The following is a 57,341-nucleotide window of genomic DNA, read 5'->3' as shown; positions in this document are numbered from 1 at the left end:
GATCATCGACGACCCCTGGACCAGGGTGTTGTCGACGTCGAAAAAGGCGGCAGCGGTGAGATCGGGCGGTACGACGGTGGGGCGGCCGGGTTCGTCCACGTCGGCATCGCCCTGTTCCAGGCGCGGATCGATGAGGGTGTCGCCGCCGCCGGGCAGCGCACGCTCCCGGAGTTTTGCGTAGGCGGCGTGGGCGCTGGCCTCACCCGCCAGAGACTGACGGAGTTCCCCGGCGGACTGGCGGAACCTGCCGACACGGCTGGTCAGGGGTGACAGTGGGCCGGATGCGGTCGCGGGCCGGACTTCGGCTGCCTCGTCGTCGAGGTCGTCGCCGTCGAGGTCGTCACCGTCGAGGTCGTCACCGTCTGGGGCGTCGTCGTCCGGGGCATCGTCATCCGGTGAATCGTCGTCGACGAGATCGTCGTCGTCGAGTGCAGGATCAAACTGGTCTTCGGGTTCGTCGAGGCGGGATCGGTCTGCGTCACCGGCGTTGTCGTCGCCCGGAGTATTTGTCACTCGCATCGCCTCCTGTGGGTCTCGTTCAGCGTAGTCGGTGCCCGGGTGATGACCGGAGGTCCCGCCGCGCGCGTGCCCTGTGACTTACGCGGGCGTGCCTGTCACCCACGCGGGCGTGCCCGTCAGCCACGCGGGCGTGCCCGTCAGCCACGCGGGCGTGCCCGTCAGCCACGCGGGCGTGCCTGTCAGACTGGCTGGGTGATGATCACGTTGCTCACCAGGGAGGGGTGCACCGCCTGCGCCCAGGCCCGCGCCGACCTCGACCCGCTCATCGCCGACTTCGCGGTCGAGTTCGAGGAAATCGACGTCGATGCCATCGCGGACACCGACCCGGGCGTACGCGCCGAGTTCGGCGATCGGTTGCCGGTCATTCTTCTCGATGGTCGTGAGCACAGCTACTGGGAAGTCGATATCCCCAGGTTGCGAGCCGATTTGCAGGCGTCATCTGGACAGTAGTCCAGACGGATGAACAGAAATCGGGGGGCCGAGTTTGTGAATCGATTCACAAGCGGTAACGTGATAGCGCGAGTCAGTGCGTTCGCGGTGCTTTTCGCAAGCATCACGCCTGCTCCGCGACCCGCAGAAACTTGGGTCTGCAGAGCCGCGGACGGTGGCGCCCAATGAGGAAGACGGTCGGCATGGGGAAGAGTCCTGCAGATGCGGGAGACAAGGGGAACTCGGGTTCGGCCGGTGGCCCACAGCCCGACATCCCGAGCGCTGCCGTTGCCCGGCTCGCCACCTACCTGCACGTGTTGCGTTCCATGAGCGAAACCGGCGCCATGGTCGTCTCGTCCGGACAACTCGCAGCCGCCGCCGGTGTGAACTCCGCAATTCTTCGAAAAGACCTCTCCCACGTCGGTTCGGGTGGAGTGCGCGGCGTCGGTTACGACGTCAGCCGCCTCGTCGCCCGCATCGCGTTGGCGCTCGGTGTCGAGCACAACCACAACGTGGTGCTCGCCGGTGCCGGTCATCTCGGTAAGGCCCTCATCAACCGCGTGGGCTTCGATCGCCGCGGCATCAAGATCGTCGCCATGGTCGAAGCCGACCCGCAGTTGGTCGGCACGTCCATCGCCGCCGCCGAAGGTGAACTCCAGGTCCGCGGGCTCGCGGAGATCCCGGCGATCTGTGCGGAGCATCGCGTCGAGATCGCGGTGCTGGCGACATCGGATGAGAACGCCCAGATCACGTGCGACAGCTTCGTCGCCGCCGGGGTGCAGCAGATCCTCAATTTCACGTGCGTGGCACCCCGGGTGCCCGAGCACGTCTACGTCAGGCCGGTCGACTTCGCTCTGGAGTTGCAGGTGATGGCGTTCAACGCGACGCGCAGGCATAGCGCGGAAGCTCAAGTTGTGCAGCGTAATTCGACCCCAGGCGGTCGGACGCAATCGAAACAAAGGTCGGTGGGCGTGTGAGTATCTTCCTGTTCGGCATCTCGCACCGCAGCGCGCCGGTGCCGATACTCGAGCGGCTCGCCGTCACCGACACCGATCGCCCGAAGCTGATCGAGGATCTACTCGACAGCCCGCAGATCAGCGAGGCGATGATCGTCTCCACCTGCAACCGCGTCGAGGTCTATGCCGTGGTCGACGCCTTCCACCCCGCGCTCGAGGCGGTGGGCGAGGTGATGGGCAGGCATTCAGGCATGACGGTCAACGAGATGACCAAATACGCCTATGTCCGGTACTCCGAGGCCGTGGTGGAGCATCTGTTCTCGGTCGCCGCGGGCCTGGACTCGATGGTCGTCGGCGAACAGCAGATCCTGGGCCAGATCCGGTCGTCGTATGCCAGCGCCGATGCCAACCGCTCGGCAGGCCGGGTGCTGCACGAGTTGGCTCAGCAGGCGCTGCGGGTGGGCAAGCGGGTCCACAGTGAGACCGGTCTCGATCGTGCGGGCGCCTCGGTGGTGTCCGTGTCCCTCGAGCGCGCCAAGGGCGTCCTCGGCGGTGACATCGGTTCGGCCGTCGTGTTCGGTGCGGGTGCCATGGGCGGACTCGCTGCTGCGCACCTCGCCAGGGCAGGTGTCACCGACCTCATGGTGGTGAACCGGACGTTCGAGAAGGCGCAGCACCTCGCGGCCAATGTCACCAAGAATCACGGCGTGAACGCCCGCGCGGTCGAGATGGACGAACTGACGGACGCACTGGCCGGCGCCGACGTCCTCGTCACCTGTACGGGCACCATCGGCACCGTGGTCGGCGTCGGCGAGGTGCATTCGGCACTCGCCAGGCGGACCGCTCCGGGGCCGCTGGTCATCTGCGACCTCGGATTGCCCCGCAACGTCGATCCTGCGGCCGGGCGGCTACCCGATGTGCACATCATCGACATCGAGGGTCTGCGCGGCGATGAGGGCACCAAAGCGGCCGACGCCGACGAGGTCGCGGCGCGCGACATCGTGCTGGCAGAGCTCGCCGACTACCTCACGCATCAGCGCCAGGCCGAGGTGACGCCCACCGTGACGGCACTGCGGCAACGGGCGGCCGAGGTGGTGCAGGCCGAGATGCTGCGTCTGGAGAGCCGGCTCCCCGGTCTCGACGACCCTCAGCGCGACGAGGTCGCCAAGACCGTGCGGCGCGTCGTCGACAAGCTCCTGCACGCGCCGACCGTGCGCGTGAAACAACTCGCCAGCACCCCACAGGGCGATCATTACGCCGAGGCCCTGCGCGAACTCTTTGAACTCAAACCCGGTGCGGCGGAATCGGTGTCCGCGCCCGAGGTCGGTCTCGGCGAGACCGACACCCATGGAAAGGCCCGGTAGCAGCAATTGAGTGAGTCCAGTCCGAATCCGATCCGGATCGGCACCCGTGGTTCCTTGCTGGCCACCACCCAGGCCGGCACCGTCCGCGACGCCCTGATCGCCGCCGGACACCCGGCCGAACTCGTCATCATCAAGACCGCCGGCGACCTGTCGGCGGCCCCGGTCCAGCAGATCGGGGTCGGTGTCTTCACGACCGCGATCCGTCAGGCGCTGACCAGCCGCGAGGTCGACGTGGCGGTGCACTCGTACAAAGACCTGCCGACCGCACCCGAGCCCGGCCTCGAGATCGCCGCCATCCCGCCCCGTGAGGATCCACGTGACGCACTCGTCGCCGCGGGCGGAAAAGTGCTCGGTGAGCTGCTGCCGGGCGCCACGGTCGGTACCTCCGCGCCGCGACGGGCAGCGCAGCTTAGAGCATTGGGTCTCGGTTTGGAAATCCGCCCCCTACGAGGCAACCTTGATTCTCGGTTGGGCAAAGTCGCCAGCGGGGAACTCGACGCGGTGGTAGTAGCCCGGGCCGGACTCGTACGAATCGGACGGACCGATGAGGTCGCCGAAGCGTTGGATCCGGTTCAGATGCTACCGGCGCCTGCACAGGGCGCCTTGGCCGTGGAGTGCCGCGCAGACGATGCCCAACTGGTGAGCATTCTCGCCGAGTTGGACGATCCGTCCACCCGTGCGGCGATTGACGCCGAACGTGCTGTGCTTGCGGCCCTCGAGGCCGGATGCACGGCACCGATCGGTGCTTTGGCCGAGGTGGTCGAGTCGATCGATGAGGACGGACGCATATTCACCGAGCTGTCGCTCCGCGCGACGGTCGTTGCCGAAGATGGTTCGGACGCGATCAAGGCCTCGGTGGTGGGTCCGACCGAACGAGCGACCGAACTCGGCCGAGAACTTGCCGCAGAACTGCTGGATCAGGGAGCAAAAGAGCTCCTCTAGAGCCAGCGGGCCGAGCTACAGCCCCACGGGGCAGGAGTGCTGAGCATGAGCCGTACCAAAAAGGCCGTTACCCCTGGTCGCATTCTCTTTGTCGGGGCAGGCCCCGGCGACCCGGGATTGTTGACCGTCCGCGCACGCACCGCGATCGAGAACGCCGTCACGGTGTTCATCGATCCCGACGTGCCGTCCGCGGTCGTCGACCAGATCGGTGTCAAACCCGGGCAGCAGGCCGAGTCGAGGACCGGTTCCTCGCGGACTGTCAAACCGAGCAAACAAGACCCTAGCGCCGCGGCAGACGGCTCCGATCAGCAGGGTGGTGAACACGACACCCCCGCCTCCGATGCCCCCGTCGCGGATGAGCCGCTGAGCAATGTGCGTCCGGCACTGGGCGATCCGAACGAGGTGGCCAAGACGCTGGTCGCGACCGCCCGCGAGGGTGAGGACGTGGTCCGGCTCGTCGCAGGCGACCCGTTGACCACGGATTCGGTCCTCGCCGAGGTCAACGCCGTCGCCCGCACCCAGGTGCAGTTCGAGGTCATCCCCGGACTACCCGCCACGGCCGCTGTGCCGAGTTACGCGGGTATGCCGCTGGGCTCGGGGCACACCGAGGCAGATGTCCGTGGAGAGGTCGACTGGGCGGCCCTGGCCGCCGCGCCCGGACCGCTGGTCCTGCACGCGACGTCGGGCCACCTGGCCGAGACCGCCAGTGCGCTGACCGAGCACGGCCTGGCCGCGCAGACGCCTGCAGCGATCACCGTCAACGGCACCACCTGCCAGCAGCGCACCATCGAGGCGACGCTGGCCACCCTGAACGAGAGCGGCAGCGCCCTGACCGGGCCGCTGATCGTCACCATCGGCAAGGTCGTCACGCAGCGCGGCAAGCTCAGCTGGTGGGAGTCGCGGGCCCTGTACGGCTGGACCGTGCTCGTGCCCCGCACCAAGGATCAGGCCGGCGACATGTCGGATCGGCTCGTCACGCACGGCGCCATCCCGATGGAGGTTCCGACGATCGCGGTCGAGCCCCCTCGCAGTCCCGCGCAGATGGAACGCGCTGTCAAGGGTCTGGTCGACGGTCGCTACCAGTGGGTCGTCTTCACCTCCACCAATGCGGTGCGTGCCGTCTGGGACAAGTTCGCCGAATTCGGTTTGGACGCACGTGCTTTCAGCGGCGTCAAGATCGCCTGCGTCGGTGAGGCCACCGCAGAAAAGGTCCGCGGTTTCGGTATCAACCCAGAACTGCTGCCCTCGGGTGAGCAGTCCTCACTGGGACTGCTCGAGGATTTCCCGCCGTACGACGACGTCTTCGACCCGGTGAACCGGATCCTGTTGCCGCGCGCCGACATCGCCACCGAGACCCTGTCCGAGGGCCTGCGCGGCCGCGGCTGGGAGATCGACGACGTCACCGCGTACCGCACGGTCCGCGCCGCGCCGCCGCCCGCCGAGACCCGCGAGATGATCAAGACCGGCGGGTTCGACGCGGTCTGCTTCACCTCGAGCTCGACCGTCCGCAACCTGGTCGGCATCGCCGGCAAGCCGCATGCGCGCACGATCGTCGCCTGCATCGGACCGAAGACCGCCGAGACGGCCACCGAGTTCGGCCTCCGGGTCGACGTGCGGCCGGAGAACGCGTCGGTGCCGGAACTGGTCGACGCGCTCGCCGAGCACGCCGCCCGGCTGCGCGCCGAGGGTGCCTTGCCTCCGCCGCGTAAGAAGGCTCGTCGGTCGCGCTCGTAGGCTGGCGGGTATGACCGCACCTTCAGGCCGCCCGCCTTTCGATCGTCCCAGGCGACTTCGCAGCACTCCGGCGATGCGCCGGCTGGTTGCCGAGACATCGCTCGAGCCACGGCATCTGGTGTTGCCGATGTTCGTCGCCGATGGAATCGACGAGCCGAGGCCGATCAGCTCGATGCCAGGCGTCGTCCAGCACACGCGGGAGTCGTTGCGGCGTGCGGCGGGTGACGCTGTTGCCGCGGGTGTCGGCGGCCTGATGCTGTTCGGTGTCCCGGCTGCCGCCGACAAGGACGCCGTCGGCAGTGCGGGTACCGATCCCGATGGGGTGCTCAACGCCGCTCTGCGGGATCTGCGCTCCGATCTCGGTGACTCGACGGTGATCATGGCCGACACCTGCCTCGACGAGTTCACCGACCACGGGCACTGTGGGGTCCTGCGCGACGACGGCGTCGTCGACAACGACGCCACCCTGGAGCGCTACGCCGAGATGGCTGTGGTCCAGGCCCGGTCCGGGGCACACGTCGTCGGACCCAGCGGCATGATGGATGCCCAGGTCGGGGTGATCCGGGCGGCTCTCGACACCGCCGGGTTCTCCGACACCGCGATCCTCGCCTACACAGCCAAGTACTCCTCGGCCTTCTACGGCCCGTTCCGTGAAGCCGTCGGTTCGTCGCTGCAGGGTGATCGAAAGACCTATCAGCAGGACCCGGCCAATGCGCGCGAGTCCATGCGGGAGCTGGCCCTGGACCTCGCCGAGGGCGCCGACATGGTGATGGTCAAGCCGGCGATGTCGTACCTCGACGTGCTGCGCAGGGTCGCGGACGCGGCCGATGTACCGGTTGCGGCTTATCAGATCTCGGGGGAGTACGCGATGATCACCGCCGCCGCCGAGCGTGGCTGGATCGATCGCGATGCGGCGATCCTCGAGTCCCTACTCGGTATCCGGCGCGCCGGAGCTGACATCGTGCTCACATATTGGGCCCACGAGGTCGCGGCTGCGCTACATTGAACGTCACAGATGATTGGTGATCGTTCATTGGTGGGGGCTGATGATGCGAATGGGGTTCTGGGGGAACTGCCGTGTCGGATGGATCAAATCGGGTCGAGCACGTCTTCTCACGCTCGATCAGGCGTCGGTGGAGCGCGCAAGGTGACATCGCGACGCGAGATGACCTGTACCGCTTCGTGAAACAGCTTCGCGACGACGGTATCCCGCTGGAGGCGTCGGCGGCGGTCCTGGAATTCGATGCGGCAGACTTTCGGCGTTGGCTGGCCGGGGATCAGCCGGTCCGGGTCTTCGAGGCGGAGACCGCGGAGCGCGTGGAGCGTTCCCGCCAGGAGCTGAGCAGCTCAGAGGCGCGAGCGCGCGGAGCCGGACGCCGACCCGCGGAGCCTGTCGACGACTGCGACAGTTTGATGCGTGCTTTTGAGAGCACGGTCCGCCTCCGCGCCAAAGAACTTGTCGCCGATCCGCCCTTGCACCAGTCCGGTTGGTTTCCCCTGATGCGGCTGCTGGCAGGCGAAGGGGTGCCCGTGGAGGTCAGTGCGACGATCCTCGGGGTCGATGTGGTGGCCTACCGGGACTGGATCTGCGACCACCGGATGCAGATCGACTCGTCGGGGGATCGGTAGTCGGGTCGGCCGTCGATGGCCGGCCGATCGCCGGGAGACAACTCGAGGCGTTCGGGTCGGTGCCACTAGGCTGGTGCTCATGTCCGTGACCCCGCCGCCTTATGGCCGAGATCCCTATGGCGCGCCGCAGCCGGGCGGCGTTCCGGCGCCGGACCGGTCGCAGCAGGTAGAGAAGCCGCCACTCGCCAGTTCTCTCGCGATCGCCACCGAGCTGTGGGTCCTGGTGATCATCGCGCAGATCGTGGCCGTGTGCGGTCAGTTCACGATGGCCTCCGATCAGATCGATCAGATCCGCGATGACATGGCGCGTCAGGGCCAGCCGGTCTCTTACGGTCTGGTCGTCACCATGGTGATCGTGATCTCGATCGTGATGATCGGCGGCATCTGCGGGACGCTGACCTGGTTCGCGCGCTCGGGACGGAACTGGGCCAGGCTCGGCCTCGGGTTCATCAGCTTCTACCTGGTGGTGCAGACCGTCTACGCATTCTTCGTCGCAGGGGCAGACCACTGGACGATGATCCCCACGGTGATCGGTGGTGTCGGCGCGCTGGGCGCCGGGGTGCTGCTCCTGCACCGCGACTCCGATCAGTACTGCAAGGACATGGCCGCGTGGCGGGCCGAGAAGAAACGGCCGACATCGATCTACTCGCCCGGCGGTTATCCCCCGGTCGGCGGTTATCCACCGCCGGGGCAGTATCCGGGTCAGAACTCGGGGCAGTATCCGAGTACCGGTCAACACCCGCAGTATCCGCAGTACGGTCAGCCCGGGTATCCGCCGCAGCAGTATCAGCAGCCGGGCCCCCAGAACTCCCAGAACTCCCAGAACTCCCAGAACTCCCAGAACGAGTCCGACACAGGAGAACGCAAGTGAGCGCTACGCCCGTCGATCCGGCGGTCCCCCCGAAGCTTGTCACCAGGGCCTATTGGCTGTGGATGGCCGCGGGCGTTCTGTTGGTGCTCTACGGCGTGGCCATCATCATCGTGAGTCTGGTCGCAAGCGGCGCAGGGTTCGTCATATTCGGTGTGTTCTTCGCTGCCATCGGCGCTGGTCTGATCGTGCTCGCGCGCAAGGCTTTTCCCGGTGACCCGCGCTGGCGGTCGGCGTTGGCCGTCTTCACCCTGATGCTGGTCGCGCTCGGAGTGCTGGCGTCGCTGCTGGTGGCCCAGGTCGCCGCGGCGCCGCTGCTGTTCAGCCTCTTCGCCCTCGTCGGGTCGATGATGGCCTACCGGCCCTCGGCGGAACCGTGGTTCACCGAGAAATGAGCGAGGAGTACCCGGACGACGATGACGTCGTCGCCGACGACGAGAGCGTGGACGAGGGCGAGGTCCTCTACGCCGAGTCGGGTGGCGCGTGGTGGGTGGTTGCCATCGGTCCGGTGCTGTGTCTGATCGTGTTGATCACCGAAATCATCGGCGGCGGCAGGCTCCATTGGCCCGCGCTGCTCGTGTTCGCCCTCGTCATCGGCGGGTTCTCGCTGGTGCAGGTCTACGCAGCCAGGACCCACGTGAGCATGATGCTGACCGAGCGGTCGCTACGCCAAGGTGCGCAGACGATTCTGCTCGACGAGATCACCGAGGTCTTTCCCGAGAACAACAGCCCCGAACCCCAGAAGTGGGAGAGTGCGCCCGCACTCGGTGAACTGTCGGCGGTCCCCCGCCGTCGCAAAGGCGTCGGGATCAAGATGACCAACGGCAAGCTGGCTCAGGCCTGGGCCCGGGACGTCGACCACTTCCGCTCCGAGCTCACACAGGCCCATCAAGCGATAGAGCTAGGCCTCGGCCCCAGAAAACGCGCCCCGCACCCCGACGACGACTGACGACAAAAGCACACCGTTCAGTCATTTGCACACGTTGCAACGTGTGCCTATGACTGAACGATGTGCTTTTGCGTGGGTGTGAATTTATTGTGCTTCCTGGTCCGGGATCATCACCGTTTTGAGCAAGCTCTCCGGCACAGCAAAGGCGTCGACCAGGGTGCGGGCATGTGGCCGCAGGTCGCGGCACAGTTCGTTCACGCCGCGGCGGATGGCCTTGGCGCGTTCCACCGACACGTGCCGGTGCATGAGGAACCAGTCGAGGTCGTCATCGAGGGCCGAGTACACGAACAGGTCGCACACCTTGCCGAGTAGTTCGGTGCCCGCCTTGCTGTCGCAGCGGTCGATCGCATCGACGAACGCCTCGAGCACCACACGTTCGGTGTGCGCGGAGCCGACCTTGAGCAGGTGATCCTGGGCGCCGTTGAACACCTCGAAGGGGTCGTTGTCGTTCTCGGTCGCCCGTCGTAGGCGGTTCGCGCACGTGCGGACGAGGTGGTCTTCGCGGTTACGGAACAGCCGGATCTGCGTGCCGCGATTGGTGAGATCGGATTGCTCGGGATCTTCGTCGGAGCCGTCGATCAGGGTTTGCACCACCTGGCGGACGGCGGACTTCTCGAGGATGACGTCGCGCGCCATCCCGGCGATGAACCGTGCCCAGCCGACGGTGTTCAGTCCGCGTACATCCTGGGCGTACGCCGACAGCAACTCTTTCGCCACCAGCTGGGTCAGGACGGTGTTGTCGCCTTCGAATGTGGTGAACACATCGATGTCACCGCGCATGATCGAGAGCTGGTTCTCATCGAGATATCCGGCACCGCCGCACGCTTCGCGACACACGTTGATCGTGTTGGACGCGTGCCAGGTGGTCATCGCCTTCAATCCGGCTGCGGCGCTCTCGAGTTGACGCTGACGATCCTCGTCGAGATCCTCCGCGGACTGGAGTTCGTGCAGTTCTTCGATGATCTCGTTCTGCGCGAACGTCAACGCATAGGACTTTGCGATGAGGGGCAGCAGTTTTCGCTGATGACCCAGGTAGTCCATGATGGTGATCTCGTCGGTGGAGTCGGGGGACTCGAACTGCTTGCGCACCAGCCCGTATCGCGTGGCGATCGTCAGGGCTTTGCGGCCTGCGGCGCCTGCCGTGGCGGCGACGCTGACGCGGCCGCGGATGAGGGTGCCGAGCATGGTGAAGAAGCGCCGGTTCTCGTTTTCGATCGGCGAGCTGTAGGTGCCGTCTTCCGCGACATCGGCGTAGCGGTTGAGCAGGTTCTCCCGCGGGATCCGGACATGATCGAACTCGATGCGCCCGTTGTCGACCCCGGCCAGGCCGCCCTTGTATCCGTCGTCGCTCGTGGTCACGCCGGGAAGGTCGTTGCCCTCGTCGTCACGCAGCGGCACCACAAAGCAGTGGACGCCGCGACTGGTCGGCTCTTCTCCGGGGCCGCCGGTGACCAACTGCGCGAACACCGCGCCGACCTTGGCGTGCTGGGCAGCGCCACCGATGTAGTCCTTGCGGGCGAGATGGGATTCGGAGTGGATGACGAACTCGCCGGTCGCGGCGTCGTAGGTACCGGTGGTCTGCAGCGCCTGCACGTTGGAGCCGTGTCCGGTCTCCGTCATCGCGAAGCAGCCGAGCAGGTCGAGGTCGATGAGGCCCGGCACCAGGGTCTCGTGGTGCCGTGCGGTGCCGAGGTTCTCGACGGCGCCACCGAACAGTCCCCACTGGACGCCCGCCTTGACCATCAGGGACAGATCCGCGTAGCCGAGGAGCTCGATCGCGCTGATCGATGCACCGATGTCGCCCGTGCCACCGTGCTTTTCCAGGAAACCGGACCGCGGGAACCCGTGCGAGGTCAGCTCTTTCATGAGCTCCAACATGCGGGCCCGCGCCTCGTCCAGCGTCCGGGACGGATCGGGAAGGAATTCGGCGTGATTGAGCTGCCCACGCACCGTCTCACGGGTGGTGCGCCAGCGGCCGTCGAGCGCAATCCGCAGATTGTCGATCAGCAGCTCGCGGTCGTCGTCAGGTGTCGCACTCGTCAGGGCATCTGGTTCACCGGGAGCGGGCAGATCGGCGGAACTGGCTTCGATGGCAGTCATAGATTCGAGAATACCCAGCGCTTCGTGCCGCAACCCCGGATACGTGTAGATACGCGTCACACTCAGTAGGTTGGGTTACGGCAACGCCTGATTCATGTGGAGACGGCTCGTCCGGTCACTGCGTGGCGGGCGCACCAACCGTGATCGCGTCGAGGCGTTCGCCGATGAAGTCGCCCGAGATGACAGGCGGTCGACCGGCTTCGGTGCCGATCGGGGGCTGCAGCGGGACGACCTCGGCGTCATGGTTGAGCTCATAGAAGAAGATCAGCGAGACGAGATCTTCGTCCGGAGCCTGCGACGGCGGCGGTAGGACGCGCTGCCGGCCCGCACGCCATCGGCCGGCGGTCCAGTACTCGAGCAGATCGCCGATGTCGATGGTCAGCGCAGCGGGGTCGTAGGGCGCGTCGGCCCAGCCGCCCTCGTCGCTGTAGACCTGCAGTCCGCCGGCGCCGGGTTCACGATCGAGCACGGTGACCGTACCGAAATCGGTGTGCGGCCCGATCCGGAACTGACCGTCCTCGACAGGGCCGGTCTGGGTCAGCGCGGGATAGTGGTTGATGTTCGACGTCCACGTCGCGTTGTCGGCCAGTCCGAGAAAGGGATTGGCCGAATCAGTGAGTCCGAGGGACGCGGACATCAGCGCCAGCAGGTCGTCGGAGAGCGACTTCATCTGGCGACAGTATTCGACGAATAGATCACGCAGATGTGGCACCTCCGCCGGCCACACGTCGGGCGGGAACCACAGGGCGTCCACGACGGGGTCACCGACAGGTGTCTGGGCGCCGCAGTTGTACGTCTCCTTGAGGTCGGGTGGTGTCTCGGTCCCCTCGGAATAGCCGTTGGCCTCCATGCCCGGGCCGATCCAGCCGCGACCGCCGACGGCGACTGCGTACTTGTCCTTCACTTCCGTTGGCAGCGCGAAGAATTCGCGTGCAGCAGCACGCAGGGCACGGGGGAGCTCGGGATCGATGCCGTGGCCGGTGACCAGCAGGAACCCGGCCTTCTGCAAGCTCTCGTCGACGGCGGCACAGAGCGCCGTGGCCGCATCGCCACCGGCGCGCCATTGCGAGATGTCCACAGTCAGAACAGGACTGCTCATTCTGCTACCGCCTGGTCCGTGGCGACCCCGATGTCCTCGTTCCACAGCAGGGGATTGAGGTCGATGAACGAGGACATCATCGAGATGCAGCCCGGGTCGTTCAGTACGGTCACCGAGACGCCCAGATCGGTGAGCCAGTTCTCGCCGCCCTGGAAGGTGGTGTTCTCGCCGACGATCACCGAGCCGATGTTGAACTGCCGGATCAGTCCGCTGCAGTACCAGCACGGCGCCAGGGTGGTCACCATGATCGTCGACCGATAGTCGGTCTGGCGGCCGGCGTTGCGGAAAGCGTCTGTCTCACCGTGGACCGACGGATCGTCGTTCTGGACCCGGCGGTTGTGGCCACGGCCAAGTAGTGCGCCGTCCGAGGCGAACAGGGCCGCCCCGATCGGGATACCGCCCTCTGTCAGGCTCTGTTGAGCCTCGGCGTATGCGATCTCGAGGAGCGTGGTCGGGGAAACATCGGTGGATGTCGTCATGTCCTCAACGGTGCCCGTCTCGCGCCTGTGCAGCAACTGACATAGTGTCTCGATGAAACCGGATCTTGACGTGCAATCCGTCGGCAGTCGTAGGAGGATCGTTTCCCATGGTCTTGACTTTGCGTGACGTACTGGATCGGCATCTCGCGGCGGCCGACCCGCAGGTGCTCAGCGGACACGATGGCCTCGACAACGAGGTTCGCTGGGTACATTCCAGCGAGATCTTCGAGATCGGCCCGCTTCTCTCTGGTGGGGAGTTGCTGCTGACGACCGGTCTCGGGCTGGCCGGGGTCGATTCCGGGACGCGCCGGCATTACATCCGCGAGCTCGCCCAGCGTGGTGTCGCGGGGGTGGCGGTGGAGTTGGGCCGTACCTTCGACGAGGCACCCGGCGAGATGGTGCGGGAGGCGTCGTCGGCGCGATTCCCGTTCATCGTGCTGCGCACGGTGGTTCCGTTCATCGACCTGTGCCGGGCGGCGAACACCGACCTGGTGTCGCAGGAAGTCGGCGCACTGCGCAGGCGGAGCGAACTCGATGCGGCGCTGCATGCCGAGATGGCGGCCGGAACGGGGGCGCCCGCCATGCTCAAATGTATTGCGCGTGCGGTGGGTTGCCCGCTGGTGCTGTTGGGCAAGGGCAATGCGTTGATGGCTGCCGAGGGCCTCGACGACGATCACTCGGCGTGGCAGGCGGTGGATGCGCAAGCGGCATCGGTGCCGGTCGGGATGCGCGGTGAAGTGGTCGCGACCCTGGTCGCCGGTCCGGGGTCGCGGCTCGATGCCGATGACCTGCTGACGTTGCTCGAAGTTGGGGCGGGCCCGCTCGGTGTCACGCTGTCGTTGACCCGAGAGCTCGCCGGATTGCCGCATCGCGCGGCGTCGTCGTTGGTGTCAGATCTGTTGGAGCGCCGCATCGATCGCCGATCAGATCTGGTGATGCGGCTGGGTGCGGCCGGCTTTCGGCCGGCCCGAACATCGCAGATCGTTCCGGTGGCCGTCGACGTCCCGACGCCGCGGATGGCCTCCCGAATCACCGCGTCAGTGGTGAAAAGCATTGCTGCGCAATCCATGCACGCGCAGGTCCATGCGACGTCGTACGCGTTGATCGCGACGGGCCGGCCCGGCCACGACGACGTGACGTTGATCGCCGATGCGTACCGGGAATTCGCCGACGAGGCAACGGTTGTCGTCGGCGATCCCGTGCCGATCGACGCGCAGGAGTTGTCGACGTCGCTGCTGCGCGTGCGGCATGCGCTGGCGTTGGCGGTGGCGGATCGACGTATCGCTGCCGGGTCGGCCGACGCCGTGACATCGACGCGGGCGCTGGCCGCGGATCTCGCGATGGAGACGCTCGACGCCGCAGTGCGCGACGACCTGCTGGCCGTGATCGCTCCGGTCATCGCCTGGGATGCCGAACACGGGTCGGAGTTGACCCGCACACTCGAGGTGCATCTGCGGCACGGATGTAGTGCCACCCGCTCGGCCGCGGCCCTGAATCTCGGCCGGCAGAGCCTCTATCAGCGACTGGAGCGGATCCGTGGGCTGATCGGATTCGACTTCACCGCTGCGCAGACCTACCCGGGACTGTTGCTGGCCCTGTGCGCACATCGCGCACAGGGCCGCAGCGGAGAATGAGGCTCAGATCTGCGAATACTCGCGATTGATCTTGGTGCGGCACAACAGGACATAGCCACCGAAGGCGATGAGGAAGCCGATGAAGAACGCGATGTCGCCGAGTTCGGGGACCGCTTCGGCCACCCACCCCACGTAGCGTTCCTGGTTGGCGAACAGCGCCACCGAGACGACGAGCGCGATGACGAACGAGAGCAGCCCACCCCAGTTGGTGTACTTGGTGTCGTAGAGCAGATCCGCGACAGGGCGTCCGCGCCGGAGTAGTTGGTCGGCGAGGACGATGCCGAGCCACGGCCCGATCCAGTAGGCGACGATCAACAGGAACGTCTCGTAGTTGGCGGCCGCGTCGGCCAGTGCCCACCAGGCCACCAGGAACCCGACGACGCCGAAGACCGCGGTGACCACCGCGCGCTGGATACCGACGGACATCTTGAAGCCCATGGTCACGAAAGCCATTGCGCCCGAGTACAGATTGATGGCGTTGGCGGCCACCGCGCCGATGGCGATCGCGAGCAGGGTCAGGTCGGCGACCCACGACGGCAGGGATCCGGTGAATGCGTCGGTGGGGCTGAGATCGGCGTCGGCGCCGATGGTGACCGACGCCGCGCCGATCGCCATCAGCGCGGTGGTCGACACGAACAGACCGGAGGAGGCGAAGAATCCCGTCTGGAACTTCGACACGTTCACCGGAAGGTAACGGGTGTAGTCCGCGGCGTAGGGCGTCCAGGCGGCGGTGTAGCCGAATGCCGCACCGAGGGTGAGCAAGAAGCCGCCCAGACCGGCCCCGCCGTCGGCTGCAGCCATCCCCAGGTCGGCATCACGGAAGATGAACACGCCGGCCAGCACGAACACCACAGCCAGCACGGGTGCGGCGAGCCGCTCGAAGCCCTGGACCAGGTTGTGGCCGCAGAACGCGAAGCCGGTCTGCGCGAGCACGATGATGATCAGCGCGAGCACCGACGGCAGTCCGAACAGGGTGTTGAGCGCCAGTGCCCCACTGACGCTGTTGGTGGCGAACCAGCCGACACCGCACATCACCGTCATGAAGGCGGCCGGAAGGATGTTGCCGCGGTACCCGAAACCGAGTCGACCCAGCACCATCTGCGGCACCCCGTGCAGCGGTCCACGTGCGGACAGCACATAGTGTGCGAGCGCTCCGAGCAGGTTGCCGATCGCCATCGCGGCGATGGCCTGCCAGAAGCTCAGCCCGAAATAAAGGACCGCGATGATCCCGAGGAAGATCGTCGCGAACTCGAGGTTGGGTGCGGTCCAGGTCCAGAACAGCCCGCGGGGTTTGCCGTGCCGGGCTTCGGGTGGGATGAACTCGTTACCGCCCGGCTCCACCGCAAGGACCTTGTCGCCGTAATTGCCCAATGCTGCCTCCGGGGCGTCCGGCGATGCGGGGCCATCGGGGGTCGTTCGGGGAGTCGTCGATGTCATGGCGCAACGGTCCCTTGCCGGAGGCGTCCGGGGCAACTGACAGATCGTCCGCTGCCAAGGACCTCTGGCCCGTCGTTCTGTCCGGAAGTGGTGGGTTCTGGCGACGGCGACCTGCGCGTTTGCTCGCCAGAACCCACCATCATCGGGCGGTGGGTTGGTTCTGGGTGATGCAGTGGATGCCGCCACCGCGTTCGAACAGGGGGCGTGCGTCCACGGCCTTCACGGTGCGGCCGGGGTAGACCTCGGCGAGGATCGCCGCGGCCCGCGCATCGTTGGGGTCGTCGTAGCTGCAGGCGATGACACCGTCGTTGACCACGAGGTGGTTGATGTAGCTGTAGTCGACAGGACCCTCGTCGTCGGTCAGCACGGTGGGTGCGGGGACCCCGATGATCTCCCAGTCCGGTTCGGCGTCTGCGATGAGCGCCTTGATCCGGGCACTGACCGCGAAGTCGGGGTGATCGGGATTCTGCTGATCATGCACCAGCACCACCCCTGGGGACGGGATCGCGGCGACGATGTCGACGTGCCCGCGCGTCCCGAACTTCTCATTGTCGCGAGTCAGGCCGTGCGGTAGCCAGATTGCTTGCTCGGCGCCGATGGTGCGCGCCAACTCGGCTTCGACCTGGGCCTTGGTCCAGTCGGAGTTTCGCCCTTCACCGAGTTGCACCGACTCGGTGACGAGCACGGTGCCGGCGCCGTCCACCTGGATGCCGCCGCCCTCGTTGATCATCGGCGAGTCGATCAGTTCGGCCCCGGACAGTTCGGCGATCAGCTTCCCGATGTGCTGGTCTTTGTCCCATTGCGCCCACGACGCGGCACCCCAGCCGTTGAAGATCCAGTCGACCGCGCCGAGCCGGCCGCTCTCGTCGAGCACGAAGGTCGGTCCGATGTCGCGGGGCCAGGCATCGTTCAGTGGCGCTTCGACGATCTCGATGCCGGCCGAAAGGTACTGGCGTGCAGTCGAGATCTCGCCGGGGTCGACGATCATGGTGACCGGTTCGAAGTCGAGTACGGCATGTGCGACGGCGGCCCACGTCGCTCGTGCCTCGTCGCGCGCAGCGGCGGTGTCGCCGAGGGAATACCCCTCTACCGGGTAGGCCATCCAGATCTTGTCCTGCGGTGCGCCCTCGGCGGGCATCGTCCAGTTGCTCATGTCAGGGCGATGTACTTCGTGGTCAGATACTCGTAGATGCCTTCGGAACCGCCCTCGCGGCCGATGCCCGACTGCTTCACGCCGCCGAACGGTGCTGCGACGTCAGAGATCACCCCGCGATTGACCCCGACCATCCCGGATTCGATCTTGTCGGCGACCCGTAGTGCTCGATCGAGATCCTGAGTGTAAAGGTAAGCGGCCAAACCGTATTCGGTCGCGTTGGCGGCCGCGATTGCTTCGTCCTCGGAGGTGAAGGTGCTGATCACAGCGACCGGGCCGAAGATTTCGTTGCAGACGATCTCGGCGTCGGCGGGAACCTGATCGAGGACGGTGGCGGGGTAGAAGCACCCGGCGTCCTCGGCGGGGTCGGCGCCGAGACGGACGCGAGCGCCGTCGGCAACCGCCTTCGACACCGACTCCGCGATCGATGACTGCTGCTTCACGCTGACCATGGGCCCGAGTGTGGTGTCGGAGTCGTACCCGCGGCCGAGCACCATGGCCTTCATCTTCGTGGTGAGCGCAGCGGTGAACTCTTCTGCGACTCCCTCCTGCACCAGGAAGCGATTGGCCGCGGTACAGGCCTCGCCGCCGTTGCGGGTCTTCGCCGCGAAAGCGCCTTCGACCGCCTTGTCGACGTCTGCGTCGTCGAACACCAGGAACGGTGCATTGCCGCCGAGCTCCATCGATGTGCGCTGGACGTTTTCGGCCGCCTGACCGATCAGCGTGCGGCCGACGGGTGTCGACCCGGTGAAGCTGATCTTGCGGACGCGCGGGTCCGCGATCAGCGGGGTGCTGACCTCAGCGGATTTGCTGGTCGGGAGAACCGAGAGCACGCCGGCCGGCAATCCGGCCTCGCCGAACAGCTTGGCCAGGTAGAGCATGGTCAGCGGCGTCTCGTGCGCGGGCTTGACGATCATCGTGCAACCGGCCGCCAGCGCGGGGCCGATCTTGCGGGTTCCCATGGCCAGCGGGAAGTTCCACGGCGTGATGGCGAAGGCAACCCCGACCGGCGCATGCGTGACCATGATGCGGCCGGTACCACCCGGTGACTTCGTGAAGCGGCCCGCGACCCGTACCGCCTCTTCGGCGAACCAGCGCAAGAACTCACCGCCGTAGTTGATCTCTGCCACCGAGTCCGGCAGGGCCTTGCCCATCTCGAGGGTCATGATCATCGCCATGTCGTCGGCGTGCTCGCGGATCAGCTCAAAGGTGCTTCGCAGGATTTCCGAGCGGGCCCGGGGTGCGGTGTCGGCCCATTCCTCGGAGACCGCCACTGCGCTGTCCAGTGCCGTGGCGGCATCATCGGGTGTCGCGTCGGCGATCTGCAGCAGTGAGGTGCCGGTCGCCGGATCATCCACCGAGAAGGTTTCTTTGGTCGACGCCGCCACCGAGTCCCCGTTGATCCACAGCCCGGTGGGCACCGTCGCCAGCAGGTCGCGATACTGCGCGATCGGGTCGGTGGAGGTGTCAGTCATGGCAGTGCCCTTTCGGATCAGGAGTGTCGGTATGGCAATGAGAACTCGGGCTCGGTGCCACGTCGAGGGAGGGGTTGCGGTCGAAGAATCCGAAAGGCTTGAGCCAGAACGACACGGTGTCGGCGGGCATGATGGGCCAGTCCTCCGGCCTGGTGATGTGATGGACGCCGAAGGTGTACCAGACGACGACATCGGTGTTGTCGATGCTGCGGTTGGCTTTCGTCCACTCGCCGAGCCCCGTGTCGACCGATGACTGGTTGACGAACTCACCTGCCGGCCAGCGTTCGTCGGGACTGTTCGGCGTGACCCAGACGGTGTGCCCGATCACCTGCGCGCGCTGGAAGATCGGCGAGGCCGGATCGAACATGGACGGGATGGCGTCGCCGGGAACGAGTTTGTAGGACGGGTTGGTGCCCAGACCGTTGGTGGTGTTGGTGTTGACCACCTTCCAGGCCCGCTGGGTGGCCCAGTTCATGTCCTGCTTGCCTTCTTCTTCGGTGCGCAGGGGAGTGTTGCGCTGCACGAGGGACAGACCGTAAGGGTTGTTCGGTCCCATGGGCTCGATCTCGGTCTCGCTGGCGTACACGGTGTTCTGGGTGCCGTCGACGTCGAGATCGAGGCGGGCGACCAGGAAGTGCTGGTGGTAGGGGGCATACGTGCGTTCGTCGACCAGCGTTCCGTGAGGATGGGTGCCGCCCGGCGCGAACGGGGTGGTCACCATGATGCCGGTGGCCCGGACCTCGCATTCGATGTTGCCGTCCTGGTAGAAGCGCCAGTAGACGAGGTATTCGTAATTCGCGACGGTGACGTGGAACGAGACCGTGAGGCGGCGCATCCGGCGCACCTCGGCGCCGGCGTCGTGGTCGACATGCTTCCACAGGACCGCGTTGTCTTCCTCGTGGATGCAGATGGCGTTGGTGATCGTGTAGGGCTCGCCCTTGCTGTTGTGGAGCACGGCATCGAGGTAGCGGATCTCGCCGAGGCAGTCGCAGCCGAGTTCCAGCGAGGTGGTCATGAAACCCAGACCCCACTCGCCGATGTCGAATGCGGTTCTGCGGTAGTGGTCTTCGCAGTGATCGCGGTAGGGGACCATCATCTCTGCGAACGACAATTTGTGCGCGACCGAACGCTCGCGACCGTCGTCGTTGTAGCTGATGGTGTGCAGGGTCATGCCCTCGCGGTGATTGAAACCAACCCGCAGTGACCAGTTCTGCCAGGTCAGTTTGTTGCCTTCGAGGGTGAACGACGGTCCCTCAGGCTGGGTGATCTCCAACGGTTTCAGTGGTGCTCGGCGCGAGGCGTTGAGGATCCGTTCAGGGATCCGGGCAGGCACGTATTCGCCCATCACCTCCGGGGGTTCGACACCGCCGGTGTCCTCGATCTCGAGCAGTTCCATCGTGTTGAGGTCGATCACACAGTGCAGCCCGCTGACCGGATGCGCGTAGGGATTAGCGCCCGCCTCGCCCTTGACCCAGGTGTCCGACCAGCCGATGCGCCGGTCGCGGTACTTTTCCGGTGCCACCGCATCGCCGTAGGTCCAGGTGTCCATGAACACCAGTTCGAGGTCGGTGATGCCGCGTTTGGCCAGGGCCGCAATCACATCGGGGTGCCCACGCAGAACCTCATCGCATTCCTCGAACTCGTCGACCGTGAAGTTGGCCTGCACACCGGGGATGTGATCGAACGATTCGACGGTGTCCTCCGACAGCGAGACCACCGCTTTGTAGGTGGCGTTACGACTCGAGTCGAGGCACGTGACGACGCCGCGGCGAGGTGGCTCGGCGCCACCTGCGGCGTAGTCGGCCAGTTCGGCTTTGCTCGGCTCGAGCAGCTCGATGGAGTTGAACCGCCACCCCTCACCGACCCCGTGATCACGCAGCATGAGCGCTGCGGTGGCGCGGAACTCGTCAGCGGAGAAGGGATCGAGGGGATGGAACGTCGATGCAGTGGTCACGCGTGGTCTCCTACCGGCCGGTGAGATCGTTCAGGGCGTTCTCGAGTACGTCGAGGCCGTCGTTCAACAGGGCGTCGTCGATCACCAGCGGCGGCAGCAGTCGGATGACGTTGCCGTACGTCCCGCAGGACAGCAGCACCAGACCTTGGGTCAGACATGCGGCGACCAGGGCTTTGGTGAGCTCCGGATTCGGTTCTGTGCCGCCCGGTTTGACCAGTTCGATGGCCAGCATCGCGCCCCTGCCGCGGACCTCGCCGATCTCCGGTGTCACCGACGCCATCGCGCGAAGGCGACCGCCGGCGAGCTCTTCGATGTGGCGGGCGCGGGCGGGCAGATCCAGTTCGGTCATCACGTCCATGGCGGCGAGCGCGGCGGCGCAGGCCACCGGGTTGCCGCCATAGGTCCCACCGAGTCCACCTGCGTGCACGGCGTCGAGTAGGTCGGCCCGACCGGTCAGGGCGGACAGCGGCATACCGCCGGCGATGCCTTTGGCCATGGTCACCAGATCGGGCACGATGCCCTCGTGGTCGCTGGCGAACCAGGCGCCCGTGCGGGCGAAACCGCTCTGGACCTCGTCCGCGATGAACACGATGCCGTTGGAGCGCGCCCAATCAGCAAGTGCCGTCAGAAATCCCGGCGCGGGGACGATGAAGCCGCCCTCGCCCTGGATTGGCTCGATGATGATCGCCGCGAGCTGGTCGCCGCCGATCTGCTTGTCCATCATCGAGATCGCGCGCTTGGCCGCTTCGGCACCGTCGAGTCCGTCGCGGTAGGGATACGACATCGGGATCCGATAGACCTCCGGCGCGAACGGGCCGAAACCGTACTTGTACGGCATCGTTTTCGCGGTCAGCGCCATCGTCAGGTTGGTGCGACCGTGATAGGCGTGATCGAACGCCACCACCGCGTCGCGGCCGGTGGCCAAGCGTGCCACCTTGATCGCGTTCTCCACGGCCTCGGCGCCAGAGTTGAACAGCACCGTGCGCTTCTGATGATCGCCAGGTGTCAGGTGGTTGAGTCGTTCCGCGACGGCGACGTATCCCTCATAGGGAGTGACCATGAAGCAGGTGTGGGTGAAGTGGCTCGCCTGGTCGGCGACAGCGGCGGCCACGGCGGCGTTGCCCGCTCCCACCGTCGTCACCGCGATGCCTGATCCGAAGTCGATCAACGAGTTGCCGTCGACGTCGACGATGACTCCACCGTCGGCGTCTGCGGCGTAGACCGGGACACTCGACCCGACGCCGCCGGCGACAGCCATCGCTCGACGACCCTGCAGTTCTGAGGATTTCGGACCGGGTAGGGCGGTGACCAGATTTCGCTGCTGAGGCAGCCGGTACTGGGGCGCTGTCACGGCGGTCATTCGATCGAGCTCATGACGTGCTTGATGCGGGTGTAGTCCTCGACGCCGTACGACGAGAGGTCTTTGCCGTAGCCCGAGTTCTTGAAGCCGCCGTGCGGCATCTCTGCGACCAGCGGAATGTGGCAGTTGACCCACACACAACCGAAGTCGAGGCCCGCGGTCATCCGGCCGGCGGTGCCGTTGTCGGTCGTCCACACGCTGGAGGCCAAGCCGTAACTGACGTCGTTCGAGAACTCCAGTGCCTGCGCCTCGTCGTCGAAGGCCTGCACCGTGACGACGGGCCCGAAGGTCTCGTCCTGCACCAGCGAGTCGCTTTGACGGACCCCGGTGATCACGGTCGGTTCGACGTAGAACCCCTTGTCGCCCTTACGTTTACCGCCGGTCACCACCGTGGCGTGGGATGGCACCGAGTCGAGGATCGAGGTCACCTTGGTGAAGTGGTTGATGTTGTTGAGCGGCGGCACGGTGGTGTCCTTGGCCTTCTCGATCAGGGCGTCGACGAACTTGTCGTGAATCGAAGAGTGCACCAGGATCCGGGTGACCGCGGTGCAGTCCTGACCCGCGTTGAAGAACGACGCGTCACCGATGCCGTCAACGGCCTTGTCCAGATCGGCGTCGGCAAAGACCACGGCCGGCGCCTTGCCACCCAGCTCGAGGTGGGCGCGCTTGAGGTTCTGCGCCGCCGACACCGCGACCGCGATCCCTGCGCGTACGGAGCCGGTGATCGACACCATGCTCGGCGTCTTGTGTCCGACGAGGGCCGCTCCGGTGGCGCCGTTACCGAGCACCACGTTCAGGACACCGTCGGGCAGGATTCCCTTCGAGATCTCCGCGAGCACGAGCGTCGATTCCGGGGTGGTGTCCGAGGGTTTGAGCACCACGGTGTTGCCCGCGGCGATGGCGGGACCGATCTTCCAAAGCGCCATCATCAACGGGTAGTTCCACGGCGTCACCTGAGCGACTACACCGACCGGCTCACGCCGGACATACGAGGTGAAACCCTCCATGTATTCGCCGGCCGACTTGCCTTCGAGCAGGCGGGCGGCACCTGCGAAGAAGCGGATCTGGTCGGCGCCGACGGTCACCTCCTCGTCCGCGATCTGGTCGTCGGGCTGGCCGGTGTTGCGAGCCTGCGCCGCGACCAGCTTGTCCGAGTTCGCCTCGATGGCGTCGGCAAGCTTCAGCAGCGCGGTCTGTCGTGTCTTCGGCGTCGTCTTTCCCCAGGTCTCGAAGGCCTTCGCCGCAGCGGACATGGCAGCGTCGACATCGGCGTCTGACGAGATGGGTGAGGTACCCACCACCGATTCGTCCGTGGGGTTGATGAGGTCCAACGTCTCCGTGCCGGTGGACGCCACGAACTCTCCGTTGATGTAGTTCTTCAAGATCTGATTGGCCATAACACCAGGTCACTCTCGGTTGGGGGCGGATGGGAGAAGGGCGATGAGTTCAGTCTTCGCCGACGAGCCCGCGCGCGGACCTGACGGAACGTCCAGTCGCTCTGCTAAGGCACTACCATTTGTCCAATGGGAGCGAAGTCTGTGCAGGTATGCGCCATGAATGGGCTCGGCAAAGTCGCGAAGCCATGACGACCACGGTGCGCTGGTTACTGGCCCAGCGCGATCTGCAGCTGACCCTTCTCGGCGGCGCAGCCGGTCAGGATCGCGACATCGACTGCGCTCTCAGTTCAGAGCTGCCTGCCCCGCACGAATGGCTCGCCGGCGGGGAGTTGTTGCTCACCACCGGCTTGCGTCTCCCGGAAACGACGCGGGATCGGCGCCAGTATCTGACGCGTCTCGACGAGACCCGGATCGCCGGCGTCGGGTTCGGTGTCGGCCTCGGGTTCGACGACGTACCGGAGGATCTTGTCGAGATCGCCGACGATCTCGGACTGCCACTGATCAAGGTGCCACTTCCGGTGCCGTTCTCGGCGATCGCTCGCACCGTCCTCGACCGCATCGCTGCGCAGCGGTTCGACCAGTTCGTGCGGGCGTCGCATACCCAGCCACGGATCACCCGGGCGGTGATCGCAGGCGGGATGCCGGCCGTCGTGCGCGAACTCGCCGACGCCATCGAGCAGACGGTCGTGCTGCTCGACCGCGAACAGCAGGTGGTCAGTGCGCGACCGCAGGCCGTGTCCGCCGACGAGCTGGCAACGGTCCGCGCCCAGATCAGCCGTGATCCCGCTGCATCGAGCGGCGTCACGATGACCGACGAGCGCGTGATCACGGTGCAGCGAATCAGCGTGGCCGGCAATGTCTTCGGTCATCTGGTCGTGCTCGGAGATACCCCGCTCGGCGACCTCGAACGGGTGCTGGTGGGTCATGCCACGTCGCTGCTCAGTCTCGAACACGCGAAGCCGGGACAGGTCCTGCGCGATCAGCAGGCGCTGCACGCCGACGCGCTGACGATGGCGATGGCCGGGCCACCTCCGGCCGCGGCCCGCAACATCGTCTTGCGAGCCGCAGACCGCGAGGGTCGGGTTCGGGCCGCCGTCGTCCAGTACTCCGGTGTCGGCGGTGCCCAGCGGGCCGCGGCGTCCATCGCCGTCGAACTCCAATCGCGTTGGCGTCCGGTCTTTGTCGAGCAGAGTGGTAGCGAGGTGGTCGTCTTGTTGCGGGGGGAGGACCAGCGCGGGTTCGCCGAATCGGTGCTCGGCATGGTCGGGGTCCAGGGGGCGCGAGGCGGTCTCGGGACCGTGGCGTCGGTCGACGAGATCGCCGACTCCGTGCGGCAAGCCCGGCTCAGCTGCGTGGTCGCGGCGGAAGGAGAGGTGGTCGATCTGCTCGCGCAGGGGTCGGTGCTGTCCCTCGAACCGGTTCGTCGGGCCTTCAGCGGTGCCCACGACACTGTCCTCGGGCCGCTACTCGAGTACGACCGCGCGCACGATGGTGATCTCGTCGCCACGCTCCGTGGCTACCTCCTGGCCAACGGCCAATGGGAGTCCGCCGCCGCGACGGTCGGGGTGCATCGGCACACGCTGCGCAACCGGGTCGACCGCATCGAGGGTTTGCTTCGGGTCGACCTGACCGATGCCCGGACCCGAGCTGAGTTGTTGCTGATCATCCTCGCCGACCCTCGTTGACCTACTGACCGGTCGGAGGCGGGGTGGTTCGGGACGACATTCGCTGCCGAAGTCGGAGGAAGTCACAGTTCCTCCGACTGTCGTCAGGTCCTCCGGTCGCAGTCGGAGGATGTGGCTGGTGTCGGAGGAAGTATCAAATCCTCCGATTTCGGCAGTGTCTCTCGAGCCCTAGACGCGTTGTCCCGGATGCCCGGTGGGCACGGTGCCGGTCACAAGGTTGGTAATCACAAGCCCACGCCCGGCCAGCCAGGGGACGGCGGCAACGGCGGAACTGGTTCGGCTCGCGGATATGGTTCTGCCGGAAGGGTTGGTAGTCCTGTGAGATTGTCATCGCATTGCTGGCTTAGCGTTGGCTGGCCGGCTATATCGTCCGCGAGAAGGTCGAACTCGGTCACTTTCCAATCGCCGAAGACGTCCGTTGTGGGCGCCCGAAATCGTCCGCGCTCACCTTCGGGCGGCGGCGAGCCGCCGGTATCGAATGCAATGAGCACTGGTTGTGGTGGCCAAGCTCCATGTTCCCAACCATCTTCCTGTCGAATGCTTGACTCGCCATAGCGACACAGAGTAATTCGTGTCGAAATGCTGTCTGATTGGCGGCTCAGCATGCGGTAGTAGCGAGTACTCGTGAACGAGAGCCCCAATTGATCGAGCTTGAGCATCATGTCGATGTCGGGCGGGGACGCGTCTGCGAAACCGGGGTAGCCCCATCCGGTGCCGATCCCGTCACGGGCCAACTCGTAGGACTCGACATAGGCGCGTACGAAGGTTCCCTCGGAGCTGAGCGGGTCGAACTCGGGTGTGGTTATCCACCGAAATGACTGATCGATCCCGCGGGGTTGTTGGTGCTCGGTGGTGCTAGGCGTGGTGGGTGGGCTCGGTATCGTCGCTGAACCGCAGGCTGCCAGCGTCAGAAGGACGAGAAGATTCAACGCTCGCAGCGTGGTAGCTGACATGCACTGGTAGTTCACAAGCTTGCGGCCGGCCATCCGGGGGACTTGGTGGTTCATAGTCCTGCGCCCGGCCAGCCCGGCGACGGTGGCAACGGCGCGATCGGGTGGTCCTGATAGGTGTGCTCGAGGGCGGGGAGGGGTGGGATGCCGGTGAGGTCGGCTTCGCATCGTGCGAAGTCGTCGGTGTCGCTCCGGTCTGGATCTCTTGGCACGAAGTCGAATGCGGTAGCTGCCCAATCCCCGAATACGTTGATACTCGGGCTGCGTCGACTGCCGCTTTGTTCGCTTGGTGGCGGTCTGCCCTCTGTGTCTACGGTGAGTACTACGGGTCTGGACCCCCATGATCGCACTCCCCACGGTGGGTGCGGGTTCGTGTCTGGACGGGTGCCGAATGACCAATCTCCAGTCGATGATGCGTATCCGTATCGGCACAAAGTGATTGTCGTAGCCGTTCCCGTGGATTGACGGGCAAGGAATCGATAGAACATTGTGCCCATGAATTCTATTTGGGACGACTGCCATTCGAGATTCTTATCGATGTCTGGTGTTGCCGCAGCGACGAAACCTGGATATCCCCAACTGGTGCTCTGGCCGTCTCTGGCCAACTCGTGTGACTCTACGTACGCACGGACGAATGTGCCCTCTGCACTCATTAAGTCGAAGTCTGGGGTCGGGATCCACTGAAAAGTGACGTCGAATCCTGGTGGCTGTTCGGATCGCAAGGATGCCGATGGTTCGGGTGGGGATTTGGTCGCTCCGCTACAAGCCGCGAGCAGTAGTAGCGCGACGACCCCCAGGGCCTCTCGACATCTACGCGTAGCTGTCATTACCAGTCCTTGGGTTCCAGGCCGTTTGCCCGGGACCAGTCAAAGTCCTCCAGTGGATCTCCCAACAATTCCATGACATCCTTCGCGAAAATATCCGGGTTCTTATTCGAGATGTCAACTTTTCCGTCTTGTGAGAAGTATTGACCCATAGTCGGATCGGATAGCACAGAAGGGTTCTTTTTTGCGTAGCTGTCTAAGATGTCTGAGTACCTGTCGGTCGCCGTTGTCGAGCTGTCGAGCTGTGCCTTCATCAGGTCGAAGCTTTTGTCTGCGCCAATCTTGCTGACGTCAGGCGGATCGCCGATGGCCTCGAGTTTCACCCAAGGTGCGGCGGTGTCCATCACGGCTTTCGCTACAGCACCCATCGGAATGGAGCCGACAACTGCTTTTCCGGAGTCGAACAATCCGCCCTTGTTGGCGTAGTCGACAGTCGCAGCGTACCTTTCGCCAGCCGCGTCCTCTGCTTTCTGCGCTTCGAGTCCCGAGTACATCGCGCCTTCGATACGCCCTGCCACTGCACCGAGGTTGCTCTGACTCAAGTCTTCCCCAAAGGTCGATTCCGCGTAGCTGATGGTCTGGGCGGCAGCAGTATTGAATGTACGACCAGCGTCTGCGTCCGTGTCCATCACCTGGAACAGTTTTGACATCTGGTCGGCGTGCTCAAACACGTCCGCTCCATTTGTTGTGAACAGCCCGTCGGGTGCGCCGGCCAAATCGCCGATCTGAGGAGCGATCGCATCAGCCAGGGTGCGAGTCAGCTCAGGGTTCACCTCACCCAGGGCCGCGGTCCCGATGATCTCCACCAGGGAGTCCCTGTTCTCCGCGATTACTCTGGCGAGTTCACTGCCGGATTCACCGGCCCGCCAGGACTCCGCGACGGTATTCGCCGTGGAACCTTCGGGTGCGGCGGCGGAATCGCCGATCCACTTGAAAAGATTGTTGGGTCCGGAGTCTTCGCCGCCGGCCCCATCCGCCCAATCAAAGGTCATAAGATTGGTCATAGCCTTGCTCGCGTTGTAATCGCTAGTTGTACCGTCAATGTTGATGGTGTCCGGCATGGCGGATGTGACCCCAGGTCCTCCGCTGCGGCCAGTCATCAGGGCATCATGCACTGCGATGTGGTCGTTACCGGCGACGGAGGTCGTCTTCGTCAGCACGTCCTGCACGTCTGCAAAGCTGGTGAAGTCTCTGCCGGTTCCGTACAGACCAGCCGGATTGTCTGCGGCACCGGCTATTTCGCTACTGCGAACAATGAGTGCGCGGTCGATATCGCTGCCGAGCTGCACGTTGGGGTCCCCGTGGCCAAGGACGTCTGCAATTGTCTCGAGTTTGGTCAGTGTGGGAAAGTCGCGCGCCTGGAATGAAGTTGTGCTTGTTCCTGCTTGCTGAGTGATCAGGGTGCTCCGAACCGGGTTCTGCGTCAACGGATCTCGAATCGCACTGGGCACCTGCGACAGCCCGCCACGGATGTAGGAGGGCGGCGCAGGCTGACCGGTGACGTTGCTGACGATCGGACCGAACCAGTTGTCCACCCGTTGATCCGTCCGCACATGGGGATTCGACAGCAGCTGTAGCCCGTCGGCCAGTGCGGCTTTCATCGCCGGATCATTGCCGCCAAAGGCGGTGAACCCCTCCAGTCCTTGCTTGTTCAGCTCACCGTAGAAGCCCTGTAGGTACTCGAATTGGCCTTTGGTGATCACCGCATCGTTGCCCTGGATCAAGGCATCTCGCTGCTCGGGGGAGAGGTCCGTCGCGGCCTCGAACCTGGCCTTCTGTTGCGGGGTGGCGGTGCCGCCTGCGATTGCCGCGACGTCGCGTGCCGCCTGCTGCCTAGACATCCCCGCGGTGAGCGGAGCATTGACTTCGGCATTGCTGAACGCGTCGGCCAACGCCGTCGCACCGGCCTGATCGTCGATGCCCATCTGGTCGGCGAGGGCCTGCAGCGAAATCGTCGAATTGATGGCGTCGTTGAATCGCCGGTCACGCTCGGCGATCAGTGTGTTGTACTCAGCGCTGCTCTGCTCGGCTGCTGCAATGCGCCTGCGTAATTTCGCGTCTCGTGGACGGACCAGTCGTCGTCGACGCGGAAATCGTCCTGTTCGAGACCATCGACGCGCGACAACGCGGTGGATCGGTTCGGAGAGATCGCGTTGGCGGTGTTGTTCAAGATGTTGCCGGCGCGGTCGATGTCGGACCCGAGTTTGTTGATCTCCGCCTGGTCGGACAATGCACGTTGCTCACAGGCACGCTGCGATTCACCGACCCATTTCCCGGCCGCGTCCTGTGCGGCGTCGAGCATCGTCTGCGTCTGGGTCCGCAGATCGGACGCTCCGTCGATGAGGCCGGCGGCCTGTGTTCGCAGCGCCGACAGATTCCATCCGGCCACGGTGGACTTGGAGGGACGCCCCATCAGAAGTCGCCCAACGCGCGGAACCCGCTCGCCGACTCCTCCTCGGTATCGATCAGGTCGATGCCGGTATCCGTGCAAGCATTACCGATCTGCTCGACGCGGCCCGCAGCCCTGCTCAACAAGTCGACCAAGAGATTGTCTTTACCCGCGCACGCGCCCGCGAGAGCCGACCCGGTCATTGCGCTCGCCACTGCTGCAAACCCGGGTGCCACGGTGATCCCTCGGACCTCACCGGCGATGGTGGTCATCTTGGTGCCGACCCCGTGAATGGTGTCGACCTCGTCAGCCGCGAACAGTTCCCCCACAACAAGCCCCCCGGCCTCGATTGTTTTCACGAAGCTTAAACCAGCCCTCCAACGCTGACCCGTCGAGTCACGCGAACCCCGATGATGTGCTGTTGTGGCGGCCCCCACCTGGGAAAACGTTCGCAAAAAGGGCACATCATCGGGGTGGGGAGGCTGCATGGGACGGGTCACATCGCAGCGTTTGCCACACTGGAGGTCGTGTCGTATGCCACCGATCGTTCAGCGCAACTCTTCGAGCGCGCGTCCCGCGCCATTCCCGGCGGCGTGAACTCGCCCGTTCGTGCCTTCAGTGCCGTCGGAGGGACCCCACGGTTCATCTCCAGCGCCTCGGGTTACCGGCTGAACGACGCCGACGGCAACAGCTACGTCGACCTGGTCTCGAGCTGGGGGCCGATGATCCTGGGCCATGCCCACCCCGCGATCGTCGAGTCGGTACAGCAGGCCGCGACCACGGGTCTGTCGTTCGGTGCACCGACCGAGGCGGAGATCGACCTCGCCGAGGAGATCATCAAGCGCGTCGATCCGGTGGAGCAGGTTCGGCTGGTCAACTCCGGAACCGAGGCGACGATGTCGGCGGTCCGGCTCGCGCGCGGATTCACCGGCCGCACGAAGATCATCAAGTTCTCCGGCTGCTATCACGGACACGTCGACGCTCTGCTCGCCGACGCGGGCTCCGGCGTCGCCACTCTGGGCCTGCCGACCTCACCCGGCGTCACCGGCGCCCAGGCCCAGGACACCATCGTCCTGCCCTACAACGACCTCGATGCCGTCCGCGAGACGTTCGCGACCTACCCCGGCGAGATCGCCGCGATCATCACCGAGGCCGCCGCGGGCAACATGGGCGCGATCGCCCCGCACGACGGCTTCAACCAGGGCCTCAAAGACATCACGTCGATAGACGGCGCACTCCTGATCATCGACGAGGTGATGACCGGCTTCCGTGTGAGCAAGGCGGGCTGGTTCGGACTCGAGGGTGTGGCGGGCGACCTCTACACCTTCGGCAAGGTGATGAGTGGTGGCCTTCCTGCCGCCGCGTTTGGTGGCCGCGCCGACATCATGGCCTACCTCGCTCCGGCGGGCCCGGTCTACCAGGCGGGCACCCTGTCCGGAAACCCTGTTGCGGTCGCCGCCGGACTCGCGACCCTGCGGCACGCCGACGACGCCGTCTACGCCGCGCTCGACGCCAATTCCAAGCAATTGGGCGACCTCATCGGCGAGGCTTTGACGGCCGAGGGCGTAGGCCACCGGGTGCAGTACGCCGGGAACCTCGTGAGCGTGTTCTTCACTACTGACCCGAGCACGCCCATCACCGACTACGCAGGCGTCAAAAACTCCGAGACCTGGCGTTTTGCACCGTTCTTCCATGCGTTGCTCGACGCGGGGGTCTACCCGCCGCCGAGCGCCTTCGAGGCTTGGTTTGTATCCGCGGCGCTGGACAGGGATGCTTTCGGTGTCATCGCCGATGCACTTCCGGCGGCTGCGACCGCAGCTGCACGTGCTCGGAAGGAGAATTGATGCAGCAGCGCACCATCGTGCACATGATGCGGCACGGGGAAGTACACAACCCCGACGGCATCCTCTACGGTCGCCTTCCGGGTTTCCACCTGTCCGACCTCGGTGCCGCACAGGCCCAGAAGGTCGCCGACGCGCTCGCCGATCACGACATCACCCACGTCTTCGCCTCACCGATGCAGCGTGCCCAGGAGACGGCGACCCCGGTCGCGACGTCCCACGGACTTGAGATCATCACGGACGACGGGCTCATCGAGGCCGACAACACATTCGAAGGCCTGCGGGTCTCGGTCGGCGATGGCGCTCTGCGACGGCCCCGACACTGGGCCAAGCTCCGCGACCCGTTCACCCCGAGCTGGGGCGAGCCGTACATCCAATTGGCCCATCGCATGCTGGCAGTGGCCAACAAGGCCCGCGAAGAAGCCAAAGGTCATGAGGCGATCTGCGTGAGCCACCAGTTGCCTGTGTACACGCTCCGCAGATTCCTTGAGGGACAACGTCTCTGGCACGATCCGCGTAAGCGGCAATGCTCGCTCGCGTCGTTGACGAGCCTGTTGTACGACGGTGATGCGTTGGTTGACATCGTGTACTCCGAACCGGCCGGTGCCTCGGATCCGCTCGCCACGGGAGCCTGAGGGAGCCCGGTAGATTCTGATGGAGCAGTAGATCTTGATGGAGTCCGGCCGTGAGCGCAGCGAAACGCGCATGTTGGCCCCTTTGGGTTGGCGACTGTGTTGGTTGATCGTCCTCGCCGTCGTCACGCTCGTCGTGATGACCGCGTGTAGCACCGGTGACGACGCTGTGCGACAGGGCGATACGTTCGAGTTCGTCTCGCCGGGCGGCAAAACCGTGATCTTCTACGATCCGCCTGCCGATCGCGGCACCGTGTCGAACATCTCGGGGCCGGATCTGCTCGACGACAGCAAGACGATCAGCCTCGACGACTTCGCCGGTCAGGTGGTCGTGATCAACGTCTGGGGCTCATGGTGCGGGCCTTGCCGGGGTGAGGCAGAAGCGCTCGAAGAGGTGTACGCCAACACGAAGGACTCCGGGGTCGCGTTCCTGGGCATCGACTTCCGTGATCGCCAGGATTCGGCCCGCGACTTCGTCGAAGACCGTGAGGTCACCTACCCGTCGATCTTCGACTATCCAGGGCGCACACTGGCGAAGCTCACGACCCCGACCTCGGTGGTTCCCACCACGCTGGTCCTCGACCGTGACCATCGGGCTGCCGCGGTGTTCCTCAAGGCGATCACTGCCGACGAATTGCAGCCGGTTGTCGAGCGGATCGCCGCCGAGAAGAGCTGATTGCAGTGATTTCGGCGACGACGAACCTCGCGGGTGTGGGAGAGAGCTTCTCCGACACCGTTTCCAGTGGTCCGCTGTTACTCGCCCTCGGCGCCTGCATGCTCGCCGGTCTGGTGTCGTTCGCCTCACCGTGCGTGGTCCCGCTGGTGCCCGGATACCTGTCGTATCTCGCCGGATTGGTCGGTGCGGAGGCGCCTGCCACCTCGTCGCAGGAATCGCGAAAGGCCGGCAGGCTCAGGGTCACCGGTGCGGCATTGCTGTTCGTGCTCGGGTTCACGGTCGTCTTCGTGCTGGCGACGGCGTCGGTGTTCGGAATCACCAGCACGTTCATCCTCAATCGTGAACTGCTGCAACGGGTCGGCGGAGTGATCACGATCATCATGGGCCTGGTCTTCATCGGACTCATCCCGATCCTGCAACGCGACGCCAGGTTCCATCCTCGGCTGGTGTCGAATCTCGTCGGTGCCCCGATGCTCGGCGCGGTCTTCGCCCTCGGCTGGACGCCGTGCCTGGGTCCGACACTCGCCGCGGTCATCACCACCGCCAGCGGAACCGAGGGCGCCACCGCGGCCCGCGGGGTGACGCTGATCATCTTCTACTGCCTCGGCCTGGGGTTGCCGTTCGTGCTGCTCGCCTTCGGTTCGGCCTGGGCTCTGCGGGCTGTGGGCTGGATGCGGAACCACGCCCGGGCCATCCAGGTCTTCGGAGGTGTACTACTGGTTGTCGTGGGCGTGGCACTGGTGACCGGACTGTGGGATCAGTTCATCGTCTGGGTTCGCGACGCGTTCGTCACCGACACGGTGTTGCCGATATGACGGCCACCGCAACTCGCTCGCCGCAGCCGGGCAAGCTCCCACGACCCAACCCGATCAAGCGATACGTGCTCTGGCCTGCACGTAACCTGTGGCGCTCGTTGACGTCCATGCGCACCGCGCTCGCGCTGCTGTTCCTGCTCGCCCTGGCGGCCGTCCCCGGCGCGCTGCTCCCGCAGCGGTCGCTGAACGAGACGAAAACCGAGCAGTACATCGCCGATCACGGTGTCGTCGGCGAGTTCTTCGACAAGATCGGCATGTACGAGGTCTTCTCGAGCATCTGGTTCACCGCCATCTATGCGCTGTTGTTCATCTCACTCGTCGGCTGCCTCACGCCGCGGATGATCGAGCACGCGAAGTCGCTGCGCGCCCGACCCGTGCCTGCCCCACGCAACCTGGCACGCCTGCCACGCCACGAGAGCCACGAGATCGACGGCACTCCCGACGAGATCGCCGCCAAGATCAACGGTGGGCTGCGCGGCTGGCGCAAGACCACCCGCACCGTCGAACGCAAGCAGGTCGACGGCACCGTGGTCACGGTTGTCGAGGTCTCCGCCGAAAAGGGATACCTGCGTGAGTTCGGCAACCTGGTGTTCCACTTCGCGTTGCTCGCACTGCTGGTCTCGATTGCAGCGGGCAAGATGTTCGGCTACGAGGGCACCCGCATCCTGGTGGCGGACGGTCAGGAAGGCCTCTGCAACACCTCGACCGCGGTGTACGACTCGTTCCGTGCGGGCAACCTCGTCGACGGCACCAACCTGAACGAGTTCTGCATGCAGATCGACTCGTTCGACGCCGACTTCCTGCCCTCCGGCCAGCCCGACATGTACAGCGCGAAGATCCGCTATCAGGTCGGCGAGGACATCGACAACGACGAGTGGCAAGAGAGCGATGTCCAGGTGAATCATCCGCTGCGCATCGCGGGTGACCGGATCTACCTGCTGGGCAACGGATTCGCCCCGACGTTCACGGTCACGTTCCCGAACGGGGAGACCCGGACCCAGACCGTGCCCTTCCAGCCCAACGAACTGCAGACGATGATGTCGAGCGGCGCCGCCCGTTTCGACACCCCTGCCGGGCTCTATCCGAACGAGGACGAGCGCCGCAAGCATCAGATCGCGCTGGAGGGTCTTTTCGCGCCGACCGCGGTGTTCCACGGCGGCCTCATGACGTCGTCGTTCCCGCTGCCGGAGAACCCGGCCGTGGCGATCGACGTCTACCAGGGCGACACCGGCCTCGACACCGGCCGGCCACAGAACGTCTTCAGCCTCGACGTCAATTTGATCAACCAGGGCCGACTGCTCAAGAAAGAGCGCGTCAACCTGCAGCAAGGTGAGCAGACGCGACTCGAAGACGGCACCACGGTGCAGTTCGACGGCTACCAGCGGTGGGTCTCGCTACAGGTGTCGCACGATCCGGCGCAGAACTGGGTGCTGGTGTCGGCGATCGCGATGCTGGCCGGTCTGCTGGTCTCGTTGCTGATCAAACGACGCCGCGTCTGGGCGAGGATCACGCCGCTGACCGAGTCGCGGTCCGGGGATGCCGTGCCGCGGGCCCCGACGTCCGCGGAGGAGCCGGCTCCTCACAGCCATGTCGATCCCTCTACTCTGGGTGTGCGACGGTCTGTAGTAGAGATGGCCGGCCTCGCCCGCACCGACCAGGCCGGTTGGGGTGAGGGGTTCCCCGACATGGTGGCCGATCTACTGGGCCTCGAACCCAAGAAGACCCCGAGCGGCAAGAAGACCCCGAGCGGCAAGAAGACGAAGTGAGAAGGACGCACGAGATGAATGACTGGGAGAAGGTGACCGATGGACGTCGATGAGACCCTGTCCCGGTATTCGGATCTGTGTTACGGCACCGCGCTGACCGTGTACGTGCTGGCGATGGTCATGTTTCTGGCTGCGCTCGCGAGTAAACGGCAGGTCGTCGAGAAGGCCGACCAGCTCGTCGCCGCGGGTGGCCCGGCGCCGGTGATGACCGACGACGTCCGGACCCCGGGCAAGCTCGAATCTTCCGGCAAGGCACCGCTGGGCGACCGCCTTGCGAAGATGGCCTACGGCGTCGTCCTGCTTGCCACGGTGTTGCAGATCGGCTCGATCGCGTTGCGCGGCTTCGCAACCGGGCGCGCTCCGTGGGGCAACATGTACGAGTTCGTCTCGATCGCGTGCGCCGCGGGCATGGTGGCCGCGCTGGTGGTCTTGCGGAAGCGCGAGTACCGCCCGCTGCTCGGGTTCGTGTTGCTGCCCGTGGTGGTGCTGCTGTTCATCGCCGGCACCTACCTCTACACGAACGCTGCACCGGTGGTCCCGGCGCTCAAGTCGTACTGGCTGGCGATCCACGTCTCGATTGTCGCGGTCGGCTCCGGGGTGTTCCTGGTGTCCGGCGTGGCGAGCATTCTCTACCTGCTCAAACTGAAGTACCCGAACCCCAGTGACAAGTTCTGGGGCCGGGTACTGCAACGGGTCCCGTCGGCGCAGACCCTCGATCGGTTGGCCTACAAGACCGTGGTGTTCGCGTTCCCACTGTTCGGTCTCGGCGTCATCTGCGGTGCGATCTGGGCCGAAGCCGCGTGGGGTCGATTCTGGGGCTGGGATCCCAAGGAGACGGTGTCGTTCATCGCCTGGGTGATCTACGCCGCGTACTTGCACGCCCGTGCGACCGCCGGGTGGCGGAACACGGCCGCGGCATGGATCAACATCGCCGGTTTCGTGGCCATGTTGTTCAACCTGTTCATCATCAACCTGGTGGTCTCCGGCCTGCACTCGTACGCCGGACTGTGAGCCAGACGGGCTCTACGACACGCGGTCGTTCTGCTGCTTCTTGACGACCTTGAGAAGTTCGATCACCACGTCGAGGGTGTCGGTCGAGATCGCTTCATGCCGGAACGCGGCGAGGTGGGCGCCGGTCTCGGCAGCCATCTGTACGTACTCGCGCTGCTGCTCGACTCGCTTGAGGTCCTCGTCCGGGTCGGTGAGGAAGTAGGTCACGCTGATCTCGAACGCGCGGGAGATCGCTTCGACCGTCCGGAACGACGGCGTCTTCGCCTTCCCGGTGCGCAACTGCGAGATGTAGGCGTCGCTCAGCGTGTATCCGAGCTGGTTGGCCTTCAGCGCAATCTTCTTGCCGGTGTAAGGGATTCCGTTTTCGTCGCGAACTGTGTTGAACAGTTCGTTCAGGTGGTCGGCAAAGCTTTTTCCGTCGTGTACAGCAGCCACTTCTCTAACTCCCAGACCTCTGATTTGACTGCGGCGGTGTGCCACGGTCGAACTAGATTGAGACTCTACCTTTAAAGGTCGCAAAGTGGCTACCGGGATGACCCAACTTATGTTGGGTTGTCAAAGTTAATCTGACGACGGGTTATCGTGAACTTTTCTGGCAGACGCGTCCGTTGAACGTTGGACGCCGGGTCAATGATTTCTGGACGGTTGTGCAGGTCAGTCGGTAGAACTAGGCCGATCGTCACCGTCTGCCCGATATTTTGGATCTTTATCGCGTGCCTTGCGGTCCAGGTCATTGAGAAATTCGAGATCGTCATCCGGACCAACCGGTCCGCGGGGCATCTGGCGTCGCGTCGGACGGGTTTCACCCTCTCCGCGCCCTGCCACGGCGTCTGGGCCGAAAGCGCGCCAGGCCAGGTACGTCAGTGCCAACAGGCCGATGATGGCAAGCAGGTAGATCATTGCGGCACCTCCAGAATCAAAGCCGACAAACCCAGGCTACGGGAGCCGACAAGTGCACATACGCGAGCACGCCGACCGCGGCGTGCGGTCGGCGTGCTCGGAAGCTGAAAAGCGGCGCTCGATGGGTGAGAGAGGTGTGTTCTCAGGCCCCGTGGGCGGGGGTGCGGCGATTGAGTAGTTCGACGACGTCGGCTTCGCGGAAGCGACGGTGACCGCCGGGGGTACGGATGGCGCCGAGCAGGCCGGAGCTTGCCCAGCGTGCGACGGTCTTCGGATTCACGTTGAACATGGCGGCGACCTGGCCGGGCGTCAGGGTGTGCTGGCTCGCTGTCTGTGGACTGAGGGGCTGGGGACTCAGGGGAGAGGCTCCGGTGGTGCCGGGGCCGGGAATTCTCGGTCCAAGGGGGCTTGCAAAGGTCATCGCTGCTCCTATCGAGTCTGGCCTGTCGTGCTGCGCCGTGACACCTGACGGCGTCTGTCGATGGCGCATAGTTGTTCGTGCCGCTCCTGCAGGGCTGCTGGAGACCGCGACTCATGGTTACACCCAAATGCCCAGGTATTCGAATAGTTAGCTGTTAGTAAAGGGATTGCAAAGGTGGACGTTTCGGGCTCTGTCTGTGGCCGAAGTAAGGTCATGGGCGTGAGCGGGGAAGAAGGTCGCCCCTCCCAAGGCATGAAGTAAGAAGGCATGAACTCAGAAGGTATGAACCCGGAAGGCGAGAAACCTGTGGCCAAGAAATCATCGGCGAAGAAGCAGGCTCCTGCGGCGCCTGTCACGCCGTCGCCGGGAGCCGGCCGTCGACTCGCGGTGGACTTGGCGCTGTTCACGGGGGCGCGTATCGCTCTGGTCATCGCCTTGGCGGCCGGCATCTACCTGCTCGGGAACGTCGTGGGCATCGACGTGCCGGTCCTCGTCGCCGCATTCTTCGCGGTGATCATCGCGCTGCCGTTGGGGATGGTGCTCTTCAAGGGCCTGCGTGACCGCGTCAACGTCGGCATCGCCACCGTGGACGCCGGCCGCAAGGCGCAGCGCGAGAACCTCACCGCGCGGTTGCGCGGCCAGGAATCATCCAAGCCTGAGGGCAACGACAAGTCCAAGGGTTCTGGCGAGGCATGACAACCAGGGGCGGACCAGTGGACACAGCAGGAGTACCTCGCACACTCGATGTGGATCACCGGTTCGACCGCGGCTGGGTGGACAACGCGGTTCGCCTGATCGACGCCGATGCCACCCGTAGCGCAGATACGCATCTGCTGCGGTACCCACTGCCGGAGTGGTCGCGGTGGGACACCGACGCGGGGAACACCGGAATCTCGCTGTACCTGAAAGACGAGAGCACCCACATCACGGGATCGCTAAAGCACCGACTTGCGCGGTCACTGTTCCTCTACGCCCTATGCAACGGTTGGATTCTGAAGGGGACCACGGTCATCGAGGCCTCCTCAGGGTCCACCGCGGTGTCCGAGGCGTACTTCGCCCAGTTGATCGGGGTGCCGTTCATCGCAGTCATGCCGCGGAGCACGTCGCCGGCAAAAGTCGCGCTCATCGAGCGACGCGGCGGTCGCTGCCACTTCGTCGACCGCTCGGACGAGGTGTACTCGGAGGCGCAGCGGCTCGCCGACGAAACGGGCGGGCACTTCATCGACCAGTTCACGATGGCCGAACGGGCCACCGACTGGCGCGGTAACAACAACATCGCCGAATCGATCTTCACGCAGCTCGCCCAGGAGGAGTTCCCGGTGCCCACCTGGGTCGTGGTCGGTGCGGGCACCGGCGGCACCTCCGCGACCATCGGGCGTTTCATCCGCTACCGCAGGCACGAGACCTGGCTGTGTGTGGTCGACCCGGAGAACTCGGCCTTCTTCCCGGCCTACCGGGACGGTGATCCCGATGCCGGTTCGGACACCGGGTCACGTATCGAGGGCATCGGCAGGCCGCGCGTCGAACCATCCTTCATCTCGCAGGTCATCGACCGCATGATGTCGGTCCCCGACGACGCCAGTATCGCGACCGCGCGCCGGGCCAGCGAGACCCTCGGCAGGCGGGTCGGCGGCTCGACGGGCACCAACCTGTGGGGAGCGCTGCGGCTGATCGCCGAGATGCGGGCGCAGCGTCGACCGGGCAGTGTTGTCACACTGTTGTGTGACGGCGGCGATCGCTACTCCGGAACGTATTACAACGACGAGTGGCTGGCCGAAAAAGGCCTGGACCTCGGCCGTGCAGAGGGGATGCTGGATGAGTTCTTCACCACCGGAGAGTGGAGTGAGTGAACAGTCGCAGATCGTCGGGACGCACGCGCCCGGCGCCCGTCCCATGGTCGAGGCGGTCGATCTGGTGCGCGAGTATCAAATGGGTGAGCAACGCGTCCGCGCGCTCGACGGCCTGAACCTGACGCTGCAGGCCCGGCAGTTCGTCTCGATCGTCGGACCGTCCGGGGCGGGTAAGAGCACGCTGCTGCACGTGCTCGGTGCGCTCGACGTGCCGGATTCGGGGTCCATCGTCGTCGACGGACTCGATCTCGGGTCGCTGTCCGAAGAGCAGCAGTCCGAGTTCCGCAGGCATCGGATCGGATTCATCTTCCAGTTCTTCAACCTGATCCCCACCATGTCGGCGTGGGAGAACGTGGCCCTGCCGCGGTTGCTGGACGGAAAGTCGTTGCGGTCGGCCAAATCCGAGGCCATCGCACTGCTCGAACGGGTGGGGCTGGGCGATCGGGAGAAGCACCGCCCGTCGGAGCTCTCCGGTGGACAGATGCAGCGGGTGGCGATTGCCCGCTCACTGATCATGAGTCCGCGGATCGTGCTCGCCGACGAACCGACCGGCAACCTCGATTCTCATACCGGTGAATCGATCCTGGAGCTGTTGACCGAGGTGAGCCGCGAAGGCGACGGCAGGCTCGTGGTGATGGTCACACACGACAACAAGGCGGCCGCACACGCCGATCGGACGATCACCGTGCGGGACGGGAAGATCGAGGAGTGAACCTGCCACGGCCACTGGGATCGCTCGGTGCGGGATTCACCAGGATCAGGCTCGTCAACATCCGCGAACTGCTCGGTCATCGTCTGCGGGTCACCACCTCGCTGCTCGTCGTGGTCGTCTCTTCTGCGCTGCTCGTGGCGGTGCTGGGCACCTACGGCTCGCTGACCGCGTCGGTGCAGAAGCTCAGCGCGACCATCTCCGGCACCGCAGACCTCGAGATCGCCGGCATCGTCGACTCCGGGGTCAGCGACGAGCTGCTGGGCGAGATCCGTCGGGACGTCCCTGCGGCGAGAAGCGTTGTGCCGCTGATCAACAGCCCCGTATTCGTCGACGGTGAACGAACCACGGTGCTCGGCAGCGACAACAACATCACCGCGATCAGCGGCGGCCTCCGCGATGCGGTGTCGAAGGCAGCGGGCGGCGAGGGCACCGATCTCACCACGCTGATGTCGGGCATCAGCGTCGGCAAGAACACCGGATTGCGAAAAGGCCAACAGGTTTCGATCAACGGCGTGCAGACCACGGTCACCACGGTGATCGACGCTCCCGAGGCGGACACCATCAATAGCGGCCGGTTCATCTTCGCCTACCTCGGACTGGCGCAAGAGCTGACGGCACACGAGGGCAGGGTCGATTCGATCCTGGTGACCAAGGAACCCGGCACCACCACCGAGCAGTTACGTGAGCAGCTGAACTCTGTGGTGGAGGGCCGCGCTGTCGTGGTCAACCCGGATTTTCGGGCCAAGCAGGCGGAGACCGCAAGCTCGGTGACCCGGAACTCGACCTTGCTGGTCTCGCTGATCTCACTGGTGATCGCGGGATTCCTGGTGTTCAACACCATGAACATGGCGGTGGCGTCGAGACGGTCGTCCATCGCGATGATCCGCGCGCTCGGTGGCAGACGCGGTCCGCTGGTCGCCGATCTGATCGGCGAGGCCGCGTTGTTCGGTCTGGTGGGTGGCCTGATCGGCGTGCCCGTGGGCGTGTTGGCGGGCCGCTGGGCGATCGGGCAACTGCCCGACGTCCTGTCGTCGTACGGAGCCACGGTCGAGTTCGGTCTGCCGGTGTACGCCGCCCCCGCCGCAGTGATCGCATGCGTGCTGGCTTGTTGCGGCGCAAGCGTGCTGGCTGCTCGGTCGGTTTTCACGGTGTCCCCGATCGAGGCGATGTCCAGTAGCGCGGCCGCCGACGAGCGGCCGGGGCGCGGGGTCGCGGTGAAGGTCTGCGCGGTCCTGGGTATCGCGCTGATCGTCCTCGGCTGGATCATGGCGAACACGATCAAGGGGCAGGTCGTCGCGACCGCCGGCATCGTGTTCTGTATCGGCATGCTGCTGGTCGCCTTTGCCATCACGAAACCTCTAGTCGCCGCAGTCAGTGCATTGGCCGGCCGGCTCGGCGGGCCCGGCACCCTCAGCGCCGTCAACACGGAGCGGGCGCCGCGTCGGGCGTGGGCGACCCTGATGACGGTTGCCGTCGCGATCACGGTGGGACTGTGCACCTCTGGTGTCATGAACAACCTGGTGTCGTCGATCACCGCCTCGTTGGACGGGCTCGCCGACACCGACTTCTACGTGTCGTCGCAGGAGAAGTCGTCGATACCCGACGGCCCGATCATCGATCCGGCCGTCACTGCCGCGGCGGCGCAGGTACCCGGGGTCGAACAAGTCGTGGGCGGCCAGTGGGCCTCGATCAATGTCGGTGAGTCGCGGGTGATGTTCCAGGGCTTGAGTCCCGGCACGAGTGCGCCGTTCATCCGCAAGGGCTCACCGGGAGTGATCGACGAAGTGCTCGCCGGTCGCGGCATCATCATGTCGCGCACCCTGGCGAGCAACCTCGGGGTCACGACCGGTGACGACGTCGAGATCGCTTCTCCCACCGGCTATCACACGCTGCCCGTGCTACAGCTGGTCGACTACGTGACCGTCAACTCCGGCACCGCCGCGATCTCCCACAAGCTGCTGTCAGAGTGGTTCAACCGGCCAGGCGACACTTTCTTACAGGTGACGGCAGCGCCCGGCGTCGACAAGGAGCAGCTTCGGAGCGAACTCGAAGCGGCAGCCACGCGCGCCACCACGATGCCTATCAACGTCTACACCGGCCAGGAGGGCCTCGACGCCACCAAGGCATCGGTCGAACAGTCCGGCGCATTCGCGATCGCCATCCAATGGATCGTCGCGGTGGTTGCGGCCATTGCCCTGCTCAACACGTTGCTGCTGTCGGTGATCGAGCGCAAACGCGAGTTGGGTGTGCTGCGCGCGATGGGGGCGTCGAGAAAATTCGTGCAGCGGATGGTGCTCGCGGAAGCGGCGGCGGTCGCTGCGGTCGGATCTCTGCTCGGGGTCGTGATGGGCACCGGGCTGCACATCGTCGGCAACAAGGTCCTCACGCAGACGACGTCGGTGCAGGTGCAGTACTCGCCGCAACTGGTCATCGGCCTGTATGTCGTCACGGCATTCGCCCTCTGTTTCGCCGGAGCTTTCTTCCCCGCCGCCCGCGCCGGCCGGATGAACATCAGCGAAGCAATCCTCACCGAGTAATCCCGATTTCCCGAAAGTGGGCCCTTTTGGCGAACAAAACCCCAGGTCGGCTCCGCCAGAACAGCACATCTTCGGGGGTCGGGGCTGTGGATAACCCGATAATTGCTGGCCTGTCGTCTTCGGCGGTCCGGTCAGAATCGCCCTATGGGGGATTTTCCGACGGGTCCGTTGCGGGTAGAGATGTTGTTGGCGATCATGTCGCGCTATCAGTTGCGCGAGAACTACCGTCTGCTTTTTCGCGGCGTATGGGTTCGAAAGGACCAGACAGTCGACTTCACGATGTCGAGCTACGCGGCCGGCCTGGCGTACCCGGGCAGCGACGTCAACTTGCCTGGGATCCTCTGCGGGTGGTCAGCTGCTGACCTCTGGGGTAACGCGTACCGTCCGGCCGATGCACTTCCCGAGGTCATCGTCCCCATTGATGGACGACGGTTCCGTGGAGTGACTGTGAGGCGGGTGCAACTCGAAGCGGACGAGTACACGGTGCTCGGCGACTCACTCGTGACGACTCTTCCGCGAACCGCGATCGACCTCGGCCGCTTCAATTCTCGAGATGACGCAGTGTCCGCCCTCGACTCGATGATCCGCGCACACCCCTCTCTCGTCGATGATGTCGAGCGCGTGCTGAAGCGGTGGGAACGGCACTGGGGGATCGGTAAAGCGATCACCGCGCTGAAACTCGCAGATCCGCTGTCGGAATCTCCGTGGGAGACACGGGTGAGGTTGATACTCGTCGACGAGGACTTTCATGGATTTGTCCTGCAGTACGAGGTGATGTGCGGTAGATATCGGCTTGACGCGGCATGGCCGCATCTCAAGGTCGCTGTCGAATACGACGGAGAGCACCATCGATCTGCCCAGCAGCATGCCCATGACCTCGAACGCTGGAATCGATTGCGCGCTGAGGGCTGGGTCGTGGTCACGGTGACCGCCTCGAATATCCGACGAGGACGCGACGAGTTCGTTGCTCAACTCCGTCGAGAACTGCTACTTCGCGGCTGGCTACCCCGATGATGGGTTGGTTTGGCGGCGTCGACCTGGGGTTTTGTTCGCCAAAAGGACCCACTTTCGGAGGGCGGGGGATGGCGGTGTCAATAAATGTTGACAACAAGATTGTGTCAGGGTAACTTGACAATCGTGCAAGACGAAAAGAACGACATCACCACAGCAGTTGCAGATCGGGATCCGGCGAAAGGGCTGGCCGCGGTCAGGGCGCTGCGAACACTGGCGGACCGTCTCGAAGACGTGCAGGTCGCAAATGCCCGGCAACAGGGTTGGAGCTGGCGGGCCATCGCCGACGTCCTTCAGGTGAGTCGACAAGCCGTGCACCAAAAGCATTCACGCGGCGAGTAACCATCCGCCGCTCATACACGGAAGCGGGACAACATGTTTCACCAGTTCACGCGCGAAAACAGGATGACCCTGGTTTTCGCCTATCAGGAGGCAGCCGACCTCGGACACACCACTCTCGGCAACGATCACCTCATCCTCGGCATGCTCTGCAACGCCAGGACTTCGGTGTTCAACACACTCGGTGAGCAGGGCCTGACCCTGGCTCAGGCCCGTGAGGTGGTTCGTGAGTACCACGACTCCCACGAGGTCGATCCGGACAAAGAGCAGGTCGCCGAAGACAAGGACGCCCTGGCGGCCATCGGCATCGACCTCGACAAGGTTCGGGAGGCGGTGAAATCCGCATTCGGCGATGACATCACGGACAATTGGGGCAAACGCCGCGGTGGCCGGGGAGGTCTCGGACGAGGTGGCCCGGGTGGCCGCGGCGGACCGGAAGGTCGTGGCGAACGTGGTCACCGGCACGGGGGCCCGCGTGGTCGCCGGGGCGAGGGGCCATGGGAACGTCCGACCGGAGACGGACCGTGGGAACGTCCCGAGGGTGATGACGGAGCTCCGTGGGAGCGCGGCGGACCCTGGGAGGGCGGCCGTGGCCGCCGTGGACCGCGGGGTGGCGTACGCCGGCCTCGGTTCTCGAAGGACGCGAAGACCGCGATCTCTCATGCAGCGCTCATCGCTCGCGACGCCGATCGCGAACTGATCGCAGAGGACGTCCTTCTCGGAATCCTCACCACCGGCGATGCAGCCTCCAAGGCGCTCATCGAATCGGTGACCACGGTCGAGGCCGTGCGCGAGGCGGTTCAGCGGGCAGACGCCAAGTAGCCCTCCGAAGATGGGTCTTTTTGGCGAACAAACGCCCAGGTGGACAACGCCAAAAGGGCCCATTATCGGGCTAGGCCAGGAGTAGGCCGACCGCGGTGCCGATGGACCACAGGAGCATCGCGAGGCCGGTCAGGGCGAGGGCGGGAATCAATGCCGGACCGCCGGCACCTCCTCGCACCGGCGCGTTGGCCTTGAACGCCAGCGCCGCCGCGATCAGCCCGAGCAGTGCCCACGGCGTGGCGGCGATCAACACCAGTGACACGACCGACGGAACGATGACGAGGACCGCATGCAGAGTTCGGGTGTGCTTGTCGCCCAGTCGAACTGCCAGGGTGATCTTGCCCGACTCGGTGTCGGTGGGGATGTCGCGCAGATTGTTGGCGACGAGAACCGCGCTGGAGTACGAGCCGACGGCCACCGCGGACAGCAGTCCAACCCAGTCGATCGTCTCGGCCTGAACGAACTGCGTACCACACACCGCGACCAATCCGAAGAACACGAACACCGCGATCTCACCGAAGCCGCTGTACCCGTACGGGTTACGGCCCCCGGTGTAGTACCAGGCCGCGGCGATGCATCCGAGCCCCACCAGGATCAGCCACCAGGCACTCGTCACCGCGAGGGCCAGGCCGGCGATCCCGGCCACGGCGAAGGCGGCAATCGCCGCGGTCTTCACCGACTGTGGGGTCGCGACCTTCGACCCCACCAGCCGCATGGGGCCGACGCGGTCGTCGTCGGTGCCGCGGATGCCGTCGGAGTAGTCGTTGGCGAAGTTCACGCCGATGATCAGTGCCACCGACACCACCAGTGCCAACACCGCCTTCCACCAGACGATGTCGCCGAGCCAGCCGGCGGCGCCGGTGCCGGCGATTACGGGTGCGATCGCGTTCGGATAGGTACGAGGACGCGACCCTTCGAACCACTGCGCTGCGGAAGCCATGCCAGTATCCTTCCGCACGCGGTCACGACGACTGATCGCCGCACCCGATAGTGTGTAGAGACCATCCCCTGACCTGCAGAAACCACTCACCAGCAGCGAGGACACCGTGCCAGTTCAAGTAGCGCCGATCGTCGGACTACTCGGGCCGGTGTCGATTGTGGACCGAAACGGGCAAATGCGACCCGTCCCCGGAATCCGCGCCCGGCGCCTGCTGGGCCTCCTCGCCCTCACCCCGGGCAGCCAGCGTTCGCACTCGGCGCTGATCGACGGCGTCTGGGGCGACGACCTCCCGCGGTCCCCACAGTCGGCGTTGCACACCCAGATCTCGCGGCTGCGACCGCTACTGCCCGACGGCGCGATCGAAGCCGGTCCCCTGGGGTACCGGTTGACGCTGCCCCCGGATGCCATCGACGTGTTCGCAGCGCAATCCCTGTTGGCCGAAGGGTCGGGCGAGGCTCTGAGTGCGGCCTCGGTGTTGTGGCGCGGAGAGCCCGGTGACGATCTCGGCGACGATGATCTCGCCCGGACCGTCCGGCAGACCGCAGCCCGTATCTCCGGCGACCTCGACGACCATCGGTCACGAAAAGCATTGTCTGACGGCGATTTCGAAACGGCACGGGCACTGGCCCAGGCGCGATGTGACGCAGATCCCCTGGACGAGGCGGCACACGCCACGCTGATCCGTGCGTTGTCGCAACTGGGACGGGGTGGTGAGGCGCTGGCGGTGTTCGCGCGCCTGCGCCGGACGTTGTCGACCGAACTCGGTGCCGACCCAGGTCCCGAGCTGCTCGAACTCCATCAAGAAGTTCTCGACCAGAAGGGGCCGGTCAGATCGGCGTCACGTCCGACGGTCAAAGCGATCGGCCTGTCGTCCGAACCGAACGCCCTCCTCGGTCGCGACATCGACGTCCAGAACGTGTGTGATCTGCTCAAGAAGTCCCGGGTGGTCACGGTGCAGGGGCCCGGCGGCGCCGGAAAGACCCGCATTGCCAATCGAATCGGTCATCTGCTCGCCGATGAGGCCGTACAGGTCTATTTCGTCGAACTCGCGTCGGTGCGAGGTGACGACGACGTATTGGCGGCGGTTGCGGCGACGCTCGGCGTCGGCGAGTCGGACGTCTCCGCGGGCGGTCGGCCGAAGGCGGTCTATTCCGACCTGCGTAGGCGTCTGGCCGACGCACTCACCGCCGACACCCTCGTGATCCTGGACAACTGCGAGCACGTCATCGACGCCGCGGCAGCCCTCACGGCCGACCTGATCGCCGCCGTCGACACCGTTCGGGTGCTGACGACCAGCCGCTCGCCGCTCGCGCTCACCGCGGAGACCGTTTACGAGCTGCCTCCGCTGCGCATCGACGAAACAGGCTCGGCGGCAACAGATCTCTTCGAGTCCCGGGCGCACGCCATCCGCCCTGGGGCGGTCACCGAAACCGCGCTGGTCGCGAGGCTCTGCCGGTCACTCGACGGCCTGCCACTGGCCATCGAACTCGCGGCCGCACGGGTGCGCACCCTGAGTGTTCAGGAGATCTACGACGGCCTCAGCGCCCGGTTCACCCTGTTGCGGGGAGGTGGCCGGTCGTCGCCGACGCGGCACCGCACGTTGCACGCGGTGATCGAGTGGAGCTGGGCGTTGCTGGACGAACCTGCCCAGGTGGCCCTGCAGCAGCTGTGCCGCTTTCCTGGCGGGTTCTCCCGTGAGGCCGCGGCCGCGGTGACGGGCCTGTCGGGCCCGGAACTCGACGACAATCTCGAGGCCCTGGTCAACCAGTCCCTGCTCAGCGTGGTCGAATCGGGAACTGTCCGCTATCGCATGCTCGAGACCGTGCGCGAGTTCGGGGAGGAAAAGCTCACTGCCGCAGGGATGAGCCACGTCATCGATGCGGCGATGACCCGCTGGGCCACCGACCATGCACACGACCTTCTGTCGCCGTTCCTGACCGGTAGGCAGGCGCTCGCGATGTCGGCCCTCGCCGCCGACAGCGACAATTTCGTGTGGGTCTTGCGGCGGTCCCTCGATCCCGATCCGGAACGCCGTCCGGACGGCTGGGCGCAGGCAGCGGTCACCATCTTCGCTGCGGTGGCGGGTTTCTGGGCGGTGCGGGGACTGCACGCGGAAGTGGCGGCCTGGGGTCCGCGCCTGGTGGATGCTCTACATGATGCGCCAGAAGGCTCTGCCGGGATGGATGATTCGGAGCGCGAGATCTGGCAGATGACCTACGTGTTCGCCGGTTCGCACATGTTGTTCGATCCACACGATCTTCGGGCGCTGGCGCGTGCGCGAATACGACTACGGGCGCTGTACCGCAGCGATCGCTACCTCGACATGCCCATGGATTTCGTGTCGTCGATTGCGCTGAGCCGCAGTCTGATTCAGGCGATGCGTGCGCTGGTTGCCGGTCGTGGCAGCGACAGTGCGCTCGTGCGGGCTGTCGCGGTGACCCTGAGCGCGAACCTGCGGGAAAACCTTGGGGATCTCGACGGCGCCATGCGCGACGCGCAGACAACGTACGAGCTGGCACAAGAGCGTGGTGATGAGTGGTCGATGGCAGTCGCGCAGATCGAGACCGGCAGTATCCTCGGGCAATCCGCCGACTACGTCAATGCCTCTCGTCACTACCGGGAGGCAGTGCAGACGCTCGCCGGCATCGGTGCCGAGCAGGACAGCCGGCAGACGATGGGATACGTGGTGGGCGCGCTCATCGGCGACGGCCAAGTCGAGGAGGCCCGACGCACGTTCATCGACTTTGCCCGGGGGTGGCGTCCGAGTGATCCCGACCCCCGCGAGCAGCCGGAGGTCACCTCCGGAATATTGCTCTGTGCAGCAGAATTGGCGCATGCCGAGGGTGATGTCCACCTCGAGGTCGAGCTGTTCACGCGGGCTGCGAACTATCTGATCGCCGAACTGTCGTTTCCGAGGCAAGACCCGTCGGGTTGTCTTGCGCTCTGTGCGGCGCTCGCCGGATTGGTGCGGGTCGACCACGTCGGCGCCGTGGCCGCACTCGTCGACAGGTTGTTGGAGTACCTCGACTACATGTTCGGAAAAGCCCAGGCCGCCGACATCCCGCAGGCCGGCTCGATGTCGTTGTGCCTGGGAGCCTTGCTGTGTCTGCGCCGGCCGGGTTCGCAGGACGGCGCACGTTTGCTCTTGCTGTCTCGCCGTCTCCGGGGACGCCGTGATTACCCGGCGTTGCGCGATCTCGACCGCGATGCCGCTGAGCTGTCCGGATTGTCGGCGTCGGCCTGGGAACGCATCGAATCCGAGGTCGCGAATCACTCCCGGCGGCAAGCCGCCCGGGACCTGGTCGAGATCGCGAACAGATCAGTGCGCGAACACTTCTGAGGACGACAATCCCCGGCCAGATGAGCTGGCCGGGGATTGCACCTGTCCGGGTTCAGGCGTTACGCATGTACGACTTCACGGTCAGTGGCGCGAAGATCGCGATGATGACCGCGGCGCCGATCACGGACCAGAGCACGTGGACACCGACATGCCCGTTGCTGGTGAGTTCGCGGACGGCGGTCACCAGATGCGAGACCGGGTTGACCTTGACAAAGGCCTGCATCCAGCCGGGCATCGTGCCCGGCGGCACGAAGGCGTTCGACATGAAGGTCAGCGGGAACAGGATGAGCATCGAAACTCCCTGCACGGCAGAGGCTTTCTTCATCAGCGTACCCATGAGTGCGAAGATCCAGGATACGGCGAAACTGCACACGATCACGAGCAGCGTCGCGCCGATGACGCCGAGCGGATCCGGTCGCCAGCCCATGGCGATGCCGACGACGAACGTGATGGTCGTGGCGATGAGATACCGGACGACGTCGGCGAGAAGTGCACCGGCCAAGGGACTTATGCGTGCGATCGGTAGCGACCGGAAGCGGTCGAAGACGCCCTTGTCCATGTCTTCCCGGAGCTGGGTGCCCGTCACGATGCTGGTGACGATGACCGTCTGGACCAGGATGCCGGGAATGATGATCGGCAGGTAGTCGTGGATGTTGCCCGCGATGGCGCCGCCGAAGATGTACGTGAACATCAGGGTGAAGATGATCGGTTGCAGGACGACGTCGAACAGCTGCTCGGGGTTGTGGCGGATCTTCAGCAGTCCGCGGTAGCCCATGGTGAACGATTGGGTGACCGCGTCATGCACGCTGACGCTGCGCACGGGTGGGGTGAAGTCGGTGGGGACGGTGGTGATGGGTTTGTCGATGACTGTGGTCATGCGGCTTGCTCCTCGGGAGTGGTGTCTGCAACGGGTTTGCCGGTGATGGTGAGGAAGACCTCGTCGAGACTGGGTTTCTGGACGTTCATGCCCTCGATCTCGATGCCCTGCTCGCGTAGCGCGATCAGGATGTCGGGCAGTAGATCGGGGCGGAGCATCGGCGCGGTGATCCGCCCGGTCTCCGCGCTGAGTGCGGCGGGCTCGGACAGGATCCGTTCGATGACCGCTGCGGCAGCCGGTGCTTTCGACTTGTCGGCAGGGGTGATCTGCAGCGTGGACGAGCCGACAGAGTTCTTCAGTTCGTCGGCGGTTCCGTCGGCGATGACACGGCCGTGGTCGATGACCGCGATGCGGTCGGCGAGTTGGTCGGCCTCGTCGAGGTACTGGGTGGTCAGCAGTACTGTGCTGCCGCCGGCGACCAGGCGCCGGATGGTGTCCCACATCTGCGAGCGGGTCCGGGGGTCGAGGCCCGTGGTCGGCTCGTCCAGGAACAGCAGCGGCGGTGTCGCGATCAGGCTGGCCGCGAGGTCGAGTCTCCGGCGCATGCCGCCGGAGAACTGTTTGAGTGGTCTTTTGGCGGCCTCGGCGAGTCCGAACTCCTCGAGCAGTTCGGTGGATCGGATGCGGGCGTCGCGGCGGGACTTGCCCAGCAGGCGAGCGAAGACGATCAGATTCTCGGTCGCCGAGAGATCCTCGTCGACGGATGCGTATTGGCCGGTCACCCCGACCATCGACCGCACCGCGACCGAGTCGGTGGTCACGTCGTACCCGAAGATCTTCGCCGTTCCGGCGTCGGGTTTGAGGAGCGTGGCCAGCATTTGCACGGTTGTCGTCTTACCCGCGCCATTGGGTCCGAGGACGCCGTAGACCGATCCGGTGGGTACCACCAGGTCGACGCCGTCGACTGCTTTGGTGGAACCGAAGTGTTTGACCAATCCGCGAGCCTCGATGGCCGGCGCATCGGTGTGCAGTGGTGTGTTCATGGAACACAGAGTGCGGGGCCGGGCTGTCGTGCGGCTGACACGTGCTGTCGGGAGCCGTCCGTACAACCGTCGGCCGCCCCTCTGGTCCTACAGTCACTGCAATACCGGTACCCCTCAACACCGGTGTTGCAAGCAACTCAGGAGCTAGAGCTCGTCCAGATCGATATGGCCGTCTTGCAACGCCCGGGCGAGCAGGGCGGCTTTGGTGTTCGCGGGCCGGCCGATCGCCGCGTACTTCAGCCGGATCCGGTTGACATGTGTGCTGACCGTGGCCGCGGTGATGAACAGCGCGGTCGCGACGTCAGACTTCGAATCGCGCATGACCCATTCGCGAAGGATCTGAATCTCACGGGCGGTGAGAGTGGGCGCCGGCAACGGCTCAGAGGTATTGAAAGCGCAAGTCATTGGATTCGGGCAACTCCTAAGCGGGCAACATTGGTCGGCCGCGTCGTGACCAGACGCTTAAAATTACACTTCAGGATCAGTTGTCAGATAGACGTCTTTTGTGGTGACACCAATACTGGGGTCATACTTAGCGGGCGTAATCAAATGCGGGGTGTTGCGCCCAGGATGTTCGGCGTCCGAGTATCTTTCGACCAAGCCCTTCTTCCCAATGCATATTCTTTCGGTCCCCGAGCTGCCGTTCCGATTAACGATTACCACGTGATCCCGGTCCATCGGGAGCACCCGAACCCGTACGTACCCATCCCGGGCATCGTGCAGCGCGGCGGTCACCACGATGTGGACCCAGCTGCGCATTTCCTCAAAGGCGCCGTCCAGACCGCCGTCGTCGATCATCGTCACCTCGACCCCACGAGCGCGTGCCTCCCGCGCCGCTGCAGCGGTCTCCGGGCTCACCAGCGCAGCAGCGCGGAGCTGATCGCGCAGATGCGCCTCCAACAGTTCGCAGGCCTGCCGTTCGGCCGCTGTCAGCGGCACCCCGGTCGCGATTCGCATGAGTAGCGGCCGGGCGACTTCGTCGAGTTCAGCCAGCCTGGTGTTGCGCTCCTGCTGCACTGCGGTCACCGTGGAGGCACTCGCCACTCGCTGCAAGTTGGCTTCGCGCAGCGCAAGAATCGACCGGAACGTTGGACGAATGGCGATACTGACCACGGTCATACCAACCAGTGCGCCAATGTTGAACAGGGGAATCGCCGCGCCCTCCATCACCCCCTGATCCGTGCTGACCGACCAGGTGCCGTAGACAACGAGGGTGAGGAAGGCGCTGAGCCACGCCAGCGGCGCACGACCGCGCAGACACATCAACCCGTTCAGCAGGGTGGCGTATCCCGAGATCCACACCTGGTTGATGTTGTCCAGTGGAACAGGTACCGCAGGTAACAGAATGGCCGACGACACCGGCGCAGCCAAGGCCACCATCAAGGCTGCTCTGCTGTGGATCGGGTCGCCGGGAGCCATCAGCAACGTGATCGTGGCGGCCGCCATGATCACGATCGCGACCGGCGCCGGCCATATCGGCGACACCCCGTCGAGGTTCTGGGCCGCACCGTAGGTCATCGCGACCACGACGGCTCCGGTGAGAACCCCGGTCAGCGGCGTGTCGAATCCGAAGAATTCGCGTACGTCGCTCGGACCGCGCGAGGCGATCACGGGCGTTCCCAGGTCAGTTCCACCGAGGTGCCCGCTCCGGGCGCCGACCTGACCTCGGCACCGCCGCCGGGTAGCAGGTCCATCCGCCCGAGCACGCTCACCTTGAGACCGAGCCGGTGTTCGGGCACTGCACCCGGATCGAAACCGGCACCGTCGTCATCGACTCGCACCCTCAACATGTTTTCCGACGCGACGACATCGACTGTGCGGCTGGCCTCCTGCCCGGCGTAATGGAGGCTGTTGCGTAGAACCTCGGCCATCGCCGCGGAGACCGTCCGTACGACCTCGCCGGGGTACTGGGAATATTCGGAATGGGCCGTCTCGTGAACGGTGACTCGTATCGAATCATCGAAATCACCTGCCATGCCTCGTATCTCTCTGATGGCCGCGGCCACGTCGAACTCGGACTCCTGGGGGATGCCGGACTCCAGGATGCCAAGTTTGGCCAGCGTGTCGGCGGCCTGATCGGTCAGCGCGTCCGACATGGGCAGGCGGGCGGCTGCGAGGAGGGTCGACATGACCCCGTCGTGGGTCAACGCGTCAAAGCGTGTTCGCTCGCTCGCGCGTGCCAGCGCGGCGGCCGATTCCGCTGCCGCGGTAACAGATTCGGCGCGCGTGGTGTCCAGGATTCGGCCCGAACGCATGACTGCGACGCCGACCGTGTACCCCAAAACGGTCAAGCAGAAGCTCCAGGCGGTGGTGGTCAAGACCGACGAGTTGTGCGCCGGTTCACGAACGGCGTCGTTGATGAACTGGACCGAGATGACGACGAAGATGAAGTAGGGCAGAGACCAGCGGACCCGCCAGGTCAGGGCTGCGGTGAGGGCGGCGAAACCATTGAACTGTGAGAACCACATGCCTTGCGCGCTGTCGATCAGTTCGCCGTCCCAGACCAGCGGCCAGGTCAGGATTGTCAGGCCGTAGGCGATGGCCAGTGCACTCGAGGTATATCGGACCCAGGCGATGGGGAAGCCGAACGTCGCTACAGTCATCACTGCGCCCGACCCGTGGATCAGCAGCAGAGACGCGGCCATCCACCACAACGGCACCACGTCGGCAGACGTGGTGATGGCACCGAACAGAAAGGCGAGGCTCAGGCAATAACAGATCCCGAGGTAGCGGCAGAACTGCCGAAAGATGTTGTCGGCCGCGCTGCCGTCGGAAGAGTCGGCCCTCAGCGCCGGAACAGCCGAGGTATCGGCAGCCATCCATCCTCCAGGGCGCGTTTGTAGAGTTCGGTTTTGGTCGGGGCAGGGCGGCCCGCGTCCGCGTACTTGCGGCGTATCCGGGAAAGGTAGGCGTTCACGGTCTCCGTAGACAATCCGGTGAGCTGACCGACCCGGTCTGCCTGCTCGCCGGAAGCGTACAGCTCCAGGATCTGACGTTGCCGCGGGCTCAAGTCAACACACCCGATGCCGGGATCCGCGTCGATCGCGGCAGCCCAGTCCATGGTCGCGACCGTGTCGCCGTCGGCGGCCCGCCGGATGGCGTCGACCAGTTCGGTGTTGGGTACGGACTTCCGAACGACTCCCTGCACGCCTGCACTGAGTGCGGAACGAACGAGATCGGGGTAGTCGGCGGTGGTGAACACCAGCACCTTGATGCCGAGCGCCTGCAGCTGATCGGCGTTGGCCTTCGGGGAGGAGCCGTCCTCCAGTCTGAGGTCGAGTACGACCAGATCGATGTCCGTGGTGATCGCGAGCAGCGCGTCGACGGTGGCCGCTCCGGCGACCAGAGTCAGCCCTTCAGCTTCGTCGATGATGGCTTCGATTCCCTTGAGCTGGGATTCGAAGTCCTCGACCACACCGATTCTGCGTAGACCTCCCGCAGCGCCGTCGGTCATCGCTCCGCCTGTGGCTGGACGGTAATCGGGCATTCCATGTCGCAATCCTGACGTAAACAGCAGACAAAGTGCCTGTGAACCTCAATACATGAGCAATTCTTGATCGCGTATCCAGTTCAGAGTGTTACGGCTACAGGCAGATCAGCGAAGATCCGGGACGGGAACGACTCTCAGCTCAGCAGCGCGCGCAGAGCTGCCCGGTCGACCTTGCCCGGGCCGCGGCGGGGGAGGTCGTCGACGAAGAAGACATCACGAGGCACGGCGGTGCGATCGAGTGTGCGGGCCACCGACGCCTGCACCGACTCGGCCGTCGGATTCGCACCGGGCGACGCGACCACTGCGGCCACCACCTTGTCGCCGAGACGCTCATCGGGCAACCCGAACACCGCGCAGTCACCGATCGCGGGGTCGCTGAGAATCGCCGCCTCGACCACTTGCGGCACGATGGTCAACCCGCCGGAGCTGATCGCTTCGTCGGTTCGCCCGACGATGGTCAGAATGCCGTCCGACGCGAACTCTCCGAGGTCGTCGGTGCGAAACCACCCGGGCTCGGCGAAGGCGGGATGATCGGGGCGGCCCCGGTAACCGGAGGCGACCATCGGACCCCCGAGCACCACCCGTCCAGGATGGCCACCGTCGATCCTGATCCGCGTACCGGGCAACGGAACCCCGTCGTACACGCAGCCCCCGCACGTCTCGCTCATCCCATACGTTCCGACGATGGGAATGCCTGCAGCAGTGGCTCTCTCGCGTAGTCGGAGTGGGGTCGCGGCGCCGCCGACCAAGACGGCGTCGACCTCCCGCAGAGCGCTGACGGCCCCGGGATGATCGAGCACCTTCACCAGTTGGGTCGGGACCAGCGAGGTGTAGCGCCGGGTCGACGACATCGACTCCAGCGCGCGGACCAGGTCGGTGGGGTCGAAACCGCGGGAGACGTCGATGGTGGTGGGCTCGACACCGGCGCGCAGACTGCGCAGCAACACCTGCAGCCCGGCGATGTGGTGCGGCGGGAGGGTGAGCAGCCAGCCCCCGGGGCCACCGAGGTGCGCGTGGGTGGCGTCGATCGACGCGGTCACCGACGCCGTCGAATGCTGTGCACCCTTGGGTGTTCCGGTGGTTCCCGACGTCGCGATCACCAGCGCGATGTCGGGGTCGATGGGTTCGCCCACCCCGAGTGCGCCGCTCAGCCTTGCGGTCTCAACTGGATCCGACAGGGGCACGGGCGCGAAGCTCGCAGAGCCGTCGAGCAGCTGGTGCAGTGCCCCCAGATCAGGTGCGACGGCCGACAGGGGGAGTGGTTGCAGCGTTCTGCTGCTCACTCCGGTGCTTCTGCCGGCGGGCTCTCCGGGGGTGGGTCGAGGGGGTTGGGGTCGAAGGGCCAGCCTTTGGCCTCCAGATGCTTACGGATCCGCGAGACGTCGGCTTCGAACGGCAGCTCGTCGGTCACCTTCGTGATCAGGACGCCCGCGTCGATGGAGGTGATGGGTTCGGGGCCGTCGTCGGTCACCTGGCCACTGTGGATCAGCTGCCGGGAGACGGACTTGACCTCTTCCTCGGACAGCTGCCTACGCAGGAGCGCGACCAGCGGCACGTAATCGCCGGACGGCACCCCGTTCGGATATCCCTCGCGCAACCAGTTCACGACTCTCATCAGGAATTGTGGACGGTCCATTTTCGCGCCCTTCCCGCTGTGAGGCGTCACAGATCGGCCACTTCCAGGCCGGATCGAGTTGGTTCGATGATACTGCGGTCGGCGGTCAGCTCTCGACAAAGGGGAACAGGTCGATGCCGAAGTAGTAGTCGATGGTGCCGCGGGTGATCCACAGGATGCCGATCACGATGACAGCCGCGATGATCGCAAACAGCAGGTACGCAAGACCTTTGAGTCCCGGGTTCGGTGCGGTGACGGTGCCGTCTGCCGTCGTCTCCCCCGAGCCGGCAGAGTGCAGCCGGATACCGATGGCGAAGATTGCGGGAAGTCCGGCGCCGAGGAGCAGGCCGACTACGAGAACTTTGAAGATCGCTTCGACGGTCTCCATGGGTCAGACCCCTTCTTTTTCTTTGTACGCGGCAGCGACGTCGGCCGGGATGACGCTTCCAGTGGTTTCGTCCCAGTCGTCGTTGACGTTGTTGCTGTCGACCTTCTGCAGCTGGGCGCGGAAGTACATGAAGCCCGAAGCGGCGACCAGGATCACGAAGATGATGATGGCGCCGGCCGCTCCACCGGTGAGGTTGGCGATGAAGAACGACAGAGCACCCACGAGGGCGGCGGCCGGGAGTGTGAAGACCCACGCGGTGGCCATCCGTCCGGCGACCGACCAGCGGACGACCGCGCCCTTCTTGCCGACGCCCGACCCGAGGATCGAGCCGGTGGCGACCTGGGTGGTCGACAGGGCCATGCCGGCGGCGCTCGAGGTCAGGATGATCGCTGCGGACGACGCTTCGGCGGCCATACCCTGCGGGGACTCGATCTCGACGAGTCCCTTGCCGAGTGTGCGGATGATGCGCCAGCCGCCGAGGTAGGTGCCGAGGGCGATCGCGCCGGCGCAGCTGAAGACGATCCAGAACGGCAGGCCGTGCTCGACGCTGCTTGCGCTGAGGTGCCCGCTGGCGATCATCGCCATTGCGATTACGCCCATCGTCTTCTGCGCATCGCCGGTCCCGTGGGCGAGCGCGACCAGCGACGCGGAAGCGATCTGGCCGACCCGAAAGCCTTGTGCCTTCTTGTTTTCGGCGACCTTCTTGGTCAGCGCATAGATGATGTACGTACCGGTGGCCGCCACGATGCAGGCGATGATCGGGGCCATCAGTCCGGGGATGAGGATCTTCTTGGTGAGCCCTTCCCAGTTGACACCGGAGGTGCCAAGGGCGGCGATGCCCGCGCCGATGAGGCCGCCGAAGAGTGCGTGCGAGGAACTCGAGGGCAGGCCGAACAGCCAGGTGAAGAGGTTCCAGAGAATGCCGCCGACGAGGCCGGCGAAGATGATGATCATCGCCTTCTGCGCGTCGAGGCCACCGATGAGGCTGCCCGCCTCGTCGCCCGACGTCTGCTGGATCTTCAGCACGTCCTTCGTGATGGTCGCTGCGA

54 protein-coding genes and 1 pseudogene (2 of these 55 only partly in view) are annotated in these 57,341 nt (G+C 65.2%); 26 read left to right on the top strand and 29 right to left on the bottom strand.

Going from position 1 to position 57,341, the window contains the following annotated elements; translation table 11 throughout:
• Positions 1-513, bottom strand: partial view of an HAD-IB family hydrolase gene (locus BFL43_RS15285; RefSeq protein WP_240498287.1) — the start only. It extends 702 nt beyond the left edge of the window; the window shows 513 of its 1,215 coding nt (coding positions 1-513); the start codon lies at positions 511-513; its stop codon lies off the left edge, out of view.
• Between the two features lie 198 nt (positions 514-711).
• On the opposite strand from BFL43_RS15285, the gene BFL43_RS15280 reads away from it, so the two are divergent.
• From BFL43_RS15280 to BFL43_RS15235, 10 genes are all read left to right on the top strand, one after another.
• The gene (locus tag BFL43_RS15280) at positions 712-969 is read left to right on the top strand and encodes a glutaredoxin family protein (protein ID WP_206186679.1); all 258 of its coding nucleotides are present in this window, start codon (positions 712-714) and stop codon (positions 967-969) included.
• A 164-nt stretch (positions 970-1,133) separates the two neighbouring features.
• A complete protein-coding gene (locus tag BFL43_RS15275) occupies positions 1,134-1,925 on the top strand; it encodes a redox-sensing transcriptional repressor Rex (protein WP_240498286.1) in 792 nt (263 codons plus the stop codon).
• Positions 1,922-3,268, top strand: coding sequence for a glutamyl-tRNA reductase (locus BFL43_RS15270; protein ID WP_084893363.1), 1,347 nt, complete (start codon positions 1,922-1,924; stop codon positions 3,266-3,268). Before BFL43_RS15275 ends, BFL43_RS15270 begins: the two co-directional genes overlap by 4 nt.
• Before the next feature lie 6 nt (positions 3,269-3,274).
• A complete protein-coding gene (gene hemC, locus BFL43_RS15265; RefSeq protein WP_084893362.1) occupies positions 3,275-4,210 on the top strand; it encodes a hydroxymethylbilane synthase in 936 nt (311 codons plus the stop codon).
• A 45-nt stretch (positions 4,211-4,255) separates the two neighbouring features.
• A complete protein-coding gene (locus BFL43_RS15260; RefSeq protein ID WP_084893361.1) occupies positions 4,256-5,944 on the top strand; it encodes a bifunctional uroporphyrinogen-III C-methyltransferase/uroporphyrinogen-III synthase in 1,689 nt (562 codons plus the stop codon).
• A 10-nt stretch (positions 5,945-5,954) separates the two neighbouring features.
• Positions 5,955-6,950, top strand: coding sequence for a porphobilinogen synthase (gene hemB / locus BFL43_RS15255; RefSeq protein WP_084893360.1), 996 nt, complete (start codon positions 5,955-5,957; stop codon positions 6,948-6,950).
• Between the two features lie 71 nt (positions 6,951-7,021).
• Positions 7,022-7,573: a hypothetical protein gene (locus tag BFL43_RS15250; RefSeq protein WP_084893359.1), complete on the top strand. Its 552-nt coding sequence runs from the start codon at positions 7,022-7,024 to the stop codon at positions 7,571-7,573.
• Between the two features lie 79 nt (positions 7,574-7,652).
• A complete protein-coding gene (locus BFL43_RS15245; RefSeq protein WP_143695337.1) occupies positions 7,653-8,444 on the top strand; it encodes a hypothetical protein in 792 nt (263 codons plus the stop codon).
• Entirely contained in the window at positions 8,441-8,836 is a 396-nt protein-coding gene (locus BFL43_RS15240; RefSeq protein WP_084893357.1) for a hypothetical protein, read from the top strand. Before BFL43_RS15245 ends, BFL43_RS15240 begins: the two co-directional genes overlap by 4 nt.
• Positions 8,833-9,390, top strand: a complete 558-nt coding sequence (locus tag BFL43_RS15235; RefSeq protein ID WP_084893356.1) for a hypothetical protein — start codon at positions 8,833-8,835, stop codon at positions 9,388-9,390. The genes BFL43_RS15240 and BFL43_RS15235 overlap by 4 nt, the downstream gene beginning before the upstream one ends.
• An 84-nt stretch (positions 9,391-9,474) precedes the next feature.
• Here BFL43_RS15235 and BFL43_RS15230 read toward each other — a convergent pair whose 3' ends face one another.
• The 3 genes from BFL43_RS15230 to BFL43_RS15220 all read right to left on the bottom strand — a co-directional run bounded on the left by BFL43_RS15230 (position 9,475) and on the right by BFL43_RS15220 (position 13,068).
• Complete coding sequence (locus tag BFL43_RS15230) at positions 9,475-11,490, bottom strand: acyl-CoA dehydrogenase (protein ID WP_084893355.1); 2,016 nt, start codon at positions 11,488-11,490, stop codon at positions 9,475-9,477.
• Positions 11,491-11,605: 115 nt separating this feature from the next.
• Positions 11,606-12,589 carry a 2-oxoglutarate and iron-dependent oxygenase domain-containing protein gene (locus BFL43_RS15225; protein ID WP_084893354.1) on the bottom strand — a complete coding sequence of 328 codons (984 nt, stop codon included), beginning with the start codon at positions 12,587-12,589 and terminating at the stop codon, positions 11,606-11,608.
• Entirely contained in the window at positions 12,586-13,068 is a 483-nt protein-coding gene (locus tag BFL43_RS15220) for a nucleoside deaminase (protein ID WP_084893405.1), read from the bottom strand. The genes BFL43_RS15225 and BFL43_RS15220 overlap by 4 nt, the downstream gene beginning before the upstream one ends.
• A gap of 107 nt (positions 13,069-13,175) precedes the next feature.
• On the opposite strand from BFL43_RS15220, the gene BFL43_RS15215 reads away from it, so the two are divergent.
• Positions 13,176-14,702, top strand: a complete 1,527-nt coding sequence (locus BFL43_RS15215; protein WP_084893353.1) for a PucR family transcriptional regulator — start codon at positions 13,176-13,178, stop codon at positions 14,700-14,702.
• A 3-nt stretch (positions 14,703-14,705) separates the two neighbouring features.
• Here the strand turns inward: BFL43_RS15215 and BFL43_RS15210 are convergent, their stop codons facing one another.
• The 6 genes from BFL43_RS15210 to BFL43_RS15185 all read right to left on the bottom strand — a co-directional run bounded on the left by BFL43_RS15210 (position 14,706) and on the right by BFL43_RS15185 (position 23,478).
• Positions 14,706-16,139 carry a cytosine permease gene (locus BFL43_RS15210; protein WP_084893352.1) on the bottom strand — a complete coding sequence of 478 codons (1,434 nt, stop codon included), beginning with the start codon at positions 16,137-16,139 and terminating at the stop codon, positions 14,706-14,708.
• 139 nt (positions 16,140-16,278) lie between these two features.
• Positions 16,279-17,292, bottom strand: coding sequence for an agmatine deiminase family protein (locus BFL43_RS15205; RefSeq protein WP_084893351.1), 1,014 nt, complete (start codon positions 17,290-17,292; stop codon positions 16,279-16,281).
• On the bottom strand, positions 17,289-18,767 hold the full coding sequence (locus tag BFL43_RS15200; protein WP_084893350.1) for an NAD-dependent succinate-semialdehyde dehydrogenase: 1,479 nt from the start codon (positions 18,765-18,767) through the stop codon (positions 17,289-17,291). Before BFL43_RS15200 ends, BFL43_RS15205 begins: the two co-directional genes overlap by 4 nt.
• The gene (locus BFL43_RS15195) at positions 18,760-20,721 is read right to left on the bottom strand and encodes a primary-amine oxidase (RefSeq protein WP_084893349.1); all 1,962 of its coding nucleotides are present in this window, start codon (positions 20,719-20,721) and stop codon (positions 18,760-18,762) included. The genes BFL43_RS15200 and BFL43_RS15195 overlap by 8 nt, the downstream gene beginning before the upstream one ends.
• Before the next feature lie 10 nt (positions 20,722-20,731).
• On the bottom strand, positions 20,732-22,072 hold the full coding sequence (gene gabT, locus BFL43_RS15190) for a 4-aminobutyrate--2-oxoglutarate transaminase (protein WP_143695341.1): 1,341 nt from the start codon (positions 22,070-22,072) through the stop codon (positions 20,732-20,734).
• A 5-nt stretch (positions 22,073-22,077) separates the two neighbouring features.
• The gene (locus tag BFL43_RS15185) at positions 22,078-23,478 is read right to left on the bottom strand and encodes an aminobutyraldehyde dehydrogenase (RefSeq protein WP_084893347.1); all 1,401 of its coding nucleotides are present in this window, start codon (positions 23,476-23,478) and stop codon (positions 22,078-22,080) included.
• Positions 23,479-23,663: 185 nt separating this feature from the next.
• Here BFL43_RS15185 and BFL43_RS15180 point away from each other — a divergent pair, with 185 nt between their 5' ends.
• The gene (locus BFL43_RS15180; protein WP_084893346.1) at positions 23,664-25,163 is read left to right on the top strand and encodes a PucR family transcriptional regulator ligand-binding domain-containing protein; all 1,500 of its coding nucleotides are present in this window, start codon (positions 23,664-23,666) and stop codon (positions 25,161-25,163) included.
• A 224-nt stretch (positions 25,164-25,387) separates the two neighbouring features.
• On the opposite strand, the gene BFL43_RS28625 is transcribed toward BFL43_RS15180, so the two are convergent.
• The 5 genes from BFL43_RS28625 to BFL43_RS15165 all read right to left on the bottom strand — a co-directional run bounded on the left by BFL43_RS28625 (position 25,388) and on the right by BFL43_RS15165 (position 29,685).
• Entirely contained in the window at positions 25,388-26,149 is a 762-nt protein-coding gene (locus BFL43_RS28625; RefSeq protein WP_143695336.1) for a hypothetical protein, read from the bottom strand.
• Between the two features lie 17 nt (positions 26,150-26,166).
• A complete protein-coding gene (locus BFL43_RS29015; RefSeq protein ID WP_168176655.1) occupies positions 26,167-26,325 on the bottom strand; it encodes a hypothetical protein in 159 nt (52 codons plus the stop codon).
• 614 nt (positions 26,326-26,939) lie between these two features.
• Positions 26,940-28,862: a hypothetical protein gene (locus BFL43_RS15175; protein ID WP_084893345.1), complete on the bottom strand. Its 1,923-nt coding sequence runs from the start codon at positions 28,860-28,862 to the stop codon at positions 26,940-26,942.
• Positions 28,863-28,933: 71 nt separating this feature from the next.
• Positions 28,934-29,350, bottom strand: coding sequence for a hypothetical protein (locus BFL43_RS15170; RefSeq protein ID WP_084893344.1), 417 nt, complete (start codon positions 29,348-29,350; stop codon positions 28,934-28,936).
• Positions 29,350-29,685 (bottom strand): hypothetical protein, encoded by a 336-nt coding sequence (locus tag BFL43_RS15165; protein WP_143695335.1) that lies wholly within the window; start codon positions 29,683-29,685, stop codon positions 29,350-29,352. The genes BFL43_RS15170 and BFL43_RS15165 overlap by 1 nt, the downstream gene beginning before the upstream one ends.
• Positions 29,686-29,844: 159 nt before the next feature.
• Between BFL43_RS15165 and hemL the strand changes: the two genes are divergently transcribed.
• From hemL to ccsB, 6 genes are all read left to right on the top strand, one after another.
• The gene (gene hemL, locus BFL43_RS15160) at positions 29,845-31,170 is read left to right on the top strand and encodes a glutamate-1-semialdehyde 2,1-aminomutase (RefSeq protein WP_206186682.1); all 1,326 of its coding nucleotides are present in this window, start codon (positions 29,845-29,847) and stop codon (positions 31,168-31,170) included.
• Complete coding sequence (locus BFL43_RS15155; RefSeq protein WP_084893342.1) at positions 31,170-31,802, top strand: histidine phosphatase family protein; 633 nt, start codon at positions 31,170-31,172, stop codon at positions 31,800-31,802. Before hemL ends, BFL43_RS15155 begins: the two co-directional genes overlap by 1 nt.
• A gap of 136 nt (positions 31,803-31,938) precedes the next feature.
• The gene (locus tag BFL43_RS15150) at positions 31,939-32,475 is read left to right on the top strand and encodes a TlpA disulfide reductase family protein (protein WP_240498290.1); all 537 of its coding nucleotides are present in this window, start codon (positions 31,939-31,941) and stop codon (positions 32,473-32,475) included.
• A gap of 5 nt (positions 32,476-32,480) precedes the next feature.
• The gene (locus tag BFL43_RS15145) at positions 32,481-33,290 is read left to right on the top strand and encodes a cytochrome c biogenesis CcdA family protein (RefSeq protein WP_143695334.1); all 810 of its coding nucleotides are present in this window, start codon (positions 32,481-32,483) and stop codon (positions 33,288-33,290) included.
• Entirely contained in the window at positions 33,287-35,056 is a 1,770-nt protein-coding gene (locus BFL43_RS15140; RefSeq protein WP_084893341.1) for a cytochrome c biogenesis protein ResB, read from the top strand. Before BFL43_RS15145 ends, BFL43_RS15140 begins: the two co-directional genes overlap by 4 nt.
• Before the next feature lie 39 nt (positions 35,057-35,095).
• A complete protein-coding gene (gene ccsB / locus BFL43_RS15135) occupies positions 35,096-36,067 on the top strand; it encodes a c-type cytochrome biogenesis protein CcsB (protein ID WP_084893340.1) in 972 nt (323 codons plus the stop codon).
• A gap of 12 nt (positions 36,068-36,079) precedes the next feature.
• Here the strand turns inward: ccsB and BFL43_RS15130 are convergent, their stop codons facing one another.
• The 3 genes from BFL43_RS15130 to BFL43_RS15120 form a co-directional block, all read right to left on the bottom strand.
• A complete protein-coding gene (locus tag BFL43_RS15130) occupies positions 36,080-36,502 on the bottom strand; it encodes a helix-turn-helix transcriptional regulator (protein ID WP_084893339.1) in 423 nt (140 codons plus the stop codon).
• A 219-nt stretch (positions 36,503-36,721) separates the two neighbouring features.
• A complete protein-coding gene (locus BFL43_RS15125; protein WP_084837306.1) occupies positions 36,722-36,967 on the bottom strand; it encodes a hypothetical protein in 246 nt (81 codons plus the stop codon).
• A gap of 142 nt (positions 36,968-37,109) precedes the next feature.
• Entirely contained in the window at positions 37,110-37,388 is a 279-nt protein-coding gene (locus BFL43_RS15120) for a BldC family transcriptional regulator (RefSeq protein WP_240498285.1), read from the bottom strand.
• A 267-nt stretch (positions 37,389-37,655) separates the two neighbouring features.
• On the opposite strand from BFL43_RS15120, the gene BFL43_RS15115 reads away from it, so the two are divergent.
• The 7 genes from BFL43_RS15115 (at position 37,656) to BFL43_RS15085 (ending at position 44,659) form a co-directional block, all read left to right on the top strand.
• On the top strand, positions 37,656-38,084 hold the full coding sequence (locus BFL43_RS15115) for a DUF4229 domain-containing protein (protein WP_240498284.1): 429 nt from the start codon (positions 37,656-37,658) through the stop codon (positions 38,082-38,084).
• Between the two features lie 17 nt (positions 38,085-38,101).
• Complete coding sequence (locus tag BFL43_RS15110; RefSeq protein WP_240498283.1) at positions 38,102-39,238, top strand: PLP-dependent cysteine synthase family protein; 1,137 nt, start codon at positions 38,102-38,104, stop codon at positions 39,236-39,238.
• 43 nt (positions 39,239-39,281) lie between these two features.
• Positions 39,282-39,950, top strand: coding sequence for an ABC transporter ATP-binding protein (locus BFL43_RS15105; RefSeq protein WP_084893398.1), 669 nt, complete (start codon positions 39,282-39,284; stop codon positions 39,948-39,950).
• Positions 39,947-42,487, top strand: a complete 2,541-nt coding sequence (locus BFL43_RS15100) for an FtsX-like permease family protein (RefSeq protein WP_240498282.1) — start codon at positions 39,947-39,949, stop codon at positions 42,485-42,487. The genes BFL43_RS15105 and BFL43_RS15100 overlap by 4 nt, the downstream gene beginning before the upstream one ends.
• Positions 42,488-42,631: 144 nt before the next feature.
• Positions 42,632-43,501 (top strand): DUF559 domain-containing protein, encoded by an 870-nt coding sequence (locus BFL43_RS15095; protein ID WP_084893337.1) that lies wholly within the window; start codon positions 42,632-42,634, stop codon positions 43,499-43,501.
• A gap of 123 nt (positions 43,502-43,624) precedes the next feature.
• Positions 43,625-43,840 carry an RNA polymerase subunit sigma-70 gene (locus BFL43_RS15090; protein WP_084893397.1) on the top strand — a complete coding sequence of 72 codons (216 nt, stop codon included), beginning with the start codon at positions 43,625-43,627 and terminating at the stop codon, positions 43,838-43,840.
• Between the two features lie 63 nt (positions 43,841-43,903).
• Positions 43,904-44,659, top strand: a complete 756-nt coding sequence (locus BFL43_RS15085) for a Clp protease N-terminal domain-containing protein (RefSeq protein ID WP_346425970.1) — start codon at positions 43,904-43,906, stop codon at positions 44,657-44,659.
• A gap of 70 nt (positions 44,660-44,729) precedes the next feature.
• Here the strand turns inward: BFL43_RS15085 and BFL43_RS15080 are convergent, their stop codons facing one another.
• On the bottom strand, positions 44,730-45,599 hold the full coding sequence (locus BFL43_RS15080; protein ID WP_084893335.1) for a 1,4-dihydroxy-2-naphthoate polyprenyltransferase: 870 nt from the start codon (positions 45,597-45,599) through the stop codon (positions 44,730-44,732).
• Positions 45,600-45,705: 106 nt separating this feature from the next.
• Here BFL43_RS15080 and BFL43_RS15075 point away from each other — a divergent pair, with 106 nt between their 5' ends.
• Positions 45,706-48,939, top strand: a complete 3,234-nt coding sequence (locus BFL43_RS15075; protein ID WP_240498281.1) for a BTAD domain-containing putative transcriptional regulator — start codon at positions 45,706-45,708, stop codon at positions 48,937-48,939.
• A 52-nt stretch (positions 48,940-48,991) separates the two neighbouring features.
• On the opposite strand, the gene BFL43_RS15070 is transcribed toward BFL43_RS15075, so the two are convergent.
• The 10 genes and pseudogenes from BFL43_RS15070 to BFL43_RS15025 form a co-directional block, all read right to left on the bottom strand.
• A complete protein-coding gene (locus tag BFL43_RS15070) occupies positions 48,992-49,816 on the bottom strand; it encodes an ABC transporter permease (protein WP_084893333.1) in 825 nt (274 codons plus the stop codon).
• Entirely contained in the window at positions 49,813-50,799 is a 987-nt protein-coding gene (locus BFL43_RS15065) for an ATP-binding cassette domain-containing protein (RefSeq protein WP_084893332.1), read from the bottom strand. The genes BFL43_RS15070 and BFL43_RS15065 overlap by 4 nt, the downstream gene beginning before the upstream one ends.
• Positions 50,800-50,943: 144 nt before the next feature.
• Positions 50,944-51,174: pseudogene (locus BFL43_RS15060) on the bottom strand (LuxR C-terminal-related transcriptional regulator); the annotation flags it as partial.
• Positions 51,175-51,267: 93 nt separating this feature from the next.
• Entirely contained in the window at positions 51,268-52,410 is a 1,143-nt protein-coding gene (locus tag BFL43_RS15055) for a hypothetical protein (protein WP_084893330.1), read from the bottom strand.
• Positions 52,407-53,618 carry an ATP-binding protein gene (locus tag BFL43_RS15050; RefSeq protein WP_084893329.1) on the bottom strand — a complete coding sequence of 404 codons (1,212 nt, stop codon included), beginning with the start codon at positions 53,616-53,618 and terminating at the stop codon, positions 52,407-52,409. Before BFL43_RS15050 ends, BFL43_RS15055 begins: the two co-directional genes overlap by 4 nt.
• A complete protein-coding gene (locus BFL43_RS15045) occupies positions 53,585-54,253 on the bottom strand; it encodes a response regulator transcription factor (RefSeq protein WP_084893328.1) in 669 nt (222 codons plus the stop codon). Before BFL43_RS15045 ends, BFL43_RS15050 begins: the two co-directional genes overlap by 34 nt.
• A 170-nt stretch (positions 54,254-54,423) precedes the next feature.
• Positions 54,424-55,572, bottom strand: a complete 1,149-nt coding sequence (gene menE, locus BFL43_RS15040; RefSeq protein ID WP_084893327.1) for an o-succinylbenzoate--CoA ligase — start codon at positions 55,570-55,572, stop codon at positions 54,424-54,426.
• The gene (locus tag BFL43_RS15035; protein WP_084893326.1) at positions 55,569-55,925 is read right to left on the bottom strand and encodes a DUF3349 domain-containing protein; all 357 of its coding nucleotides are present in this window, start codon (positions 55,923-55,925) and stop codon (positions 55,569-55,571) included. The genes menE and BFL43_RS15035 overlap by 4 nt, the downstream gene beginning before the upstream one ends.
• 85 nt (positions 55,926-56,010) lie before the next feature.
• Entirely contained in the window at positions 56,011-56,292 is a 282-nt protein-coding gene (locus BFL43_RS15030) for a photosystem II reaction center protein PsbM (protein ID WP_084893325.1), read from the bottom strand.
• Between the two features lie 3 nt (positions 56,293-56,295).
• On the bottom strand, positions 56,296-57,341 hold the 3' portion of the coding sequence (locus BFL43_RS15025) for an inorganic phosphate transporter (protein WP_084893324.1). Its footprint extends 187 nt past the window's final position; 1,046 of the gene's 1,233 nt are visible here — the last part of the coding sequence; the start codon falls outside the window, past its right edge — the gene reads right to left on this strand; the stop codon is at positions 56,296-56,298.

The organism is Williamsia sp. 1135 (assembly GCF_002095395.1).
Taxonomy (GTDB): Bacteria; Actinomycetota; Actinomycetes; order Mycobacteriales; family Mycobacteriaceae; genus Williamsia.
The sequence above is the reverse complement of the archived record's forward strand: the minus strand, read 5'-3'. Positions and strand labels throughout refer to the sequence as shown.

What these genes read in the sequence shown, in the direction of transcription:
- BFL43_RS15235 (WP_084893356.1), top strand. Translation starts at nt 8,833, where the DNA reads ATGAGCGAGGAGTACCCGGACGACGATGACGTCGTCGCCGACGACGAG.
- BFL43_RS15080 (WP_084893335.1), bottom strand. Translation starts at nt 45,599, where the DNA reads ATGGCTTCCGCAGCGCAGTGGTTCGAAGGGTCGCGTCCTCGTACCTAT.
- BFL43_RS28625 (WP_143695336.1), bottom strand. Translation starts at nt 26,149, where the DNA reads ATGGCCGGCCGCAAGCTTGTGAACTACCAGTGCATGTCAGCTACCACG.
- BFL43_RS15210 (WP_084893352.1), bottom strand. Translation starts at nt 16,139, where the DNA reads ATGACATCGACGACTCCCCGAACGACCCCCGATGGCCCCGCATCGCCG.
- BFL43_RS15170 (WP_084893344.1), bottom strand. Translation starts at nt 29,350, where the DNA reads ATGGGGCGTCCCTCCAAGTCCACCGTGGCCGGATGGAATCTGTCGGCG.
- BFL43_RS15275 (WP_240498286.1), top strand. Translation starts at nt 1,134, where the DNA reads ATGAGGAAGACGGTCGGCATGGGGAAGAGTCCTGCAGATGCGGGAGAC.
- BFL43_RS15225 (WP_084893354.1), bottom strand. Translation starts at nt 12,589, where the DNA reads ATGAGCAGTCCTGTTCTGACTGTGGACATCTCGCAATGGCGCGCCGGT.
- BFL43_RS15175 (WP_084893345.1), bottom strand. Translation starts at nt 28,862, where the DNA reads ATGGGCATCGACGATCAGGCCGGTGCGACGGCGTTGGCCGACGCGTTC.
- BFL43_RS15030 (WP_084893325.1), bottom strand. Translation starts at nt 56,292, where the DNA reads ATGGAGACCGTCGAAGCGATCTTCAAAGTTCTCGTAGTCGGCCTGCTC.
- BFL43_RS15035 (WP_084893326.1), bottom strand. Translation starts at nt 55,925, where the DNA reads ATGGACCGTCCACAATTCCTGATGAGAGTCGTGAACTGGTTGCGCGAG.
- BFL43_RS15215 (WP_084893353.1), top strand. Translation starts at nt 13,176, where the DNA reads ATGGTCTTGACTTTGCGTGACGTACTGGATCGGCATCTCGCGGCGGCC.
- BFL43_RS15115 (WP_240498284.1), top strand. Translation starts at nt 37,656, where the DNA reads ATGAACTCAGAAGGTATGAACCCGGAAGGCGAGAAACCTGTGGCCAAG.
- BFL43_RS15045 (WP_084893328.1), bottom strand. Translation starts at nt 54,253, where the DNA reads ATGACCGACGGCGCTGCGGGAGGTCTACGCAGAATCGGTGTGGTCGAG.
- BFL43_RS15050 (WP_084893329.1), bottom strand. Translation starts at nt 53,618, where the DNA reads ATGGCTGCCGATACCTCGGCTGTTCCGGCGCTGAGGGCCGACTCTTCC.
- hemB (WP_084893360.1), top strand. Translation starts at nt 5,955, where the DNA reads ATGACCGCACCTTCAGGCCGCCCGCCTTTCGATCGTCCCAGGCGACTT.
- BFL43_RS15230 (WP_084893355.1), bottom strand. Translation starts at nt 11,490, where the DNA reads ATGACTGCCATCGAAGCCAGTTCCGCCGATCTGCCCGCTCCCGGTGAA.
- BFL43_RS15220 (WP_084893405.1), bottom strand. Translation starts at nt 13,068, where the DNA reads ATGACGACATCCACCGATGTTTCCCCGACCACGCTCCTCGAGATCGCA.
- BFL43_RS15120 (WP_240498285.1), bottom strand. Translation starts at nt 37,388, where the DNA reads ATGACCTTTGCAAGCCCCCTTGGACCGAGAATTCCCGGCCCCGGCACC.
- BFL43_RS15140 (WP_084893341.1), top strand. Translation starts at nt 33,287, where the DNA reads ATGACGGCCACCGCAACTCGCTCGCCGCAGCCGGGCAAGCTCCCACGA.
- BFL43_RS15065 (WP_084893332.1), bottom strand. Translation starts at nt 50,799, where the DNA reads ATGAACACACCACTGCACACCGATGCGCCGGCCATCGAGGCTCGCGGA.
- ccsB (WP_084893340.1), top strand. Translation starts at nt 35,096, where the DNA reads ATGGACGTCGATGAGACCCTGTCCCGGTATTCGGATCTGTGTTACGGC.
- BFL43_RS15085 (WP_346425970.1), top strand. Translation starts at nt 43,904, where the DNA reads ATGACCCTGGTTTTCGCCTATCAGGAGGCAGCCGACCTCGGACACACC.
- BFL43_RS15205 (WP_084893351.1), bottom strand. Translation starts at nt 17,292, where the DNA reads ATGAGCAACTGGACGATGCCCGCCGAGGGCGCACCGCAGGACAAGATC.
- BFL43_RS15260 (WP_084893361.1), top strand. Translation starts at nt 4,256, where the DNA reads ATGAGCCGTACCAAAAAGGCCGTTACCCCTGGTCGCATTCTCTTTGTC.
- BFL43_RS15155 (WP_084893342.1), top strand. Translation starts at nt 31,170, where the DNA reads ATGCAGCAGCGCACCATCGTGCACATGATGCGGCACGGGGAAGTACAC.
- BFL43_RS15185 (WP_084893347.1), bottom strand. Translation starts at nt 23,478, where the DNA reads ATGGCCAATCAGATCTTGAAGAACTACATCAACGGAGAGTTCGTGGCG.
- BFL43_RS15095 (WP_084893337.1), top strand. Translation starts at nt 42,632, where the DNA reads ATGGGGGATTTTCCGACGGGTCCGTTGCGGGTAGAGATGTTGTTGGCG.
- BFL43_RS15070 (WP_084893333.1), bottom strand. Translation starts at nt 49,816, where the DNA reads ATGACCACAGTCATCGACAAACCCATCACCACCGTCCCCACCGACTTC.
- BFL43_RS15105 (WP_084893398.1), top strand. Translation starts at nt 39,282, where the DNA reads ATGGTCGAGGCGGTCGATCTGGTGCGCGAGTATCAAATGGGTGAGCAA.
- BFL43_RS15200 (WP_084893350.1), bottom strand. Translation starts at nt 18,767, where the DNA reads ATGACTGACACCTCCACCGACCCGATCGCGCAGTATCGCGACCTGCTG.
- BFL43_RS15245 (WP_143695337.1), top strand. Translation starts at nt 7,653, where the DNA reads ATGTCCGTGACCCCGCCGCCTTATGGCCGAGATCCCTATGGCGCGCCG.
- BFL43_RS15180 (WP_084893346.1), top strand. Translation starts at nt 23,664, where the DNA reads ATGACGACCACGGTGCGCTGGTTACTGGCCCAGCGCGATCTGCAGCTG.
- BFL43_RS15125 (WP_084837306.1), bottom strand. Translation starts at nt 36,967, where the DNA reads ATGATCTACCTGCTTGCCATCATCGGCCTGTTGGCACTGACGTACCTG.
- BFL43_RS15150 (WP_240498290.1), top strand. Translation starts at nt 31,939, where the DNA reads ATGACCGCGTGTAGCACCGGTGACGACGCTGTGCGACAGGGCGATACG.